At 65.8% G+C, this 50,000-nt stretch carries 42 protein-coding genes, 2 tRNA genes and 5 rRNA genes (1 of these 49 running past the window's edge); 24 read left to right on the top strand and 25 right to left on the bottom strand.

Annotated elements, in window-relative coordinates; translation table 11 throughout:
• The 3 genes from ACSFBE_RS21545 to ACSFBE_RS21555 form a co-directional block, all read right to left on the bottom strand.
• On the bottom strand, positions 1–116 hold a 116-nt coding region (locus ACSFBE_RS21545), incomplete at its 3' end, for a thiolase family protein (protein WP_435492569.1).
• Positions 117–158: 42 nt separating this feature from the next.
• Positions 159–920, bottom strand: a complete 762-nt coding sequence (can, locus tag ACSFBE_RS21550) for a carbonate dehydratase (RefSeq protein ID WP_435492447.1) — start codon at positions 918–920, stop codon at positions 159–161.
• Between the two features lie 27 nt (positions 921–947).
• On the bottom strand, positions 948–1,379 hold the full coding sequence (locus ACSFBE_RS21555; RefSeq protein WP_435492448.1) for a MerR family transcriptional regulator: 432 nt from the start codon (positions 1,377–1,379) through the stop codon (positions 948–950).
• Positions 1,380–1,532: 153 nt separating this feature from the next.
• Here ACSFBE_RS21555 and ACSFBE_RS21560 point away from each other — a divergent pair, with 153 nt between their 5' ends.
• The 5 genes from ACSFBE_RS21560 to ACSFBE_RS21580 all read left to right on the top strand — a co-directional run bounded on the left by ACSFBE_RS21560 (position 1,533) and on the right by ACSFBE_RS21580 (position 7,633).
• Positions 1,533–2,597, top strand: a complete 1,065-nt coding sequence (locus tag ACSFBE_RS21560; protein ID WP_435492449.1) for an MBL fold metallo-hydrolase — start codon at positions 1,533–1,535, stop codon at positions 2,595–2,597.
• Entirely contained in the window at positions 2,594–3,904 is a 1,311-nt protein-coding gene (locus tag ACSFBE_RS21565) for a leucine-rich repeat-containing protein kinase family protein (RefSeq protein WP_435492450.1), read from the top strand. The genes ACSFBE_RS21560 and ACSFBE_RS21565 overlap by 4 nt, the downstream gene beginning before the upstream one ends.
• 128 nt (positions 3,905–4,032) lie before the next feature.
• Positions 4,033–4,803 carry an SDR family oxidoreductase gene (locus tag ACSFBE_RS21570; protein ID WP_435492451.1) on the top strand — a complete coding sequence of 257 codons (771 nt, stop codon included), beginning with the start codon at positions 4,033–4,035 and terminating at the stop codon, positions 4,801–4,803.
• 218 nt (positions 4,804–5,021) lie between these two features.
• The gene (locus ACSFBE_RS21575) at positions 5,022–5,219 is read left to right on the top strand and encodes a hypothetical protein (protein ID WP_435492452.1); all 198 of its coding nucleotides are present in this window, start codon (positions 5,022–5,024) and stop codon (positions 5,217–5,219) included.
• Between the two features lie 20 nt (positions 5,220–5,239).
• Positions 5,240–7,633, top strand: a complete 2,394-nt coding sequence (locus tag ACSFBE_RS21580; RefSeq protein WP_435492453.1) for a phosphocholine-specific phospholipase C — start codon at positions 5,240–5,242, stop codon at positions 7,631–7,633.
• A 67-nt stretch (positions 7,634–7,700) separates the two neighbouring features.
• Here ACSFBE_RS21580 and ACSFBE_RS21585 read toward each other — a convergent pair whose 3' ends face one another.
• From ACSFBE_RS21585 to ACSFBE_RS21595, 3 genes are read right to left on the bottom strand one after another with little or no spacing between them, the layout of a single operon-like run.
• Complete coding sequence (locus ACSFBE_RS21585; RefSeq protein ID WP_435492454.1) at positions 7,701–9,530, bottom strand: IlvD/Edd family dehydratase; 1,830 nt, start codon at positions 9,528–9,530, stop codon at positions 7,701–7,703.
• Positions 9,527–10,546, bottom strand: coding sequence for a D-erythronate dehydrogenase (gene denD, locus ACSFBE_RS21590; protein WP_435492455.1), 1,020 nt, complete (start codon positions 10,544–10,546; stop codon positions 9,527–9,529). Before denD ends, ACSFBE_RS21585 begins: the two co-directional genes overlap by 4 nt.
• Positions 10,543–11,274 carry a FadR/GntR family transcriptional regulator gene (locus ACSFBE_RS21595; RefSeq protein ID WP_435492456.1) on the bottom strand — a complete coding sequence of 244 codons (732 nt, stop codon included), beginning with the start codon at positions 11,272–11,274 and terminating at the stop codon, positions 10,543–10,545. The genes denD and ACSFBE_RS21595 overlap by 4 nt, the downstream gene beginning before the upstream one ends.
• 223 nt (positions 11,275–11,497) lie before the next feature.
• On the opposite strand from ACSFBE_RS21595, the gene ACSFBE_RS21600 reads away from it, so the two are divergent.
• From ACSFBE_RS21600 to ACSFBE_RS21615, 4 genes are all read left to right on the top strand, one after another.
• On the top strand, positions 11,498–12,571 hold the full coding sequence (locus ACSFBE_RS21600) for an ABC transporter ATP-binding protein (RefSeq protein ID WP_435492457.1): 1,074 nt from the start codon (positions 11,498–11,500) through the stop codon (positions 12,569–12,571).
• A gap of 40 nt (positions 12,572–12,611) precedes the next feature.
• Positions 12,612–13,940 (top strand): ABC transporter substrate-binding protein, encoded by a 1,329-nt coding sequence (locus ACSFBE_RS21605; protein WP_435492458.1) that lies wholly within the window; start codon positions 12,612–12,614, stop codon positions 13,938–13,940.
• Between the two features lie 67 nt (positions 13,941–14,007).
• Positions 14,008–14,916, top strand: a complete 909-nt coding sequence (locus ACSFBE_RS21610) for a carbohydrate ABC transporter permease (RefSeq protein ID WP_435492459.1) — start codon at positions 14,008–14,010, stop codon at positions 14,914–14,916.
• Positions 14,913–15,788 (top strand): carbohydrate ABC transporter permease, encoded by an 876-nt coding sequence (locus ACSFBE_RS21615; RefSeq protein ID WP_435492460.1) that lies wholly within the window; start codon positions 14,913–14,915, stop codon positions 15,786–15,788. Before ACSFBE_RS21610 ends, ACSFBE_RS21615 begins: the two co-directional genes overlap by 4 nt.
• On the opposite strand, the gene ACSFBE_RS21620 is transcribed toward ACSFBE_RS21615, so the two are convergent.
• From ACSFBE_RS21620 to glyQ, 8 genes are all read right to left on the bottom strand, one after another.
• On the bottom strand, positions 15,778–17,643 hold the full coding sequence (locus ACSFBE_RS21620) for a M48 family metallopeptidase (RefSeq protein ID WP_435492461.1): 1,866 nt from the start codon (positions 17,641–17,643) through the stop codon (positions 15,778–15,780). The genes ACSFBE_RS21615 and ACSFBE_RS21620 overlap by 11 nt on opposite strands.
• 104 nt (positions 17,644–17,747) lie before the next feature.
• Positions 17,748–18,638, bottom strand: a complete 891-nt coding sequence (locus ACSFBE_RS21625; RefSeq protein ID WP_435492462.1) for a M48 family metallopeptidase — start codon at positions 18,636–18,638, stop codon at positions 17,748–17,750.
• Positions 18,639–18,651: 13 nt separating this feature from the next.
• Positions 18,652–19,386, bottom strand: a complete 735-nt coding sequence (locus tag ACSFBE_RS21630) for a lysophospholipid acyltransferase family protein (protein ID WP_435492463.1) — start codon at positions 19,384–19,386, stop codon at positions 18,652–18,654.
• On the bottom strand, positions 19,386–19,967 hold the full coding sequence (gene gmhB, locus ACSFBE_RS21635) for a D-glycero-beta-D-manno-heptose 1,7-bisphosphate 7-phosphatase (protein ID WP_435492464.1): 582 nt from the start codon (positions 19,965–19,967) through the stop codon (positions 19,386–19,388). The genes ACSFBE_RS21630 and gmhB overlap by 1 nt, the downstream gene beginning before the upstream one ends.
• Positions 19,964–20,494 carry a DUF6036 family nucleotidyltransferase gene (locus ACSFBE_RS21640; RefSeq protein ID WP_435492465.1) on the bottom strand — a complete coding sequence of 177 codons (531 nt, stop codon included), beginning with the start codon at positions 20,492–20,494 and terminating at the stop codon, positions 19,964–19,966. Before ACSFBE_RS21640 ends, gmhB begins: the two co-directional genes overlap by 4 nt.
• Positions 20,484–20,813, bottom strand: coding sequence for a hypothetical protein (locus ACSFBE_RS21645; protein ID WP_435492466.1), 330 nt, complete (start codon positions 20,811–20,813; stop codon positions 20,484–20,486). Before ACSFBE_RS21645 ends, ACSFBE_RS21640 begins: the two co-directional genes overlap by 11 nt.
• A gap of 24 nt (positions 20,814–20,837) precedes the next feature.
• On the bottom strand, positions 20,838–22,973 hold the full coding sequence (glyS, locus tag ACSFBE_RS21650; RefSeq protein WP_435492467.1) for a glycine--tRNA ligase subunit beta: 2,136 nt from the start codon (positions 22,971–22,973) through the stop codon (positions 20,838–20,840).
• Positions 22,974–22,977: 4 nt separating this feature from the next.
• Entirely contained in the window at positions 22,978–23,892 is a 915-nt protein-coding gene (gene glyQ / locus ACSFBE_RS21655; RefSeq protein ID WP_435457036.1) for a glycine--tRNA ligase subunit alpha, read from the bottom strand.
• A 191-nt stretch (positions 23,893–24,083) separates the two neighbouring features.
• Between glyQ and ACSFBE_RS21660 the strand changes: the two genes are divergently transcribed.
• From ACSFBE_RS21660 to ACSFBE_RS21670, 3 genes are read left to right on the top strand one after another with little or no spacing between them, the layout of a single operon-like run.
• Positions 24,084–25,052, top strand: a complete 969-nt coding sequence (locus ACSFBE_RS21660) for a diacylglycerol/lipid kinase family protein (RefSeq protein WP_435492468.1) — start codon at positions 24,084–24,086, stop codon at positions 25,050–25,052.
• Complete coding sequence (locus ACSFBE_RS21665; RefSeq protein WP_435492469.1) at positions 25,049–25,858, top strand: metallophosphoesterase family protein; 810 nt, start codon at positions 25,049–25,051, stop codon at positions 25,856–25,858. The genes ACSFBE_RS21660 and ACSFBE_RS21665 overlap by 4 nt, the downstream gene beginning before the upstream one ends.
• The gene (locus ACSFBE_RS21670; protein ID WP_435492470.1) at positions 25,851–26,669 is read left to right on the top strand and encodes a phosphatase PAP2 family protein; all 819 of its coding nucleotides are present in this window, start codon (positions 25,851–25,853) and stop codon (positions 26,667–26,669) included. The genes ACSFBE_RS21665 and ACSFBE_RS21670 overlap by 8 nt, the downstream gene beginning before the upstream one ends.
• Positions 26,670–26,786: 117 nt before the next feature.
• Here the strand turns inward: ACSFBE_RS21670 and ACSFBE_RS21675 are convergent, their stop codons facing one another.
• Positions 26,787–27,857, bottom strand: a complete 1,071-nt coding sequence (locus ACSFBE_RS21675) for a type II asparaginase (protein WP_435492471.1) — start codon at positions 27,855–27,857, stop codon at positions 26,787–26,789.
• A gap of 229 nt (positions 27,858–28,086) precedes the next feature.
• Between ACSFBE_RS21675 and ACSFBE_RS21680 the strand changes: the two genes are divergently transcribed.
• The 9 genes from ACSFBE_RS21680 to ACSFBE_RS21720 all read left to right on the top strand — a co-directional run bounded on the left by ACSFBE_RS21680 (position 28,087) and on the right by ACSFBE_RS21720 (position 36,276).
• Positions 28,087–28,716, top strand: a complete 630-nt coding sequence (locus tag ACSFBE_RS21680; RefSeq protein ID WP_435492472.1) for a TetR family transcriptional regulator C-terminal domain-containing protein — start codon at positions 28,087–28,089, stop codon at positions 28,714–28,716.
• A gap of 122 nt (positions 28,717–28,838) precedes the next feature.
• Positions 28,839–29,426 carry an NAD(P)H-dependent oxidoreductase gene (locus ACSFBE_RS21685; RefSeq protein WP_435492473.1) on the top strand — a complete coding sequence of 196 codons (588 nt, stop codon included), beginning with the start codon at positions 28,839–28,841 and terminating at the stop codon, positions 29,424–29,426.
• Between the two features lie 7 nt (positions 29,427–29,433).
• Positions 29,434–30,705 (top strand): amidohydrolase family protein, encoded by a 1,272-nt coding sequence (locus tag ACSFBE_RS21690; RefSeq protein ID WP_435492474.1) that lies wholly within the window; start codon positions 29,434–29,436, stop codon positions 30,703–30,705.
• Between the two features lie 34 nt (positions 30,706–30,739).
• Positions 30,740–31,612 (top strand): creatininase family protein, encoded by an 873-nt coding sequence (locus ACSFBE_RS21695; RefSeq protein ID WP_435492475.1) that lies wholly within the window; start codon positions 30,740–30,742, stop codon positions 31,610–31,612.
• Between the two features lie 85 nt (positions 31,613–31,697).
• Positions 31,698–32,693, top strand: coding sequence for an ABC transporter substrate-binding protein (locus ACSFBE_RS21700; RefSeq protein WP_435492476.1), 996 nt, complete (start codon positions 31,698–31,700; stop codon positions 32,691–32,693).
• Between the two features lie 71 nt (positions 32,694–32,764).
• A complete protein-coding gene (locus ACSFBE_RS21705) occupies positions 32,765–33,601 on the top strand; it encodes an ABC transporter ATP-binding protein (RefSeq protein WP_435492477.1) in 837 nt (278 codons plus the stop codon).
• On the top strand, positions 33,598–34,431 hold the full coding sequence (locus ACSFBE_RS21710; RefSeq protein ID WP_435492478.1) for an ABC transporter permease: 834 nt from the start codon (positions 33,598–33,600) through the stop codon (positions 34,429–34,431). Before ACSFBE_RS21705 ends, ACSFBE_RS21710 begins: the two co-directional genes overlap by 4 nt.
• Before the next feature lie 13 nt (positions 34,432–34,444).
• A complete protein-coding gene (locus ACSFBE_RS21715) occupies positions 34,445–35,806 on the top strand; it encodes an FAD-binding oxidoreductase (protein ID WP_435492479.1) in 1,362 nt (453 codons plus the stop codon).
• On the top strand, positions 35,803–36,276 hold the full coding sequence (locus ACSFBE_RS21720) for a RidA family protein (RefSeq protein ID WP_435492480.1): 474 nt from the start codon (positions 35,803–35,805) through the stop codon (positions 36,274–36,276). The genes ACSFBE_RS21715 and ACSFBE_RS21720 overlap by 4 nt, the downstream gene beginning before the upstream one ends.
• On the opposite strand, the gene lnt is transcribed toward ACSFBE_RS21720, so the two are convergent.
• From lnt to ACSFBE_RS21735, 3 genes are all read right to left on the bottom strand, one after another.
• Complete coding sequence (lnt, locus tag ACSFBE_RS21725) at positions 36,261–37,889, bottom strand: apolipoprotein N-acyltransferase (RefSeq protein ID WP_435492481.1); 1,629 nt, start codon at positions 37,887–37,889, stop codon at positions 36,261–36,263. The two genes, ACSFBE_RS21720 and lnt, sit on opposite strands and share 16 nt — an antisense overlap.
• Positions 37,886–38,764 (bottom strand): HlyC/CorC family transporter, encoded by an 879-nt coding sequence (locus ACSFBE_RS21730; protein WP_435492482.1) that lies wholly within the window; start codon positions 38,762–38,764, stop codon positions 37,886–37,888. The genes lnt and ACSFBE_RS21730 overlap by 4 nt, the downstream gene beginning before the upstream one ends.
• A gap of 69 nt (positions 38,765–38,833) precedes the next feature.
• Positions 38,834–39,562 carry a GNAT family N-acetyltransferase gene (locus ACSFBE_RS21735; protein WP_435492483.1) on the bottom strand — a complete coding sequence of 243 codons (729 nt, stop codon included), beginning with the start codon at positions 39,560–39,562 and terminating at the stop codon, positions 38,834–38,836.
• Between the two features lie 181 nt (positions 39,563–39,743).
• Between ACSFBE_RS21735 and ACSFBE_RS21740 the strand changes: the two genes are divergently transcribed.
• From ACSFBE_RS21740 to ACSFBE_RS21750, 3 genes are all read left to right on the top strand, one after another.
• Positions 39,744–40,541: a transporter substrate-binding domain-containing protein gene (locus tag ACSFBE_RS21740; RefSeq protein ID WP_435492484.1), complete on the top strand. Its 798-nt coding sequence runs from the start codon at positions 39,744–39,746 to the stop codon at positions 40,539–40,541.
• A gap of 78 nt (positions 40,542–40,619) precedes the next feature.
• The gene (locus ACSFBE_RS21745) at positions 40,620–42,314 is read left to right on the top strand and encodes an AMP-binding protein (RefSeq protein WP_435492485.1); all 1,695 of its coding nucleotides are present in this window, start codon (positions 40,620–40,622) and stop codon (positions 42,312–42,314) included.
• Positions 42,311–43,225 carry an MBL fold metallo-hydrolase gene (locus ACSFBE_RS21750; protein WP_435492486.1) on the top strand — a complete coding sequence of 305 codons (915 nt, stop codon included), beginning with the start codon at positions 42,311–42,313 and terminating at the stop codon, positions 43,223–43,225. The genes ACSFBE_RS21745 and ACSFBE_RS21750 overlap by 4 nt, the downstream gene beginning before the upstream one ends.
• Before the next feature lie 74 nt (positions 43,226–43,299).
• Here ACSFBE_RS21750 and rrf (ACSFBE_RS21755) read toward each other — a convergent pair.
• From rrf (ACSFBE_RS21755) to ACSFBE_RS21785, 7 genes are all read right to left on the bottom strand, one after another.
• Positions 43,300–43,412: ribosomal RNA gene (gene rrf, locus ACSFBE_RS21755) — 5S ribosomal RNA — on the bottom strand.
• Positions 43,413–43,540: 128 nt separating this feature from the next.
• A 23S ribosomal RNA gene (locus ACSFBE_RS21760) occupies positions 43,541–46,416 on the bottom strand.
• Between the two features lie 324 nt (positions 46,417–46,740).
• Positions 46,741–46,816: transfer RNA gene (locus tag ACSFBE_RS21765), tRNA-Ala, on the bottom strand.
• A gap of 29 nt (positions 46,817–46,845) precedes the next feature.
• Positions 46,846–46,922: transfer RNA gene (locus ACSFBE_RS21770), tRNA-Ile, on the bottom strand.
• 78 nt (positions 46,923–47,000) lie between these two features.
• A 16S ribosomal RNA gene (locus tag ACSFBE_RS21775) occupies positions 47,001–48,535 on the bottom strand.
• Between the two features lie 555 nt (positions 48,536–49,090).
• Positions 49,091–49,203 (bottom strand): 5S ribosomal RNA (gene rrf / locus ACSFBE_RS21780).
• A 128-nt stretch (positions 49,204–49,331) separates the two neighbouring features.
• Positions 49,332–50,000, bottom strand: a 23S ribosomal RNA gene (locus tag ACSFBE_RS21785); it runs 2,207 nt beyond the window's last position.
• Together the 16S, 23S and 5S rRNA genes with 2 tRNA genes alongside form the textbook arrangement of a ribosomal RNA operon.

Consider the following 50,000-nt stretch of genomic DNA (forward strand, 5'->3'; position numbering starts at 1 on the left):
ACCGCGGCCTTGATCGCGGCGCCGCCGAGGTCATGCGCTGCGAGGGAAGAGAAGTCGCCCTGGAACGCGCCCATGGGGGTGCGGGCAGCGCCGACGATGACGATGGATTCGGACATGGAGGTCTCCTTGTGGGATGAGGGGATGGATCGCCAGGGAAATCAGGGGGTCGGCGCGGGCCGGCCGGCGATGCCATCGGACGGCAACGCATCGACCGAGGCCTCGGTGCGCGGGCGCGGCACGATGGTCGTCGACTCGCCCGGCTTGCTCCACTTGTAGCGGATGCGTTGCACCGCGGCCTTGTAGATGGCGTCGAGCGGCTTGCTGCCGTCCATCGACATCTGAAGGTCTTGCAACAGGCCGTCGTGCACGCCGAAGCTCCAGCCGTGAATGCGCACCTTCTGGCCGCGGCTCCAGGCGTCGACCATGACCGTGCTGACAGCCACGTTGACCACCTGCTCGGCGACGTTGAGTTCGACCAGCGCGTCGGCGCGCACTTCCTCGGGCAGCGACTCGAGCATGGCGATGTGGCGGTCGCGTACGTCCTGAATGTGGCGGATCCAGTTGTCGGCCAGGCCGACGCGGATGCCGTCGAGCGCCGCCTTCACGCCGCCGCAGCCGTAGTGGCCCACGACCATGATGTGCTCGACCTTGAGCATGTCGACCGCGAACTGGATGGCCGACAGCGCGTTGAGGTCGGAGTGCACCACGATGTTGGCGACGTTGCGGTGCACGAACACCTCGCCCGGGTCCAGGCCGGTGATCTGGTTGGCCGGCACGCGGCTGTCGGAGCAGCCGATCCACATGTACTTGGGCGTCTGCTGCTTCACCAGGCTGGTGAAGAAGCCCGGGCGGTCGCGCTCCATCTGGGCCGACCAGGCACGGTTGTGGGCAAACAGGTCTTCGATCGATTCGTCAGGCATGGTCGTTCTCGGCTTCGTTAGGTGCGCTCAGTGCGCACGGGTCTTTTTCGGGGCGCGGGGCGCCTTCGTGGTCTTGAGGGCACGCGCCAGGGTGGCGCGCGCCTGCTTTTCCTGGGCCTGCACTTCGGCGAGGTTGGCCTGCAGTTCGGCCATCTGCGCTTCGAGCTGCCCGCGATGGACGCCCAGGACGTCGAGAAACTTCTGCAACTGTGCCGCGGTATCGCGCGGGCTGTCGTAGATGTCGAGGATATCCTTTGCCTCGTCCAGGCTCAGCCCCAGGCGCTTGGCACGCAGGGTGAGCGCCAGCCGCGTGCGGTCGCGCGCGCTGTACACCCGCTGCAGGCCGCCCGCGCCCGAGCGTTCGGGCGCCAGCAGGCCCTTGTCCTCGTAGAAGCGGATCGCCCGGGTGGTGAGCTCGAATTCCCGGGCGAGTTCGCTGATGGAATAGGTCGATGGCATGGGCACGAAAAAACGATGCTCCTGGTGCGTTCACCCCTTGCGGGCCGATGGTTTTCGAGGGCCGTTGCGGGCGCGACAGCGGGTTTGGCCTGCGCTGCCTACAATGAAGGCCCCTCCTGTGACGTTGACGTCAACGTCAACCTCCGATCCTACATGAACCTCCTCGAACGCGAACTGAATTACCCGCTGGGCGACCAGTTGCCGGCGCCCGGCGAGACGATCGAGGTGGCGCCCGGCGTGCGCTGGATCCGCATGTCGCTGCCCTTCGCGCTCGACCACATCAACCTCTGGCTGCTGCGCGACCGCATCGATGGCGTCGAGGGCTGGACGGTGGTCGACTGCTGCATCGACCGCGGCGAGGCGCGCGAGCAGTGGGAGCGGGTCTTCGAGACGCAACTGCAGGGCCTGCCCATCCTGCGGGTGATCGTGACGCACATGCACCCCGACCACATCGGCCTGGCCCACTGGCTGTGCGCGCACTGGAAGGCGCCGCTGTGGATGAGCGCCACCGACTTCTACGTAGCGCGCAACATGACCAGCGCCGGCGGCATGGACAACGCCGCGGGTGGCGATTCGGCGGCGCGCTTCTACGCGTCGCACGGGCTGGTCGACCCGGAGGCGGTCGCGAAGATTCGCGAGCGCTCCAACTACTACCGCCACATGGTGCCCGCGCTGCCGAGCCAGTACGTGCGCCTGATGGAAGGCACCACGGTGCACATCGGCGGGCGCCCTTGGCGCTGCATCAGCGGCTACGGCCATGCGCCGGAGCACATTGCCCTGTACTGCGAAGAACTCAACGTGCTGCTGGGCGGCGACATGATGCTGCCGCGCATTTCGACCAATGTGAGCGTGCATGCCGACGAGCCCGAAGCCGACTCGCTGCGGCTCTTCCTCGCCAGCATCGCGCGCTTCCGCGAACTGCCGGCCGACGTGCTGGCGCTGCCCTCGCACGGCAAGCCCTTCACCGGCGTGCACCGTCGCATCGAGCAACTGGAAGAGCACCACCGCGACCGCCTGGCCGAACTGCTGGCCGGCTGCCGCGAGCGGCCGCTGTCGGCCGCCGAGGGCGTGCCGATCATGTTCAAGCGTGCGCTCGATCTGCACCAGCTGACCTTCGCGATGGGCGAGACCGTCGCCCACCTGCACCTGCTGTGGCACACCGGCCAGCTGCGGCGCACGCGCGGCGACGACGGCATCTACCGCTTCGCCATCCGATGAGCGAGACGATGCTGGCGCGCCTGCGCAGCGGAGCGCTCGCGGGCACGCAGCGGCTCGACCTGCGAGACGCCGGGCTCACCGAGTTCCCGCGCGAGATCTACGCGCTGGCCGACACGCTCGAGGTCCTCGACCTGTCGCGCAATGCGCTCGACGCGCTGCCGGACGACCTGCCCCGGCTGCACCGCCTGCGCGTCGTCTTCTGTTCCGACAACCGCTTCGCCGAACTGCCCGCCGTGCTGGGCGGCTGCCTGCAGCTCGAGATGGTCGGCTTCAAGGCCAACCGCATCCGCACCGTGCCGGGCGACGCTCTGCCGCCGCGGCTGCGCTGGCTGATCCTCACCGACAACGCGATCGAATCGCTGCCCGCCGCGCTCGGCCAGCGCCCGCGCCTGCAGAAGCTGATGCTCGCGGGCAACCGTCTGCGCGCGCTGCCCGACACCCTGGCTACCGGTGGCACGTCGCTCGAACTGCTGCGCATCGCCGCCAACCGCTTCACGGCCCTGCCCGACTGGCTGGGCGCGCTGCCGCGGCTGGCCTGGCTGGCGCACGGCGGCAACCCGTTGACGGCTGTGCAGGAAGCGCAGGCGCTGGCGGGCCATGCGCTGCCCGAGATCGACTGGTCGCGCCTCGACACCGGCGCCGTGCTGGGCGAAGGCGCGTCGGGCGTGATCCAGCGCGCCGCGTTGCAGCAGCCGGATGGCACGCGGCAGCCGGTCGCGGTCAAGCTGTTCAAGGGCGCCATGACCAGCGACGGCTCGCCGTCGAGTGAGATGGCGGCCGGCATCGCCGCGGGCCTGCACCGCGGGCTGATCGGCGCGCAGGGCCGCGTCGTCGGCCACCCCGAGGGCGCGCAGGGGCTGGTCATGCCGCTGATCGATCTAGCCTTCCACGTGCTGGCGGGCCCGCCCAGCCTGGACTCGTGCACACGCGATGTGTACGCGCCCGACACGCGCTTCACGCCCGAGGCGACGCTCGCGCTGGCCGCGGGCATGGCCTCGGCCGCCGCGCATCTGCACGCGCACGGCCTGATGCATGGCGACCTGTACGCGCACAACATCCTGCACGACAGCGCCGGTGTCGCGCTGCTCGGCGACTTCGGCGCGGCGTCGTTCCATCCGGCAGAACAGGCGGAGGCGCTCGAACGCATCGAGGTGCGCGCCTTCGGCTGCCTGATCGAGGAATTGGGGGCGCGTTGCGACACGGCCGACCCGGCACTGCGGGCCTTGCAGGCACGGTGCGTGGAACCGACGGTCGCGTCGCGCCCCGGCTTCGCCGAGATCAGCGCGCAGCTCGACGCGCTGCGCTGACGCGGTCCGCATGGGTCGTCCAGCGCGTGGCGCCTTGGTGACGGCGGCCGCTGGCAGCGGCCACTAAGCTGCCTCTCCCCGCGCCACTGCGCCTGCGTGGTGGCACGCACAACCAGGAGACACAACGCATGGACACCACCCACCTCTTCTCGCTCAAGGGCCGCACCGCACTCATCACCGGCGGCTCGCGCGGCATCGGCCGCATGATCGCCGAGGGCTTTCTGGCGCAAGGCGCGAAGGTCTACATCTCGGCACGCAAGGCGGCCGCCTGCGACGAGACCGCCAAGGAACTCTCGGCCTTCGGCCCCTGCGTCTCGCTGCCGGCCGACGTATCGACGCTGGAAGGCGCGCACGCCCTGGTCGCGGCCTACGCCGAACACGAGGACTCGCTCGACATCCTGGTCAACAACGCCGGTGCCGCCTGGGGCGCGCCCTACGACGAGTTTCCCGAGAGCGGCTGGGACAAGGTGGTCGACCTCAACATGAAGGCGCCCTTCTTCCTCACGCAGGCGCTGACGCCGATGCTCCGCAAGGCGGCCACCGACCACCTGGCGAAGGTGATCCACATCGCGTCGATCGACGGGCTGTCGGTGAACCCGTGGGAGACGTACTCGTACGCAGCCAGCAAGGCCGGGCTGATCCACCTCACCCGCCGCATGGCGCTGCGCCTGGCGCCCGACCGCATCGCCGTGAGCGCCATCGCCCCGGGCGCCTTCGCGTCGGACATGAACAAGGAAGCGCGTGACCACGGTGACGAGGTCAAGGGCCGCATCCCGGCCGGCCGCATCGGCACGCCGGAAGACATGGCGGGCGCGGCGATCTTCCTGGCCTCGCGCGCCGGCGACTACGTGATGGGCTCGACGCTGGTGGTCGACGGCGGAGCCGCCTACGGGCGCTGAGCCTTCGCCTGAACGGCGTTGTCGGTGATGGCGCGGCCGACGCGCTCGACCGTGCCGCACGCCCGAAAAACGTGACAAAAGTCACAACAACGACATGGCCGGTGCCTAGGCTTGGTCGGGTCCGACGGCGCTGGCGGGGTCCTCCCTGAAGCCGGCTCGGCGGGCTTTCACCACACGGGCCCCCACGCCCGCACCCGACACAGAAAGCGAGCCTTCAGATGCACTTCGCCCTTTCCTCCCTCTGCGCCGCCGGCGCGCTGATCGTTGCCGGCGCGCTGGCCGGCTGCGGCGGCGGCAATGCCGCCGGCACCGGCGCGGCCGCCCAGAAAACCGACACTGCCACCGCCGCCAAGATCGAAGCGCCGGCGGCCGACTCGTCCGCCGCCGCGCCCGCCGACGTGCGCTACGCCCCGTGAACGCCGGAGAGAAGCACCCCATGACCACGACCAATTCGCGCCGCAACTTCATCAAGGGCACCGCCACCACCGGCATCGCCGCAGCAACACTCGCCGCCTTTCCCCCGAGCATCCGGCGTGCCCTGGCCATCCCCGCGCACCACGACACCGGCACCATCAAGGACGTCAAGCACGTCGTGCTGCTGATGCAGGAGAACCGCTCCTTCGACAGCTACTTCGGCACCTTCAAGGGCGTGCGCGGCTATGGCGACCGCTTCGCGGTGCCCACGCCGAACGGCAAGAACGTCTTCCATCAGACCTACACCAAGACGACGCCGCCCAGCACCTACGTGCCCTACCACCTGGACGGAAGCCAGGGCAACGCGCAGCGCGCCGGCAGCACGCCGCACAGCTGGGCCGACTCGCAGGCGGCCTGGGACCATGGCCGCATGTTCAAGTGGCCGGATGCGAAGAACCTGCTGTCGATGGGCTACTACGACACCGCCGAAGTGCCGTTCCAGCGCGCGCTGGCCGATGCCTTCACGCTGTGCGACCACTACCACTGCGGCATGCACACCGGCACCATCGCCAACCGGCTTTTCTACTGGAGCGGCACCAACGGCCCCAACGGCGCGAGCCCGGTCGACGGCAGCAAGGTGCAGGTCGCCGCCCTGAACAACCAGTTCAATGCCGGCAACGACATCGGCCCGTCGACCCAGGGCTGGACCTGGACCACCTATGCCGACCGGCTGGAGAAGGCCGGCGTGAAGTGGAAGGTCTACCAGAGCCTGGTCGACAACTTCGGCTGCAACGAGATGATGAGCTTTCGCCACTGGCGCGCGGCCGTCGAGCAGATGCCCGCGTCGCGCCGCCCGGTCTACGTGCCCGCGACCGACATCACCCAGCCAGTGACCGCGGCCGGCCCGTTCTACGACGCGAGCGTGGACGACGCGTTGAGCCCGCTGGCCAAGGGCTTCGGCAACACGATGCCCTATGGCTTCCTGGAGACCTTCCGCGAGGACATCCGCAACGGCACCCTGCCGGCGGTGTCGTGGATCATTTCCCCGTCAGCCTACAGCGAGCACCCCGGCCCCTCGAGCCCGGCCAAGGGCGGCTGGTATGTGCAGGAAGTGCTGGACGCGCTGACCGCCAACCCCGAGGTCTGGAGCAAGACGGTGCTGCTCATCAACTTCGACGAGAACGACGGCTTCTTCGACCACCTGCCCACGCCCTCCGCGCCCTCGCGCAACCCCGACGGCACGCTGGCGGGCGGCACCACCATGGCGGCCGCCGACGTCGCGGTCGAGTACCACGACTACGCGCCCGCCACGGCCAGCCAGCCGGCGGTGGACGGCCGCCCCTACGGCCCCGGCCCGCGCGTGCCGATGTGGATCGTCTCGCCCTGGAGCCGCGGCGGTTGGGTCAACTCGCAGGTCTGCGACCACACCTCCACCCTGCTCTTCCTGGAGAAGTGCTTCGGCGTGCAAGAGCCGCAGATCAGCGCGTACCGCCGCGCCGTCTGCGGCGACCTCACCAGCGCCTTCAACTTCGAACGCCCCAACGACGAGCCGCTGCCCACGCTGGCCGGTCGCACCACCAAGGCCGGGGCCGACGCGCTCACCGCCGCCCAGCAGGCCCTGCCCAAGCTGACGCCGCAGCCCGACCTCGCACTGCCAGCCCAGGCGTCCGGCGTGCGTCCGTCGCGGGCCTTGCCCTACGAACTGCACACCAGTGCGCGCACCGACGTGCAGAACGGCCGCGTGCAGCTGCTGTTCGCCAACAGCGGGCGGGCGGCGGCTGTGTTCCACGTGTACGACAAGCGGCATCTGTCCGACCGACTGCCGCGCCGTTTCATGGTCGAGCCCGGCAAGCAGCTCGGTGACCACTGGGCGGCGATGACGGACGACGCGGGCCTCTACGACCTGTGGGTGCTCGGCCCGAACGGCTTTCACCGCGAGTTCAAGGGCGATCTGAACCGGCTGCGCGCCGGCGGTGCGCCCTCGCCCGAAATCCGCGTCGGCTATGACACGCGCCGCGGTGACCTCTACCTGCAGCTGCGCAACGAGGGCCGTCGCGATTGCCGCTTCACGGTGCAGTCGAACGCCGCCTACGCGCCACCGGTCGTGCGCGGCGGCCGCGGCCACGGGAAGGACGATGACTGGAAGGACAACCGCGGAAGCGACGAGCGTGGCAAAGGCGACGACCGCGGCCACCACGGCGGGCCGGGCCACGGCCGCGACCGGTCGTGGAGCTTCAACGTCAAGGGCGGTGCCGATGCGGAGATGGGCTGGAGCCTCGACGGCAGCGGCAACTGGTACGACTTCGTCGTGACCTGCGATGCCGATGCGGCCTACTACCGCCGCTTCGCCGGCCGGGTCGAGACCGGCCGGCACTCGGTCAGCGATCCGGCCATGGGTCTGCCTGACCGCTTCTAGGCACCCGCCCGCGACTCGGAACGCATGAAGGAACCGTCGCGAGCGCGGCCGGTTCCTTCACACATGCTCAGTGGTTGTCCCGCGGCACCCCGAAGGTCGCATGGATCTTCTGGTACTTGACCGCGGGCTTGAGCACCATGCCCTCGGACAACTCGTCGACCACGCCACGCTGGATCTCCTGCCACGGCGTCTGGCTCGGCGGGTACGGGTAGCCGCCGGCAGCGTCGAGCTTCGCGCGGCGCTTGGCCAGTTCCTCGTCGGACACCAGCATGTTCGCCGTGCGCTTCTTCAGGTCGATGCGCACGCGGTCGCCGGTGCGCAGCAGCGCCAGCGCACCACCGGTCGCGGCTTCGGGCGAAGCATTCAGGATCGACGGCGAGCCGGAGGTGCCCGACTGCCGGCCGTCGCCGATGCACGGCAGCGCGGTGATGCCCTTCTTCAGCAGGTAGCTCGGTGCGCGCATGTTCACCACCTCGGCGGCGCCGGGGTAGCCGACCGGCCCCACGCCGCGCATGAAGAGCACGCTGCGTTCGTCGATCTTCATCTTCGGATCGTCGATGCGCGCGTGGTAGTCCTCCGGCCCGTCGAACACCACGGCCGTTCCCTCGAAGGCCATCGGGTCGTTCGCATCGTTGAGGTAACGCTCCTGGAACTCCGGCGTGATCACGCTCGTCTTCATGATGGCCGAGTCGAACAGGTTGCCCTTGAAGTTCAGGAAGCCGGCGTTCTTCTTCATCGGCTTGGCGTACGGGAAGATCACCTTCCGGTCTTCGGTGAAGCGGCCTTCGCAGTTCTCGACGATCGTCTTGCCGTTGGCCGTGAGCGCCGGCTGGATCAGCCCCTTGGCGATCAGCTCGGCCACCACCGCCGGCACGCCGCCTGCGCGGTAGTAGTCCTCGCCGAGGTATTCGCCCGCCGGCTGCATGTTCACCAGCAGCGGAATCTTGTAGCCGTACTTTTCCCAGTCGGCCGTGTGCAGCTCGACGCCGATGTGGCGCGCGATGGCGTTGAGGTGGATCGGCGCATTGGTCGAGCCGCCGATGGCCGAGTTCACGATGATCGCGTTCTCGAAGGCGGCGCGGGTCATGATGTCCGAGGGCTTCAGGTTCTCGCGCACCATCTCGACGATGCGCTTGCCCGTCATGTAGGCCATCTCCTGGCGATCTCGATAGGGCGCGGGAATCGCGGCACTGCCGGGCAGCGTCATGCCGAGCGCTTCGGTCAGCGAGTTCATCGTCGACGCGGTGCCCATGGTGTTGCAGTGGCCGGTCGACGGGGCCGAGGACGCAACGAGCTTCAGGAAGCCCTTGTCGTCGATCTCGCCGGCGGCGAGCAACTCGCGCGCCTTCCACACGATGGTGCCCGAGCCGGTGCGCTCGCCCTTGTACCAGCCGTTGAGCATGGGGCCCGAGTTGAGCGCGATGGCCGGGATGTCGACCGTGGCGGCCGCCATCAGCTGCGCCGGCGTGGTCTTGTCGCAGCCGGTGGTGAGCACCACACCGTCGATCGGGTAGCCGTAGAGGATCTCGACCAGCGACAGGTACTGCAGGTTGCGGTCGAGCGCGGCGGTCGGGCGCTTGCAGGTCTCCTGGATCGGATGGATCGGGAACTCGAAGGCGATGCCACCCGCGTCGCGAATGCCTTCCTTCACGCGTTCGGCCAGCACGAGGTGGTGGCGATTGCACGGCGCGATGTCCGAGCCAGTCTGCGCGATGCCGATGATCGGGCGGCCCGACTGCAGCTCGTCGAAGCCGAGGCCGTAGTTCATCGTGCGCTCGAGGTAGAGCGCCGTCATGTCGGTGTTGGCCGGGTTGTCGAACCAGGCCTGCGAGCGCAGTTTCAGTGCGCCCGCGGGCTTCTTGGGTTGGCTGCGGGGCGTGGGGCTTTTCTTTTTCACAGGGACAGTCCCTTCAGGGTTTGATCGGCGTTCGGCTGCGCCTTGCAGTCGTCGATGTAGAGCCGAATGATGTCGGCGAAGTTGTCATGCGGGTGCAGGCCGAGTTGGCCGGCGCGCACCGCGGTCGCGCCGCTCGGCCAGTTGGCCACGATGCCGGCGATGCGCTCATCGCGCTCGAAGCGCACCAGCGCCCGCACCTTGGGGCCGGCCACTTCTTCCAGCGCGTCGAGCATGTCGGCCACGCGCACGTTCAGGCCCGGCAGGTTGAGGGCGGTGCGGCCGACGAAGGCCTCGCGCGTGGCTTCGTAGACGGCGATCAGGCCCTCGACCGTGCGGGTTGGTGACGCCATCGGGTGCGACACCTCGGGCGACACCGGGCAGATCGATTCCACACCCGCCAGTGGCTCGCGGATGATGCCGCTGAAGAAGGACGAGGCGGCGCCGTTGGGCTTGCCGGGGCGCACGGTCACCGTCATCAGGCGTGCCGCACGGCCGTCGAGATAGCCCTTGCGCGTGTAGTCGGCGATGAGGTGTTCGCAGATCAGCTTCTGCGTGCCGTACGAGGTCTGCGGCGTGGGCAGCGTGTCGTCGGCCACCAGCTTCGGGAAGGGCACGGCCGGGTCGGGGCCGAACACCGCGACCGAGCTCGAGAAGACGAAGCGCGTCGCCTTGCCGCCGGCGTTCACGTTGGCGCGCAACGCGTCGAGCAGGGCGCGCGTGCTGTCGAGGTTCGAGCGCAGTCCGAGGTCGAAGTCGGCCTCGCATTCGCCCGACACCGCCGAGGCCAGGTGGAACACGCCATCGAAGGCTTCGGTCTTCAAGGCGTCGGTCTGCGTGAGCAGCGGGCCGGTACGGGCCTCGACGCGCTTGTCGGCGACGAGGTCGGCCGGTGGCGGCGCGATGTCGGTCAGCACCACGCGCTCGATGCGCCGGCCGTCAAGGGTGCCGCGGGCCAGCAGCGTGCGCGCGAGCCGCGCGCCGAGAAAGCCGCCGCCGCCGGTGATAAGTAGTTTCATGGGTCAGTCTCCTTTGAGGTTTTCCGTTTGCGGCGTCCCGAGATGACGCCGCCTTCGACCAGCCGCTGCTCGCCACGCAGGATGTGGTGCGTGGCGCAGCGGCGGGCTTCGTCAGGGTCGCGCGCGGCGATCGCCTCGACGATGGCGCGGTGCTCGTGCTGCACCGCCTCCATGAAGTCGAGGCGCCGCGCTTCGTTGCCGCGCGTGATGCGCATGCCTTCGCGCAGGTACTGCTCGAGAAAGCCGAGCAGCAATCGGAATTGCGGGTTGCCGCTCGACTCGCCGATGACGCGGTGGAAGGCCAGGTCTTCGGCCACGCCGTCCTGACCGGCCGCGACCGCGGCGTCGATGGCCTTGAGCGCACGCCGCAGCGCGGCGATCTGGGCGCGCGTGGCGCGCTCGGCCGCGAGCGCGGCGATCTCGCCTTCGAGCACGCGGCGCACTTCGACCACATGCACCACGGCCTGCACCGAGTCGAGCACCGTGGGGTCGAAGGCCAGCGGCTGGTGGGTCGGCGTCTGCGCCACGAACACGCCCGAGCCCTGACGCGACACCAGCAGCGCACGCGAGCGCAGCTGGTGCACGGCCTCGCGCACCACCGTGCGCGACACGCCATGCGCGACGGCGAGCTGCTGTTCGGTGGGCAGGCGGTCGCCTGGCCGCAGCGCACCGGATTCGATCTGGTCGCCCAGGCGCTGCGCGAGGCGATCGGACAGGCGATCCGCCATGAGGCGGAGCGGTTCGGCGGAAGGACGGACAGAAGAGCGGTTGGCCTGCACGGCAGCGGAATTTTGGCGCACGGTTATCGGGTGATCATACAAATCACCGGGGGTTTTCTCCTACCGGTTTGCCCTGATACCGGTTGCATGAGAGCGGCAGATACTGCGCAGGCTGCTGCGACGCGGACGTCTCCGCGTCGCCTTCCCTCGCGAACCCACAGGATTGCATCGCATGGCCAGTGTCACGATTCAGGCGGTCAAGAAGAGCTTCGGCGACGTCCCCATCCTTCACGGCGTCGACATCGACATCCCCGACGGTTCGTTCACGGTGCTGGTCGGCCCGTCGGGCTGCGGCAAGTCGACGCTGCTGCGGATGATCGCGGGGCTCGAGGAAATCCACGGCGGCGAGATCCGCATCGGTGAGAAGCGGGTGAACGACCTGCCGCCGAAGGAGCGCGACATCGCGATGGTGTTCCAGAACTACGCGCTTTACCCGCACATGACGGTGCGCGACAACATGGCCTTCTCGCTGACGCTGGCCAAGGCCGACAAGGCGACCATCACGAGCAAGGTGCAGCGCGCGGCCGAGATCCTCGCGCTCACGCCGCTGCTCGACCGCTACCCGCGCCAGCTCTCCGGCGGCCAGCGCCAGCGCGTGGCGATGGGCCGCGCCATCGTGCGCGACCCGCAGGTCTTTCTCTTCGACGAGCCACTGTCCAACCTCGACGCCAAGCTGCGCGTGGCGATGCGCAGCGAGATCAAGGAGCTGCACCAGCGGCTGAAGACCACGTCGATCTACGTCACGCACGACCAGATCGAAGCGATGACCATGGGCGACAAGATCGTGGTGATGCGCGACGGCCGCATCGAACAGACCGGCACACCGCTGGATCTGTACGACCACCCGGCCAACCAGTTCGTCGCCGGCTTCATCGGTTCGCCGGCGATGAACTTCCTGCCGGGCACGCTGCGCCGCAGCGGCGGCGGGGCGCGCGTTGAATTGAAGGACGGCACGCAGCTCGACGCGCCGCTGCACGCGGGCGGCGCCGACGGGCAGCCGGTGGTCTACGGCACGCGGCCCGAGCACCTTGCACTGGCTTCGGGCGGCGGCATCCCGGCGCGCGTGGCGGTGATGGAGCCCACCGGCATGGACACCTTCGTCGCGTGCCGGCACGAGGGCACCGAGCTGTCGGCCGTGTTCCGCGAGCGCCACGACTTCGCGCCGGGCAGCACCATCCACCTGCAGCCCGACCTGCAGCGCGCCCACCTCTTCGACGCGGCCAGCGGTCAGAGATTGGCGGTCTGATTTTCCCTTTCGGTTCGTTCAACAAGACAGGAGACATCGAATGAGTGATTTCAATCGCCGCAAGTTTCTCGAAGGCTCGGCCGGCGTCGCTGCAGCCGCTTCGGTAGGCGCCGGCACCGCTCTCTTCACGCCCTTCGCCCACGCGCAGAACATGACGTTCAAGCCCGAGAAGGGCGCCAAGCTGCGCGTGCTGCGCTGGAGCCGCTTCGTGCAGGGCGACATCGACGCCTACATGGCCAACGTCAAGAAGTTCACCGAGGCCACCGGCGTCGAGGTGCGCGTGGACAACGAAGGCTGGGAAGACGTGCGCCCGAAGGCCGCGGTGGCAGCCAACACCGGCGCCGGGCCGGACATCATCCTCTCGACCAACGACGACGCGAACCTCTACCCCGACAAGCTGCTCGATGTGACCGATCTGGCTGAGTACCTGGGCAAGAAGTACGGCGGCTGGTACCCGGCCGGCGAGACCTTCATGCGCCCCGACGGCAAGAAGTGGCTGGGCCTGCCGCTGGGCGCCTCGGGCTCGCTCATCGTCTACCGCGAGAGCATGGTGAAGGCGGCCGGCTTCGCGACCTTCCCGAAGACCACCGACGACTTCCTCAAGCTCTACAAGGCACTGAAGGAAAAAGGCACGCCGGGCGGCATGGCGCTGGGCAACGCGACCGGCGACAGCACCTGGTGCAACTGGCTGGTCTGGTCGCACGGCGGCAAGCTGGTCGACAAGAGCAACAAGGTCGTGATCGACAGCCCCGAGACGCTGAAGGCGCTGGAGTACGCCAAGGAGCTGTATGCCAACTTCATCCCGGGCACCCTGTCGTGGCTGGACCCGAACAACAACAAGGCCTTCCTCGACGGACAGATCAGCGTCACGAACAACGGCATCTCGATCTACTACGCCGCGAAGAACTCGCCGGACCCCAAGGTCAAGGAGATGGCGGCGGACATCAACCATGCGGTGTTCCCGATCGGGCCGGTGGGCGTGCCGACCGAGTCGCATCTGTTCTTCAACCAGATGATCATGAAGTACACGAAGTTTCCGCAGGCCTCGAAGGAATTCCTGCGCTTCATGATGGAGAAGGAGCAGTTCGACCCCTGGCTGCAAGGTGGTGGCGGCTACGTGGCGCAACCGCTGCGCTTCTACGAGAACAGCGCGATCTGGAGTTCGGACCCGAAGAACCTGCCGTACCGCGACTCGGTGAAGAACCTGCGCCCGGGCGGCTACGACGGCAAGCTGGGCTATGCCTCGGCCGGCGCGGCGGCGGACTTCATCATTCCGAACATGGTGGCCGAAGCGGCGAGCGGCGCCAAGACGCCGAAGGAAGCGGCCGAGCGCGCCCAGAAGCGCGCCGAGCGCTATTACAAGCTCTGAGCGTCCCCGCCCGCCCGGTGCTGCGGTGCCGGGCGGCAGCCCTCGTCCTTCGACCACATCCCGCCCCATGACACTCCTGGCCCGATTCCAGAACAGTCGCAACGCGCTCGGCGCCATGTTCATGCTGCCAGCGGCGCTGCTGCTGCTGGTGTTCCTGACGTACCCGCTCGGGCTGGGCACCTGGCTCGGCTTCACCGACGCCAAGGTCGGCCGGCCGGGGCAGTGGATCGGCCTCGAGAACTACGAATACCTGTGGGGCGATGCGGTCACGCGGCTCGCGTTGTTCAACACGCTGTTCTATACCTTCGTGGCGAGCGTGTTCAAGTTCCTGCTTGGGCTTTATCTCGCGATCCTGCTGAACAAGAACCTCCGCTTCAAGACCTTCTTCCGGGCGGTGATCCTGCTGCCCTACATCGTGCCCACCGCGCTTTCGGCCATCGCCTTCTGGTGGATCTACGACTCGCAGTTCTCCATCGTCAGCTGGGCGCTGGTGAAGATGGGGCTGATCGACCACTACATCGACTTCCTCGGCGACCCCTGGAACGCGCGCATCTCGGTGATCATCGCCAACGTCTGGCGCGGCGTGCCCTTCGTGGCAATCACGCTGCTGGCCGGTCTGCAGACGATTTCGCCTTCGTACTACGAAGCGTCCGCCATCGACGGCGCGACGCCTTGGCAGCAGTTCCGCCATGTGACGATGCCGCTGCTCACGCCCATCATCGCGGTGGTCATGACCTTCTCGGTGCTGTTCACCTTCACCGATTTCCAGCTGATCTACGTGATCACCCGCGGCGGGCCGCTGAACGCGACGCACCTGATGGCCACCCTCTCGTTCCAACGCGCCATCTCCGGCGGTGCCCTGGGTGAAGGTGCGGCGATCGCGATTGCGATGGTGCCCTTCCTGCTGGCCTGCGTGATGTTCAGTTTCTTCGGCCTGCAGCGCCGTGCATGGCAACAAGGTGGGAGCGACAAATGAGCAACTCGAGCCAAGTCGACGCGGTCGGCATGAGCTACCTGGACTCGATCCCGCGCAAAGCGGTGACGGTCTACCTCCCGCTCGTCGTGTTCCTGATCGTGCTGCTGTTCCCGTTCTATTGGATGGCCGTGACCTCGGTGAAGCCCGAGGCCGAACTGTTGGCGCGCGACGGCAACCCATTCTGGGTGATCAAGCCCACGCTGCAGCACTTCTACAAGCTGCTGTTCGAAACGGCCTACCCGCAATGGCTGTGGAACACGGTGCTGGTGTCGGTGGTGTCGACCTTCGTGTCGCTCGCGGCTTCGGTGTTCGCGGCCTACGCCATCGAGCGGCTGCGCTTCAAAGGCTCCAAGCAGGTGGGCCTCTCGATCTTCCTGGCGTACATGGTGCCGCCGTCGATCCTGTTCATCCCGCTGGCCAACGTGGTGTTCAACCTCGGCCTGTTCGACACGCGCTGGGCGTTGATCCTCACCTACCCGACCTTCCTCATCCCCTTCTGCACCTGGCTGCTGATGGGCTACTTCCGCTCCATCCCGGCGGAGCTGGAAGAGTGCGCGCTGATCGACGGTGCGAGCCGCTGGCAGATCCTGGTGAAGATCGTGCTGCCGCTGGCGGTGCCCGGCCTCATCTCGGCCGGCATCTTCGCCTTCACGCTGTCGTGGAACGAGTTCATCTACGCGCTGACCTTCATCTCGTCGTCGGAAGTGAAGACGGTGCCGGTCGGCGTGGTGACCGAGCTGGTGCAGGGCGACGTCTACCAGTGGGGGCCGCTGATGGCCGGCGCACTGCTCGGCTCGCTGCCGGTGGCCTTCATCTACTCGTTCTTCGTCGAGTACTACGTGTCGGGGATGACGGGGTCGGTCAAGGAGTGACGACCTCCCGCGCCGCCTGCTGCGCGCGCATCACCTGATGGCGGTGCCAGTATTGGCTGACCACCGCCTTGAATGTGGCTTCGTCCTTCCCGAGGCCGCGCAGTTTGATCTTGGTGGTGCGTGAACCCAGCACGCCCTTGTCGAAGTGGGTCACCACCAGCGTGTTGCCGAAACTGCTGTTGCTGAAGCTCAGGCCCTTGACCTCGTCCCAACCGATGTGCTGGCCGCCGTCGGCGGTGGCGTGCATGCCCTGATAGCTCACCTCGATGCGCGCGTCGTTCTTGAGCGTGAACGCGACCTGCGGGAAATGGCGCAGCACGATGGCGCGCTCCTCGTCGTTCCCGGGTTCGTAGCGGTAGGCCAGGCTGCGTTCGTGCGATTCCGAGAACTGCTGCTCGTAGCGGGCCCAGAGTCGCTGCTCGATCTCGTGCGCCGTCGGCATGTCGTCGACCCATGACGCCTCCGGCACGGTGGTGACGATGGCGCCATAGTCCTGCTCGCCCACCGTGTGCCCCACGTTCCGCATGCGCTCGAGCAGCGGGGGGTGGCTGTCGTACGGATGCGGCACGTCGGCCGTCTGCATGGTGGCGATGAACGCGTCGGACCGCGCGTAGGGCTGCAGGCCTTCGGCCACGTAGCCGGCGATGCCGAGCGAGGCGCCATGCTGGCGATCTTGCGCGAAGAGCCGATGTTCCACGTCGTTGCGGTAGCTTGCATACGCCGATATCTTGATGAGCGACTGCACGATCGCGCGCGGTGCGGTCAGGCCCGCCGCCACCCGGTCGGCGGTGTACTCGCGCTCCCGGCTGTCGCGTGACAGCGCGAAGGAGAAGATCATGCGGTAGAGCCGCAGCACGTAATGCGCAACGATCGTCAGGCCGCCGCCGCGCATTTCCCAGGTGTACTGGTCGAACTGCTGCAGCTTCGGTCCGAGCATGGCGCTGCTCTTCGTGTCGCCACCGCCCAAATGCGCGAGTTCGTGCGCCAGCACGGCATCGGCCTCCTGCGTGTCGAGCACCCGCAACAGCGGAATGCTGATGAAGAGCGTGCGGCCCTGAACCGCCCGGCCCTGCACCACGCAAGGCGCTTCGGTCACGAAGAAGTTGGTATCGATGCCGGCGACCACCTGGTCAGGCGGCGCCGTCTCGACCTGTGCGGCCAGCGTGCGGATGCGCTGCCAGAGCCGTGGTGCGGCCTCGGGCGTCAGCAGGTCTCCCTCGATCTCGTTGACGCTGGCCGTTTTCTTGAACAAGGTGTAGATCGCGAAGAACACGGCGGCCGCCGCCGCGACGCCGGCGATGCCCACCAGCTTGATGTAGTAACGCTCCCAGAAGTAGGCGGTGAGCCAGAACGACAGCCAGACCACCATCGCGCTCTGCAGCACCACCTCGACGGCACTGCCGACCGTGATCACCCGCCAGCCGGCGACGAAGCTTGCGTAACGGAGGCCCCGGTTGACGAAGGCCAGTGCGCCCAGGGCGAGCGCGGTCAGCAGCAGTGCGACACCGAGCAACAGCGTTGCCCGGGCAGCGCGCTCTGCCCAATGGAACTGCCAATGCATCGAATAGGTTTCGCAGACCTGGTCGTGGAATGCCTGCTCGTCCGGCCCCGACGCGCTGCAGGCCGCCGAGAGCGGATGCGCACGGTAGAACCCGATCAACTCGCGCTTCTCGTCGGGAGAACGGCGGGCGTCGGCGGCAACCCGCTGCTCGACCCGCTCGAGGAAGGCCGCGTCCTGCGTGCGCAACGCGTAATCGGTGAAGAAGAGCGTGGCCGCGGGAATGACGAACAGCCATGCCACGGTCAGCAGGAAGACCTTCACAAGGTCGGCCCGAACAGTCGATTCAGCTGTCATTCAGCACTCCGTCTGGTCGTTGTTGTGACCAGATGTTGCCAGAACTCGATGGCGGTGTGCGCCGGCGACCGATGGGCGCGACGGCTTGAGCGCGATGGCGCCGCCTACCAGCGCGGGACGGGCTCGTCCTTGAGTTGCTGCCGCAGCGCGCCGTAGTCCGGCACCACGCTCTCGACCGTCTCCCAGAAGCGCGGGCTGTGGTCCATCACGCGCAGGTGCGCGAGCTCGTGGACCACCACGTAGTCGATCACCGGCATGCGGTAGTGCACCAGCCGCCAGTTCAGTCGGATGGCGCCGTCGGCGCTGGCGCTGCCCCAGCGAGTGGCGGCGTTCGACAGCGACATCTTGGTCCAGCGCACGCCCAGCTGCGGCGCGTACAGCGTCAGCCGTTCCTGGAAGATGCGCTTGGCCTGGCGCATGAGCCAGGCCTGCGCGGCATCGCGGATCTGCGCGGGCGCTGCGTTGTTCGCCACCGCAAGGTGCAGTTCACGCACACCGCCCTCGCCCGGCTCGGCGTCGAGCATGGCGCCGACACCTTCGAAGGCGTGGCGCGGGTCGAGCCGCAGCACCACCGGTTCGCCGAGGAAGGGCAGGCGCGCGCCGTCCTTCCATTCGATGCGCGCGGATTCGAGCCGCTCGTGCCGCTGCTGCGCCTCGTCCAGCTTGCGCACGATCCAGTCGGCCTTCTCCTGCAGGGCGGCGTCGACATCGCGCAGCGCGACCCAGCGCGGTGCCCGCACCGACAGGCCTTCGGCACCGACCACGAAGCCGATGGTGCGACGCTTGCCGCGCGCGAACTCGTAGGCGACCTGCGCATGGCCCAGCACCGCCTCGCGCGTGGCGCGCGGGTGCACGAAGCGCTGGAGGCGTAGCGTGTCAGACAGCGGCACGGCAGGCAGCGACGGGCCCTGGGGCTCGATGGCTTTCGGTGCCGCGGGCGGCTCGGCGCGCAGTTCGTCGAACAGGTCCAGGGTGAACTGCATCAGGCTGCGCATCGCACGCACTCGTTCAGCGGTAGGCCTCGGGGTCGAGCCGGCGCATCTCGGCTTCGATCCACGCCTCGACCTCGCGCATCAGTTCGTCGGGCTTGCGGCCGACGCTGGAGATCGCGGGGCCGATCGACACATCGACGATGCCGGGCCGCTTGACGAAGGCCTTCCGCGGCCAGACCTTGGCCGAGGTGACGGCGATCGGGATCACCGGGGCGCCGGTCTCGACCGCGAGCCGCGTGCCGCCGCTCTTGTAGGTGCCCTGCTGGCCGCGCGGAATGCGCGTGCCTTCGGGGAACATGATGATCCAGATGCCCTGCGCCAGCAGCGCACGACCCTGCTTCACCACCTTGTTGAAGGCCTGCGCGCGCTGGCTGCGGTCGATGTGGATCATGTCCAGCCGCGCCATCGCCCAGCCGAAGAAGGGCACGTAGATCAGTTCCTTCTTGAACACGTAGGCCAGCGGATGCGGCATCAGCGTGGGCATGAGGAAGGTCTCGAGCGTGGACTGGTGCTTGACCAGCAGCACGGCGCCCGCGCGCTGTTCCTGCGGCAGGTTCTCCATGCCGGTGACGCGCGTGCGGATGCCGAGGATGACCCGCGCCCCGCCGATGGCCCAGCCGAGCCAGCGCTCGGCCATCCAGTACAGCGGTTCGCCGCGGCGCCAGATCGACGCCACGCACATGATGATGCCCCACGGAATCACGGTGACCAGCATCCACAGCATATGGAGCACCGAACGCACGAAGGCCATCAGACCGCCACCTGCAATGCGGCCTTCTGTGCTTCTCGCGCGAGCAGGAAGTCGACGAAGGCCGAGAGGTCTTCGTGCACCTGCGTGTGGGCCGGGTAGTCGGACGGCAGCGGATCGACGTTGCGGCAGGCCGCGCCCATGCCGGTCAACAGCAGGTGCGGCTCGCAGCCGGCCGCCGCGCCGGCCTGCAGGTCGCGCAGGCTGTCGCCGGCGGTCGGCACGTTGGCCAGGTCGATGCCGTAGCGCTCGCCGATCTGCAGGAACAGGCCGGGCTGCGGCTTGCGGCAGCCGCAGTCCTCGTCGGGGCTGTGCGGGCAGTAGAAGATCGCATCGACCCGGCCGCCGACCGCCGCCAGCATCTTGTGCATCTTCGCGTGCATGGCGTTGAGCGAGGCCACGTCGAACAGCCCGCGGCCGAGGCCCGACTGGTTCGACGCGATCACCACATGCCAACCCGCATGGTTGAGTTTGGCGATGGCTTCGAGGGCCTGCGGCAGCGGCGTCCACTCGACTTCGCTCTTGACGAAATCGTCGCGGTGCAGGTTGATGCTGCCGTTGCGGTCGAGGATGACGAGTTTCATGGGGGAGAGGCTTTCGCTTCGAGCGCACGACGGTCGATCCACGCCGTGAGATGCGAGTAGGTGGCGGCGTCGAGCATGGCGGCGCGCTCACGTAACGTGGCAACGGAGATGAGCGATCGCTGGATCAGTTCCCGCACGAACAGTGCGTCTTTTTCGCGTGCAGCCACGCACTTGGACAGCGCAAGGTCATGCAGATCGGGACAGATGACCGTCAGCTCGCCGACGTAGTGAAGGCTGGCCCGCTGCATCCAGTCGTCAGGCATCACAGCAGTCTCGGGGCCCACACCATCGGCGTGATAGCCGAAGGTGGTGTCGAAACTTGACAGCGCACCGATCGCGCCATCGATCAGGTCGGACTTTTCCGGATGAAGTGCGGGATAGAGGTCCAGTTCGCGAGAGACCAGCAAGGCGTCGGGCGCATGCGGCATCAGGAACAGCAACGCCTGACTACCCACGACCACGAACGACTGTTCCTGCGCAATGGCTGCCGCCGCCCGGAGCACATGCTCCGCTTCGCTACGCTGCATCGCCGCCCCGTCGCGCTGCACGCAGCATCTCGCCGCGCTCGACCGGCGTGATCAACACACCCACTGGCGAGACGCTTCGCAAGACCGCCGCGTGATCGTCGGTGCCGCAGGTGCCGAGCTCGATGGCATCGATACCGGCGTCGAGCATTGCCTGCCATTCGTCCCAGTAGGGATCCGACCGCGTGGCACCGGCATTGCTCCGCCAGCGGGAGAGCGTGCGAACGAGTTCAGCCAGGCGGGGCGGCTCGGCGCGCAAACGCGCCACCGCCAGGCGGTGCGCCTGCAGCAGGAAGTCGTCGATCTGCTGTTGCCGGTTCATGCGCGGATTATCGAATGCAGTGCGTCAGGCCGCCAGCCGCTCCAGCAGCGCCACGCGGTTCATCGCCGCGTGCAGCCGCTTGAGCAGGCCGAGGCGGTTGAGCCGCAGGTCGGGTTGCTCGGCGTTCACCATGACGTCGTCGAAGAAGGCGTCGACCGGCGCGCGCAAGGCGGCCAGCGTCTGCAGCGACGCGGTGTAGTCGCCGGCGTCGAACTGGGCGTCGGCCGCGGGCACGATTCGCTCCATGGCCTCGTGCAGCAATTTCTCGGCAGGCTCCTGCAGCAGCAGCGGGCTGACGTGGGCGTCGGCCTCCGGGGATTTCTTCAGGATGTTGCCGATGCGTTTGTTCGCGGCGGCCAAGGCCGGCGCCTCGGGCAGCGCAGCGAAGGTGCGGACGGCGGCCAGCAGCTTGGGCACATCGCCCAGGCGCTGCGGCTGCGGGGCCAGCACGGCATCGACTTCCTGCGCGCTGGCGCCCTGCTCGCGCAGGCTGCCGGCGAGGCGGTCGAGGATGAAGTTCTCCAGTTCGACCACGGCGCGAACGTGATCGAAGCCGTCGATCGACCCGAAGTGGGTTGCTGCTTTCGTCAACAGCGCCTTCAGGTCCAGCGGCAGGTCTCTCTCGATCAGCATGCGCACGACACCCAGCGCATGCCGACGCAGCGCGAAGGGGTCGCGATCGCCGGTGGGCAGGTTGCCGATGCCGAACATGCCGACCAGCGTCTCCAGCTTGTCGGCAAGCGCCACCACCACCCCGACCTCGCCGCGCGGCAGCGTGTCGCCGGCGAAGCGTGGCTTGTAGTGGTCTTCGATGGCATCGGCCACGTCGGCGGCCAGGCCGTCGTGCAGCGCGTAGTAGCGGCCCATGGTGCCCTGCAGTTCGGGGAACTCGCCGACCATGTCGGTCACCAGGTCGGCCTTGGCGAGCTGCGCGGCCTGGGTCGCCTGCGCGGCGAGCGTGCCGTCGCCCAGTTGTTCGGCAATGGCACGCGCGATGCGCATGACGCGCGTCACGCGTTCGCCCTGCGTGCCCAGCTTGTTGTGATAGACCACCTTGCCGAGCGATTCGACGCGCGAGGCGAGCGACTTCTTGCGGTCCTGGTCGAAGAAGAACTTGGCGTCGGCCAGGCGCGGGCGCACCACGCGCTCGTTGCCCTGGATCACCGCGCTCGCGTCGTCGGGCGTGATGTTGCTGACGACCAGGAACTGGTTTGTGAGCTTGTCGGCCGCGTCGAGCAGCGGGAAGTACTTTTGGTTGGCCTTCATCGTGAGGATGAGGCATTCCTGCGGCACATCGAGGAACTCGCGCTCGAAGCTGCAGACCAGCACATTGGGCCGTTCGACCAGCGCGGTGACTTCGTCGAGCAGCGCGGCGTCGTCGATGGGCTTCGCGCCGCCGCCGACCTTCGCGGCGGCCTGCGCCAGCTGGCGGGCGATCTCGGTGCGACGGGCTTCGAAGCCGGCGATGACGGCGCCTTCCTCTTCCAGCTGCAGCGCGTAGCTGCTGGCGTCGCGCAGCACCACCGGGTCGACCTTGGCCTCGAAGCGGTGGCCGTGCGTCTCGCGGCCGGCCGTGAGGCCCAGCGCCTCGACCGGCACCACGTCGCCGCCGTGCAGCGCGACCAGGCCGTGTGCCGGGCGCACGAAGCTCACGCTGGTCCAGCCCGGCAGCGCGCCGTTCTCGAGCTGATAGCTCATGACCTTTGGGATCGGCAGCTTGGCGATGGCTTCGGCCAGCGCTTTCTGCAGGCCCTCGGCCAGCGTCGCGCCCTTGGCGGTGCTCTCGTAGAACAGCGCCTCGGCCTTGCCGTCGAGCGCGCGCTTGAGCGTGGCCACGGCCGACGCGTCGGCGCCCAGTGCACCCAGCCGCTTGAGCAGCGCCGGCGTGGCATTGCCCGCGGCGTCGAGGCCGACCGTGACCGGCATCAGCTTCTGCGAGACGGCCCTGTCGACGGCCTGCGCCACCACGTTGGTGAGATGCGCGCCCAGGCGGCGCGGCGAGGCATAGGACGTGAGCACCGAGTCGGCATCGGCCAAGCCGAGCGCGGCGAGCTGGTCGCGCAGCACGCCGGCGAAGGCGTCGCCCAGCTTCTTCAGCGCCTTGGGCGGGAGCTCCTCGACGAACAGTTCGACGAGCAGGTTCTTGGAATTCGTGGTCATGGGGTCAGGCCGCCTTCTTCGTGATGGGCGCCATCTGCGCCACCCACTCGCGCGGGGCCATCGGGAAACCGAGCCGTTCACGGCTCTCGTAGTAGCTCTGCGCCACGGCGCGCGCGAGGTTGCGGATGCGGCCGATGTACGCCGCGCGCTCCGTCACGCTGATGGCGCCGCGCGCGTCCAGCAGGTTGAAGCTGTGCGCGGCCTTGAGCACCTGCTCGTAGGCCGGCAGCGCCAGCTGTTCGGTCATCAGGTGCTTGGCCTGCTTCTCGTGCGCATTGAAGGCGGTGAAGAGGAAATCGGCGTCGGAATGCTCGAAGTTGTAGGTCGACTGTTCGACCTCGTTCTGCTTGTAGACATCGCCATAGCTCAGCCCATCCGTCCACGTCAGGTTGTAGACGTTGTCCACGCCCTGCAGGTACATGGCCAGCCGCTCCAGGCCGTAGGTGATCTCGCCGGTGATCGGCTTGCAGTCGATGCCGCCGACCTGCTGGAAGTAGGTGAACTGCGTCACCTCCATGCCGTTGAGCCAGACCTCCCAGCCCAGGCCCCAGGCGCCGAGCGTGGGGTTTTCCCAATCGTCCTCGACGAAGCGGATGTCGTTCTTCTTCAGGTCGAAGCCCAGCGCCTGGAGCGAGCCGAGGTACAGCTCGAGGATGTTCGACGGCGCAGGCTTGAGCACCACCTGGTACTGGTAGTAGTGCTGCAGGCGGTTGGGGTTCTCGCCGTAGCGGCCGTCCTTGGGCCGGCGGCTGGGCTGCACGTAGGCGGCCTTCCACGGCTCAGGGCCGAGGGCGCGCAGGAAGGTGGCGGTGTGCGAGGTGCCGGCACCGACCTCCATGTCGTAGGGCTGGAGCAGCGCGCAGCCCTGGTCGGCCCAGTACGACTGCAACTTGAGGATGATTTGCTGGAAGGTCAACATGAGGCTGGCCGGTGCGGGCCGGACATTGAGGAGGCGGCGGGCCGGGGCCCGCGAAGGGACTGATTTTAGAGGCCGCCCGGCCCGCGGTTGGCGCCTCTCCCACACGCGGCCGGGCGCTTGCCCGCCGCCGGGCCGGCCCGCGGGATGCGATAAATCGGCATGGCGCTTTCGGCCATCTCACACCCCCTTCCATGCCAGCCCCCGACTTCGCCCCCGACGCGCCGCTCTTCATCGTCCTGAATGCCGGCTCGGGCAAGCACGACAGCAACACGGTGCGGGCGGCCATCGAACGCGCCTGCGGCGAGGCGAACCGACGTCACCGCATCTTCCTGGTCGAAGCGCCGGGGCAGTTGCAGGCCTTCGCGCGCGAAGCGGTGGAGCGGGCGCGGGCCGCCGGCGGCATCGTGGTGGCGGCCGGTGGCGACGGCACCATCAACGCGGTGGCGCAGGCCACGCTGGGCAGCGGCTGCGCCTTCGGGGTGCTGCCGCAGGGCACCTTCAACTACTTCAGCCGCACCCACGGCATCCCGGCCGAGAACGAGGCCGCGCTGCAGGTGCTGCTGAACGAGCCGCCGCGCGCGGTACAGGTCGGCCTGGTGAACGACCGGGTGTTCCTGGTGAATGCCAGCCTCGGGCTCTATGCCCAGTTGCTGGAAGAGCGCGAGGCGGTCAAGCGCGAATACGGCCGCAGCCGCGCCATCGCGTTCGGCGCGGCCGTGCTCACGATGCTGCGCGGCGGCCATCGCTCCTGGCACTTGCGGCTGGTGCTGCACGGCCAGGAGCGCGAGCTGCGCACCCGATCGCTGTTCGTCGGCAACAACGCGCTGCAGCTGCACCAGGTCGGCATCAACGACGCGAACGCCCCGGAAGAAGGCCAGCTGGCCACCATCGCCGTCAAGCCCGGCCCGTGGTGGTCGCTGCCCGGTCTGCTGATGCGTGGCGCGCTGGGTCGGCTCGGCGGGGCCGACGACGTCCTGAGCTTTCCCTTCGCTTCGATGACGGTCAAGCCGGCGGGCCGGCGGGGCCGGCAGCGCATCAAGGTGGCGACCGACGGCGAGCTTGGCTGGCTCGACATGCCGCTGCTCTTCCGCGTCGCGCCCGAGCCGCTGTGGCTGATCAAGCCGGCCGTGGCACCGGAACTGGAGGCCGCGCGCTCATGAGTGTCCTTCTGCAGATCTCGGACCCGCACTTCGGCACCGAGCAGGCGCCGGTCGTCGCGGCGCTCGAGGCGTTGGTGCACGACACGCAACCCGCGGTGGTCGTGCTGTCGGGCGACATCACCCAGCGCGCGACACGAGCGCAGTTCGCCGCGGCGCGCGCCTTCATGGATCGGCTCCGGGTGCCGTGGGTCGCCATTCCCGGCAACCACGACATCCCGCTGTTCCAGCTGGGCGCGCGGCTGGTCACACCCTACGGCCGCTACACCGAAGCCTTCGGCGCCGAGCTGGAACCTGAATTCCTGTCGCCCGACTGGCTGGTCGTCACGGTGAATACGACGCGCTGGTACCGGCACACGAATGGCGAGGTGTCCGAGGCGCAGATCGAACAGGTCGCGCGGCGGCTCGAACGCGCGACGCCTGCGCAGGTGCGCATCGTGGTCACGCACCAGCCGGTGCTCGTGACGCGGCCGGAAGACCGTGGCAACCGCCTGCGCGGCGCCGACGCCGCCTTGCGCCGATGGGCCGCGGCCGGGGCCGACGTGGTGATGGGCGGCCACATCCACCTGCCCTTCGTGCGCCCGGCGCACGACGCCGACGCCGGCCTGCCGCGCGCGCTCTGGACGGTGCAGGCCGGCACGGCGGTGTCGTCGCGGGTGCGCGGCGGCCAGCCCAACTCGGTCAACCTGCTGCGGCTCGGCGGCGCATCGGGCTCGCGCAGTTGCACGGTCGAACGCTGGGACCATGCCGCCGCCGAGGGCCGTTTCGTACCGGGCAAGGTGCACACGCTGGCGCTGGCGGATGCCTGACGCGCTCGGGACGCCTTGGCTGGTCTCCCTGGCGGGCGCCGTGGCGCCGCATGCCTTGCCGATCTTTCTGCTCGCGCTGCTGACGGCTGTGGTGGCCGGAGGTGTCGCCTGCGGGGGGCTTCAGCGCCGGCGCGCCGCCCTCGCCGCCGAGACCGAGCCCCGACCGCCGCGGCTCGTGCTCAGCCTGGCACTCGGCTTCGCCGCCATCGTCACCGCCGCGGCGCTGTTCGCGGGGATCGCCGAGCAGGCCACGCCGACGCACACGCTCGGCCGCGCCGACCAGGTGCTGGCCGACGGCATCGCCGCGACGCTGCCCTGGGCAGCGCTGCGCGCTTTCAGCCTGCTCACGCATTTCGGCGACCCCGCGGTGCTGATCGCCCTGGGTGTCGGTGTGGCCGCGGCGCTGCTGTGGCACCGCCACACCGGCCTGGCGTTGGGCTGGACGCTCGCGCTGGGCGGCAACGCCGTGCTCAACCCGACGCTCAAGCGGCTCTTCGAGCGGTCACGGCCGGTGCATGAACACGGCCTGGCCGTCGAGGGCGGCTACAGCTTTCCGAGCGGCCACAGCTCGGGCGCGATGGTGGTCTACGGCATGGCGCTGTACCTCGCGCTGCAGCTGCTGCCGCCGCGCTGGCATGCGCCGGCCGTGATGGCGGCCATCGCGGTGATCCTCACCACCGCCTGCAGCCGCATCTTCCTGCAGGTGCATTTCGCCAGCGACGTGGTGGCCGGCCTGCTGACCGGACTGGCCTGGCTGCTCGTGTGCGTGGGCAGCCTCGAATATGCGCGCCACCGCAAGCGCCGCCGCTGACCCCCGCATCCGCCGCATCCCCTTCCAGGAACACCGCGGAACCGGCTTTGCCGGGCCGCCGGTGTTGCCCCCTCGAGGGGGAGGCGGCTACACGAAGTGAGCCGCATCGGGGGTGGGTCAATACTCCCAGAAGATGCGCTGCAGTTCCTTGGTGTCCGAGGTTTTAGTCAGCGCCACCATCGCCAGGATGCGTGCCTTCTGCGGGCGCAGGTCGTGCGCCACCACCCAGTCGTACTTGTCGTCCGGCTGCTCGGCGTTGCGGATGACGAAGCCGTCGGGCACGCGCGAGCTGCGGATCACGACGATGCCGTCGGCGCGCACCTTCTGCAGGCTGGGCACGATGCGGTCGGCCACCGAGCCGTTGCCCGGCCCGCCGTGGATCAGCGCCTTGATGCCGCTCTTGCCCAGCGCGTCGATGGCCGTCGTGGCCACGCCCTCGTAGCCCATGGCGATCTCCACCGGCGGCAGCGACTTGATGGTGTCGATGTCGAACTCCGAATTCATCGTGTGGCGCTTGACCGGGGCGCGGAACCAGTAGTTGCGGCCTTCGACCACCATGCCGAGCGACCCCCACTGGCTCACGAAGGCGCTGGGCTTGATGTTGAAGTTCTTGCTGACGTCGCGGCCGCTCTCGATGCTGTCGTTCATGGTCAGCAGCACGCCCTTGCCCATGGCGTCCTTGCTGCCGGCGACGCTGACGGCGTCGTACAGGTTCAGCGCGCCGTCGGCCGACAGGGCGGTGCCGGGGCGCATCGACGCGACCATCACGATGGGTTTGTTCGTGTGCACCGTGAGCGTCAGGAAGTACGCGGTTTCTTCCACCGTGTCGGTGCCGTGCGTGATGACGATGCCGTCGACGTCCGGCTGCTTGGCCAGCGCCGAGACACGCTGGGCCAGCACCAGCAGGTTGTCGTTGGTCAGGCTTTCCGAGGCCACCTGGAACACCTGTTCGCCGCGCACGTTGGCGATCTTGCCCAGCTCGGGCAACCCGGCGATGAGCTTTTCGACGCCGACCTTGGCCGCCGCATAGGTGGCGCTGTTGACGGCCGAGGCGCCGGCACCGGCGATGGTGCCGCCGGTGGCCAGGATCACGACGTTGGGCAAGGCGGCCTGGGCGTGGGCCACCGCGGCGGCGGCGAGCAGCACCGCGGAAGCGGCGAGGCTGCGCAGGCGGGAAGAGCAGATCATGGTGTGCGTCCTTGTGATTGATGGAGAAATCGGAGAGCCGCTATTGGGATACAAGAACAGTGCCCGCGGCGCCGATGGGCCATGCAGAGACGACATCCCATGATGCGCCGCTCGCAACACGGAGGTCCACGTGGGGGGCGGTACCATCGTCACCGCGCCGTGCATGGCGCCGCTGCTCACCTTGCCTACCGTGGAAACTCCCGCCGCCCCCGCCACCCGCCCTCAGGACATGCCTGCGCCCGACGGGCCGCTGTCGCGGGCTCGGCCCGGGCGCGAACGCATCATGGCGGCGATCCGCGAAGCGGCCATCGCCGAGTTCAGCCTGCACGGGCTCAAGGGCACGTCGACCCAGGCCATCGCACTGCGCGCCGGCATCACCAAGCCGCAGCTGCACTACTACATCGCCGGCAAGGAAGAGCTCTACGAAGAGCTGCTGATGCAGGTGCTGCATGCCTGGAAGGTGGTGTTCTCCTTCGACCAGGCCGCCAATGGGCCGGCCGCCGTGCTGAGCGACTACATCCGCAAGAAGCTCGACCACGCCTTCGACCACCCCGAGATGTCGCGCATCTTCACCCGCGAAGTGCTCGACGGCGGCAAGAACCTCGAAGGCTACTGGCCGAATTCGCAGGCCTGGACGCAGAAGAAGATCGACATCATCAACGGCTGGATCGCGCGCGGCCTGATGCGCCCGCTCGACCCGCGCCTGCTGCTGCAGCACATCTGGGCCATGACCCAGTACCACGCCGACTACGCGCTGCAGGCGCGCGTGATGATGGGCAGCGGTGCGGAGACGCCGATCGACCGCGAGCTGGTGGCGCGTGAGTTGACCGCCTTGGTGCTCGGCGGAATCAAAGCCTGACCCCCGGCTCGCCCACGGCGTGCCTCCGACATTGCGGCTCGCATGCGCCACGCTGGTGCAATGACCTTGGCACGCCCTTTGCATCAATCTGACCACTTGCTCTGATTAAGTGGTCAAACACCATGCGCGTGCTCGTCGTCTACTGCCATCCGGTCGAAACCAGCTTCGCCTCGGCCCTGCACCAGGAGGTGCTGGTCAACCTGCGCGCCGCCGGGCATGAGGTGGACGACTGCGACCTGTACGCGGAAGGCTTCAACCCGGTGCTGTCGCGCGAGGAGCGCCTGGGCTACCACGAGGTACCGAGCAACCGCATTCCGCTGCAACCCTACATCGACCGGCTGAATTGGGCCGAGGCCATCGTCTTCTGCTTTCCGACCTGGTGCTTCGGCCTGCCCGCCATGCTCAAGGGCTTCTTCGACCGGCTCTTCATGCCCGGCGTGGCCTTCGACATCAGCGACCCGGCCAACGTGAAGCCGATGCTCACGCACATCCAGCGCATCTCGGCCGTCGTGACCTACGGCCGCCCGCGCTGGGTCGCCTGGTACATGGGCGACCCACCGCGCAAGATCGTCACGCGGTACATGTTGCGGCTGACCGGTCAGAAAGCGCGCGTCGACTACCACGCGCACTACCACATGAACATCGCGACCGAGCCGCAGCTGACGCGCTTCAAGGCGCGCGTGGGCCAGGCGATGGCGCGGTTCGCCTGAGTACCGCATGCACATGCCGACGCTGATCGACAACCTGCGGCTGCCGCGCTGGCTGCTGCCGACGGACTGGCCGCTGCAGGACGGCGTCCCCGCGCTGGCGCGCCTCGCCATCGACGCGGGCCGCGTGCGGTCGGTGCAACCGGCCGCGCAGGCGCCAGTGCCTTCCGCCGCGGCCTGGGATGCCGCCGGCACGCTGGCCCTGCCCGGCTTCGTCGACGCCCACACGCACCTCGACAAGGCCTTCACCCTGCCGCGCATGAAACAGGTGCAGCCGGGGCTGCTCGGCGCCATCGACGCGATGCTGAACGACCGCGTGCACTGGACGCCTGTCGACGTGCGCGAGCGCGCTGCGCGCGGCCTGCAGTGGGCCTGGGAATGCGGCACCACGCATCTGCGCACGCATGTCGACTGGTGGGAGCCCGACACGACGCCGATGGCCTGGCCCGTGGTGGCCGAGCTGGCGCAGGAATGGGCGGGCCGGGTGCGCCTCGAACAGGTGAGCCTGATCAAGCTGCCGCTGTTCGAAGACGCGGACCAGGCGATGCGCCTGGCCCGGCAGGTGAAGGCCACCAGCCCGCACGCGTTGCTGGGCGGCTTCGTGCACTCCACCAACTGGAGCGAGACCGCGCTGCGCCACCTGCTGGTGGCCGCGCAGGCTTGCGAGCTCGACGTCGACCTGCACGTCGACGAGGAACTCAACGCCGCATCGGTCGGCCTGCAGACCACCGCCCGCCTCCTGCGCGAGATCGGCTACGAAGGCCGCGTGGTCTGCGGCCACGTCTGCGCGCTGGCGGCGCAGCCCGAGGCGCAGGCGCTGGCCACGCTCGACGCGGTGGCGCGCGCGCCGATCACCATCGTCTCGCTGCCCGCCACCAACCTGCTGCTGCAGGACGCCGTCACCGGCCGCACGCCGCGCCAGCGCGGCATCACGCTGGTGAAGGAAGCGCGCGAGCGCGGCATCCCGCTGCTGTTCGCGAGCGACAACGTGCAAGACCCTTTCTGCCGCCTCGGCAGCTTCGACCCGATCGAGGCGCTGGGCACGGCCGCCCTCGTGGCACAACTCGACGAGCCCTTCGACACCTGGTCGGAGGCGCTGTGCCGCAGCGACTGGCTCCAGCGCGCGCCCGCCGCCCGCCCGACGCTGGTCGGTGCCCCGGCCGACCTGGTGCTCTTCACCGACGCCGACCGCCACGGCTGGCCCTCGCGCAGCGCGAAGCGCGTGGTGCTGCGCGACGGCCGCGTGACGCAAGGCGACGCCACGCCCTTCCTTCCCCGATAGCGACACGACACGACACGACACGACAAGGACCCCCATGCTCCACGGCTACATCCCCCCGCACCGCTTCCTGCCCTACCTGAGCTGGACCGAGATCGACGCGCTGCCCGACCGCGAGAACACCGTCATCGTGCTGCCCTGCGGCGCCATCGAGCAGCACGGCCCGCACCTGCCCTGCTCGGTCGACAGCGTGATCAGCTCCGGCGTGATGGGCAAGGCGCTCGAGAAACTGCCCGCCGAGGTGCGCGCCTTCGCGCTGCCGACCATCACCTACGGCAAGTCGGAAGAGCACCTGCACTTCCCCGGCACCATGACGCTGACCGGCACCACGCTGCTCGCGACCATCATCGAGATCGGTGAGTCGGTCTACCGCTCGGGCTTTCGCAAGCTGCTGTTCGCCAACGGCCACGGCGGCCAGCCGCAGGTGCTGGAGATGGCCGCGCGCGAACTGCGCCTGCGCCATGGCGACTTCGTGATCGTGCCGCACGGCGTGTCGCGCCTGCCCAGCGCCGCCAGCCGGCAGGTGAGCGAGCAGGAGAAGAAGCTCGCCATGCACGCCGGCCATTCCGAAACGGCACTGATGCTGGCGCTGGCACCCGAGACGGTGCACATGGAACGCGCCGCGGCCAACTTCCCCCCGCCCTTCCCGATCAAGCTGCTGTCGCCCGACGGCCGCCCGGCCTGCGCCTGGACGGCGCGCGACTTCGGCCCGAGCGGCGTCATCGGCGACCCGACCAGCGCCACCCGCGCGCAGGGTCTGGAGATCCTCGACACGCTGTCCGACAGCTGGGTGCAGGCACTGACCGAGCTGTATGCCCTGCGCTGGATCGTGCGCGACGAGCCCACCTGGGGCCGTGGCCACGAAACCGGCTTCATCCAGACCGCCGAGGGGCTGCGCCACCCCGCCTGAGGCGCGCTCCTTGCATTGCTCCTTCGTCTTCCTTCGTCTTTCCCTCACGCATTTCCATCACCCCGCACTTCGAGAGGTCCACTCCATGCGCAAGCCTTCCGTCTTCCGTCTCGCCTCCCTCGCCGGCACCGCCGCGCTGGCCTTCGCCGCCGCGGCACCTGCCCAGGCACAGGACGCGTTCACCTACATGACCAACTGGTACGCGCAGGCCGAGCACGGCGGCTTCTACCAGGCCGTGGCCGAAGGCATCTACAAGAAGCACGGGCTGGACGTGACCATCAAGATGGGCGGCCCGCAGGTCAACATCACGCAGATGATGGCGGCCGGCCAGGCCGACTGCATCATGGGGTCGAGCGACATTCAGATGATGCAGGTGCGCGAAGGTGGCGTGCCGGTGGTCACCGTGGCGGCCTTTTTCCAGAAGGACCCGCAGGTGCTGATCGCGCACGAGGACGTCAAGAAGTTCGAGGACCTCAAGGGCAAGACCCTCCTGATCGGTGCGCAGGCACAGCGCGGCTACTGGCCGTGGCTGAAGGCCAAGTTCGGCTTCACCGACGAACAGACCCGCCCCTACACCTTCAACATCCAGCCCTTCGTCGCCGACAAGAACGCCGCGCAGCAGGGCTACCTCACGTCCGAGCCCTACGCCATCCAGAAGGCCGGCGTGAAGGCCAACGTGCTGATGTTCAGCGACCACGGCTTCCCGGCCTATGCGACCACCGTGTCGTGCATGGACAAGACCGTCAAGGACCGCAGCAAGCAGGTCGCCGCCTTCGTCAAGGCCTCGGCCGAAGGCTGGAAGAGCTACCTGGCGAACCCGGCGCCGGCCAACGCGCTGATCAAGAAGGACAACCCCAACATGACCGACGACCAGCTGGCCTACAGCGTCGCCAAGCTCAAGGAGATGGGGATGATCACCGGCGGCGACGCGGCCAAGCTGGGCATCGGCGTGATCACCGACGCGCGCTCGAAGGCGAGCTACGACTTCCTGGTCGCCTCGAAGCTGCTGGACCCGGCCAAGATCGAACTCACGAAGACGTACACGACCGAGTTCATCAAGGACGCCAAGGTCCTGCCCTGAGCGCGCTCCGCCCACGCCCTGAAACCCAGGGGCCGGCCGCACGCGGCACGGCCCCCTCGAAAGGCTCTTGAATGAACCGCGTCGAACCCGACACCCTCGCACCGCCGACCGAGTGGGCCCACGCCACGCCGGCGGTGGAGATCCTGTCCGCCGAGAAGACCTACCCGAACGGCACGCAGGCCCTGCTGCCGGTGGACCTGACGATCGCCGAGGGCGAGTTCATCACCTTGCTCGGCCCCTCGGGCTGCGGCAAGAGCACGCTGCTGAAGATGGTGGCCGGCATGCTGGAGCCCACCGATGGCCGACTGCTGGTCTGGCGCAAGCCGGTGCAGCAGGTCGACGAGAGCGGCCACAAGATGGCCTTCGTCTTCCAGTCGCCCACGCTGATGCCCTGGGCCAGCGTGCAGACCAACGTGCGCCTGCCGCTCGACCTGGCCGGCGTGCCGCGCCAGGAAGCCGACGCGCGCGTGGCCGAGGCGCTGGAACTCGTCGGGCTCGACAAGTTCGCCGGCGCCCTGCCGCGCGCGCTGTCGGGCGGCATGCAGATGCGCGTGTCGATCGCACGCGGCCTGGTGACGCAACCCGACCTGCTGCTGATGGACGAACCCTTCGGCGCGCTCGACGAGATCACGCGCCACCGGCTCGACGCCGACCTGCTCGACCTGTGGCGCCAGAAGAAGCTCACGGTGATCTTCGTGACGCACTCGATCCACGAGGCGGTCTTTCTCTCCAGCCGCGTGATCATGATGGCCGCACGGCCCGGCCGCGTGGTGGAACAGTTCACCATCGACGAGCCCTACCCGCGCACGCCCGACTTCATGGTGTCGCCGCAATTCAGCCGCTACGCCAAGCAGTTGCAGGACAGCCTGCTGCGAGCGAGCAACGCCCACGAGGAGTCGAGCCGATGAGCGCCGTCGCATCCCGTTCGCGCCCTGCCGTACGCGTGCCTTTCCTCAAGCAGCCGCGCGTGCAACGCGTGTTCTATCCGGTGATGGTCGGCGTCGTGCTGGTCGCGATCTGGCAGGGCCTGGTGACCGGCATGGAACTGCCACCCTACCTGGTGCCCTCGCCCTACCTGATGATGGAAACGCTGATCAAGGACTGGGTGCCGCTCGGCAATGCCCTGCTGGTCACGCTGAAGATCACGCTGCTGTCCTTCGTGCTGGCGACCGTCGCGGGGGTGCTGATCTCCTTCCTGTTCGTCCAGAGCAAGCGCATCGAGACCGCGCTCTTTCCGTATGCGGTGCTGCTGCAGGTGACGCCCATCGTGGCGGTCGCACCGCTCATCATCATCTGGGTGAAGAACCCAGTCGCCGCGATGACGGTGTGCGCCGCGCTGGTGGCGCTGTTCCCGATCATCGCCAACACCACGCTCGGCCTGCGCAGCATCGACCCCGATCTTCAGAGCTACTTCAAGCTCAACCGCGCGACGCGCTGGCAGCAACTGGTGCGGCTGCGCATCCCGAGCGCGCTGCCGTACTTCTTCGGCGGGCTGCGCATCTCCAGCGGCCTCGCACTGATCGGCGCCGTGGTGGCGGAATTCGTCGCCGGCACCGGCGGCTCCGGCGCGGGCCTGGCCTACCAGATCCTGCAGGCCGGCTTCCAGCTCAACATCCCGCGCATGTTCGCGGCCCTGCTGCTCATCTCGCTGACCGGCGTGGGCCTGTTCGTGCTGATGGCGTGGCTGTCCAAGCTCGCGCTGGGCTCCTGGCACGCCAGCGAGATCTCTCAAGATTGACCCGACCCTTGCCATGAACGCTCCCGTCTCCCCCATCGAGCAACTGCAACTCGAACTCCCCGACCTCGACTGGATCAACGACCCGGGCCGCGTCGCGCGCCTGTCGCAGGACTTCGCCTGGTTCAGCCCGGTGCTCAAGCGCCAACTGGAAGACAAGCGCGCCGACACCGTGGTGCGCCCGCGCACCGAGGACGAGATCCGCCGCCTGGTCGGCGCCTGCGCGCGCCGCAAGCTGCCGATCACCATCCGCGGCAGCGGCACCGGCAATTACGGCCAGACCACGCCGCTTGCCGGTGGCGTGGTGCTCGACATGACCGGCTACAACGCGATGTGCTGGGTGCGCGGCGGCACGGCCCGCGCGCAGGCCGGCATCCGGCTGGGCGACATCGAGAAGGCGACGCGGCCGACCGGCCACGAATTCCGCTGCATCCCGTCGACCTTCCGCAGCGCCACGCTCGGCGGGCTGTTCGGCGGCGGCTTCGGCGGCGTCGGCTCGATCAACTACGGGCCGCTCGGCGCGCCCGGCAACGTGCTGGGCATCCGCGCGATGAGCATCGAGCCCGAACCGCAGATCGTCGAGCTGCGCGGTGCCGAGGCGCTGCGCATGCACCACCTGTGGGGCACCAACGGCCTGGTGCTGGAAGTCGAGGTGGCGCTGGCGCCGGCGCGGCCGTGGCTGGAAACGCTGGTCACCTTCGAGCGCTTCGACACCGCGCTGGCCTTCGCCGACGCCTTGGCGCGTGCACCGGGCATCGACAAGCGCGAGGTCGCCTTCTTCGGCAGCCCCGTGCCCGACCACCTGGGCCAGCTCGCCGAGTACCTGCCGAAGGGCTGCCATGCGGTGCTCTCGCTGGTCGACGAGCCGGCGGAAGATGCGTTGAAGGACCTGGTCGCTGCGCACGGCGGCACCGTGACCTACCGCCGCGATGCGGCCGAGGTGGCGAAGAGCAACCGCACGCTGATGGAGTTCACCTGGAACCACACGACGCTGCATGCGCTGCGCATCGACAAGTCGCTGACCTACCTGCAGAGCAGCTTCACGCCCGGCCAGTACATCCAGCAGATCACCGAGATGGAAGCGCTGCTGGCCGGCGAGGTGATGATGCACATCGAATTCCTGCGCAACATGGACGGCCTGCTCAGCTGCAGCGGGCTGCAGCTGGTGCGCTTCACGACCGAGGAGCGGCTGAACGACATCATCCGCATCCACCGCGAACGCGGCGTGCGCATCAACAACCCGCACACCTTCATCGTGGAAGACGGCAAGGCCGGCGGCGCGCTGCCGCCGGAGATTCTGGCGGTGAAGCAGCGCTTCGACCCACTGGGGCTGCTCAACCCGGGCAAGCTGCGCGACTGGCCGGTGGTGTCTTCATGAGCTCGGGCAACGTGCCGGTCATGGGTGCGCCCATGGCGAACTACGCCGCCGCCAAGCGCGTCGGTGACTTCGTCTTCATGAGCGGCGTGGTGGCGGTCGACCCGGCACGGCGCCAGGCGGTCTCTTCGTACGACGACCTGCCGCCGATCGCCCGCGACGAGCTGCGCACGCTCGGCTATGTCACCGGCCAGATGTCGGTGGACGTGTACGAGGCGCCCATCGTCGCGCAGAGCTGGTTCGTGCTCGAACGCATCCGGCAACTGGCGGCGGAACACGGCGGCACGATGAACGACGTGGTGAAGCTGGTGCAGTACTTTCGCGACATCCGGCAGTACCCCGCGTACAACCGCGTGCGCGGCTTGTTCTACCCGGGCGAGCCGCCCGTCAGCACGGTGGTCGAGGTGTCGCGCTTCCTGCCGGGCGACGCGCTGGTGATCGAGATCGAGGCGACGGCCTACCTGCCGCGCTGACTGCCCGCGCGGCGCCGTTGCCACACGGCCACGACCACCGCCAGCAGCGACAGGCCCCACAGCGGCCACAGCCCGAAACGCGACACCCACACCGCATAGGGCGTGCGGCCGGCGCGACCTTCGACCTCGGCGGTGAGCACGCCACGCGTCAGACGCGGCAGCGCATCGGTCACGCGGCCGCGGTGATCGATGACGACGGTGGCGCCGGTGTTGGTCGCGCGCACCATCGGCCGCGCGAACTCGAGGGCGCGCATGCGCGAGATGGCCAGGTGCTGGTCGATGGCGACGGTGTCGCCGAACCACGCGATGTTGCTGACGTTGAGCAGGATGGTGGGCGCCGTCGCCGCATCGCGGAAGTTGGCGCCGATCTCGTCGCCGAACAAATCCTCGTAGCAGATGTTCGGCGCAATGCGCTGGCCCTGCCACACGAACGGCGCCTGCGCCAAGCCACCGCTGCGGAAGTCGCCCAGCGGGATGTTCATCAGGTCGGTGAACCACCGGAACATGCCCGGCACGAATTCACCGAAGGGCACCAGGTGGTGCTTGTCGTAACGGTAGGGCTGCGCCTCGCCCGGCTTGAAGCCGAGCACCGAATTCCGGTAGCCGGCGAAGTCATGGCTCGCCCCGCCCATGCCGACCACCGGCAGCCCGACGATGGCCGCCTGCGTGCCGCTGCCGTAGCGTGCCGCGATCGCCTCGAGATAGCCCGGCGGAAGTTGCGACGACAGCAGCGGCAGCGCCGTCTCCGGCGTGATCACCAGCGGCGCGGTGGCGTCGCGCAACTGCTCGCCGTACCAGCGCAGCGCGGTGGCGATGCCAGCGCCGGGCACGAACTTCTCGTCCTGCGGGATGTTGCCTTGCAGCAGCGCGACGACGAGTTTGCCGCGCGCGTTGGAGGGTGCATCCGGGTCGTCGCGCAGCAGATCGAGCGCGTACGGCACCACGACCAGCGCGACGATCAGTGCTGCAGCCGCGGGCCACGTCCGGCGGCGCAGCGCCAGCACGGCCATCGCCGCGATTACTGCAGCGACCGCGCCGATGCCATACACACCGAGCCACGCGGCATGCACGGCCAGCGGACCCTCGACATGCGCATAGCCGCCCGCGCCCCAGGGGAAGCCGGTGAACCAGTGGCCACGCAGCAGTTCACCCAGCGTCCAGAGCGCAGCGAACACGACGGCCGCGCCCACTGGATGCGTCGGTGCAACCGCCACGAACACGCCGCACGCCACCGCGTAGTACAGCGCGAGCGCTGCAGCGAGGGCCAGCACCGCGGTGGCCGCGAGCGGCGCCGCCAGCCCGCCGTAGGTATGCATCGAGACGAAGAGCCACCAGAAGGTGCCGCAGAGCCAGACAGTGGAGAAGAGCCAACCATGCAGCACGGCGCTGCGCCAGCGCTTCGGCCGGTGGTCGACGCGCAGTGCGTCGAGCTGCCAGACCAGCACGGCCAACGACAGCAGCTGCAGCCACCACAGCGGGCGGCCATTCCACGGGGCGGCGATGGACGCCGCCTGGGCCAGGCCGGCGAGCGCGACAACGCCCAGGTGCAACACGAACGCGGTGCGTGACGGCGCGCCCTGCGGGGCGCCCGCCGGGGTGAGCGGCGCCGTCAATCGGATGCGTCGCTGCCGCGCGCCGGCGAGACCTTGAACCAGCGCACCGCGCCGCCCTTGGTGTGCAGCACGACGAAGTCGAAGCCGCCGAGCGCATGGTGCTCGCCCTTCTTCGGCACGTGGCCCATCTCGTGCGCGATCAGGCCGCCGATGGTGTCGAAGTCCTCGCTCAGCGCTTCGTCGTCGAAGGTGATGCCGAAGGCTTCGGCCACGCGCTCGATGGGCGTGTCGCCCGAGACACGGTAGGTGTGGTCGGCCAGCCCGAAGATGTCGCCTTCATCCTCGGGGATGTCGAACTCGTCCTCGATCTCGCCGACGATCTGCTCGAGCACATCTTCGATGGTGATCAGCCCGGCCACGCGGCCGAACTCGTCGATGACGATCGCCAGGTGGTTGCGGTTGCCGCGAAACTCGCGCAGCAGATCGTTCAGGCCCTTGCTTTCGGGCACGAAGGTCGCGGGCCGCAGCAGCGCGCGGATGTTGAGCCCCGGGGCGCGCTGCAGCTTGAGCAAATCCTTCGCCAGCAGGATGCCGATGATGTTTTCCTTCTCGCCCTCGTAGACCGGAAAACGCGAGTGGGCGGTGTCGATCACCCCGTGCAGCAGCGTGTCGTACGGCGAATCGATGTCGATCAGGTCCATGCGCGGCGCAGCGACCATCACGTCGCCGGCGGTCATGTCGGCCATCCGCAGCACGCCTTCGAGCATCACACGCGATTCGGCGCCGATCACGTCGTTGTCCTCGGCGTCGGCCAGGGTTTCGATCAGCTCGTCGCGAGAATCCGGTCCGGGGTGGATGAATTCGGCCAGCTTCTGGAGGAAGCCGCGTTTGTCTTCCCGTTCGACGGGTGTGCGTTCAGGGTGAGGGTCGGCCACTGCGGGAGGGCGAAGTTGGGGAGGCCCTAGGATACCGGATTGATTTGTCGCAGCGCGTTGGCGGCCCGCTCAAGGCGCGGACTTCTCGCGCGCGGCGCGCATCCCGCTGCGCACTTCCTGCACGCTGGCCAGGAAAGACCAGAACTGCTTGGCGCGGGTCTTCAGCTGGTAGTCGACCTCGGCGAAGTGCTCCAGCGCGATCTCGTTCAGGCGGCTGTCGAGTGTCGGCGACGGCAACTGCAGGTGGGCCTCGGATTCGGAGCCGCTGCGCACCACGGTGGCACCGGCCTTGCGGGCGATCTTCAGCATCGCTGCGTTCTCGCTCAGCGCATGGATGAACAGCATGCCGACGCCTTCGTTGCGTGCCACGACCACGGCGCGCTCGAACAGGCGAGCACCGTAGCCCCGGCCGCGCGCGTGCGCCGCCACGGAGACACCGAACTCGGCGCATTCGCGCGGCTGGCCGGCCGGCGCAAAGGCGACGTGCGCCATCGCAATCAGTTCGAGGCGGCGGTTGTAGATGCCGAAGAGTTCGTCACGCTCGAAATCCAGGCCGTCGACGTAGCGCTGCACCTGCTCGTCCGATGCGGCGTAGCCGAAACGCAGGTAGCGGTCCTGCGGGCTCAAGACCAGCAGATGGCCGGCGATGCGGCTGCGTTCGCGCGGGCCGATGCTGCGGATCGGCACCATCACGGGTGCCGGCGTGGCGCGACCGCGCGCCTGGGCGTCGACGACCGGGGCCTTCAGGAAGGATCCGAGGCCGAGCGAGGCGCGGAGGAAGGCCTTGGCGGGGTTCATGCGTCGAATATAAGGGTTTATCCCTAGATCACAAGATACCGGTTTCACAGAGCGAGACGGAGCGCACGGATTGGAGTGCTGGCTCCAAAATTTCCCGGGAAATGTTGCGTTCGCGCATCCTTTGACGCTGCGATGGCCCCGCGCACAATGGCCCTTTTTCCTGTCTTCCAAGGAGTCGACGATGTCCCGTTTTTCTTGCTTCCGGCCCCTGGCGGCCCTGGCCCTCGGGGCCATGCTCAGCGGCTGTGCCATGGCGCCAGGCGCCAGCACCGCACCGTCACGCCTGGACACCGTGCAGAAGTCGACCACGCTGCGCATCTGCTCGCCGGGCGACTACAAGCCCTTCAGCTTCCAGCAGGCCGACGCGCCCTTCGAGGGCATCGACGTCGATCTGGTGACCGCATTCGCGGGCAGCTTGGGCGCAAAGCCGGTATGGGTCAAGACCACCTGGGCGAACCTGCTGCCGGACCTGGTGGCCGACAAGTGCGACATCGCGGTGGGCGGGGTATCGGTGACGACCGAGCGGCAGAAGCGGGCCTTCTTCAGCGCGCCCTACATGGTCAACGGCAAGACGCCGATCGCGCGCTGCACGGATGTTGCGAAGTACCAGACCGTGGCCGCCATCGACCAGCCCCAGACACGGGTCATCTTCAACCCGGGCGGCAGCAACGAGCGTTTCGCGCGCGCGAATTTCAAGCGCGCAAAGATGACGATGCACGGCGAGAACGTGACGATCTTCGACGAGATCCTGGCCAACCGCGCCGACGTGTTCGTGACGGAGTCCGCCGAGGCCATCACCCAGCAGCGCCTGAAGCCGGGCCTGTGCGCGATCAACCCCGAGAAGCCCTTGCAGTACGGCGAGATGGGCTGGATGCTGCCGCGCGACGATGTGGCGTTCAAGGCGTATGTCGACCAATGGCTGCATCTGTCCCAAGCAGGCGGTGACATGCAGCGCGTGATGGACCGCTGGCTCAAGTAGGTCCGGCTGGACCCTGGGGCAAGCCCCGGGGCCGCATCGATGCGCCGACTTGCACAATGCCCCTGCAAAGGAGCACGCATGCAGTCATCGGTGTTGAAGAGCTATCCGGCCGGGGTGCCGCACGACGTGCATCCGGAGCAATACCGCTCGCTGGGCCAGATGTTCGACGAGTCGTTCCTGCGGCATGCCGATCAACCCTTCTCGGTCTGCATGGAGCGCTGGATGCGCTACGGCGAACTCGACCGGCAGTCGAAGGCGCTCGGCGCCTGGCTGCAATCGCTGGGGTTGGAGCCTGGCGCACGGGTGGCGATCATGCTGCCGAACATCCCGCAATTCGCCGTCACCATGTGTGCGGTACTGCGCGCCGGCTACACCTGTGTGAACGTCAATCCGTTGTACACCGCGCGCGAGCTCGAGCACCAGTTGAAGGACTCGGGCGCGACGGCCATCGTCATCCTCGAGAACTTCGCGGCCACCCTGCAACAGGTGATCGACCGAACGCCACTGCGACATGTGGTGCTGACGGCGATGGGCGATCTGCTGGGTGGCGTGTATGGGCGCTGGATTACGCTGGCGGTGCGGCATCTGGCGCGTATGGTGCCCCCCTTCAAGCTGCCGCTCGACGAGCGAGACGTCACGCCATTCACGCAAGCGCTTGCGGAAGGGCGCGGCCGCACACTGGCAGCAGACACGAGCACCCTCGACAGTGTCGCCTTCCTGCAATACACGGGCGGTACCACCGGCCTGTCCAAGGGCGCGGTGCTCAGTCACCGGAACATCGTGGCCGCCACGCTGCAGGCGGAGGCATGGTTCACGCCCGCCCTGGCGCGGGCTGGCGACCTCTCGAAGGTCAACAGCATTGCGGCGCTTCCGCTGTATCACATCTTCGCGCTCACGCTATCGCTGCTGGCGATCCGGCAAGGATCGCATCTGACCTTGATTCCGAACCCGCGGGATTTCGGCAAATTCGTCGCCGTGTTGAAGAAGCGGCCCTTTCACATGCTGCCGGCAGTCAACACGCTGTTCAACGCGCTGCTGATGCACCCGGAATTCAGCAAGCTCGACTTCTCGAGCTTGTTGGTGTCCCAGGCCGGAGGCATGGCCGCGTCCGAAGGCACCGCGCAGCGATGGTTCGAGGTCACCGGCTGCCCGATGATCGAGGGCTGGGGCATGAGCGAGACGTGCGCGATCGGCACCAACAACCCGGTCGACAGCCGCCGCTTCAGCGGCAACATCGGTCTGCCGTTGCCAGGCATCGAGATCGCGATCAAGGACGACCAGGGGCGCACTCTGGCCGAAGGCGAGACGGGCGAGCTCTGCATCAAAGGGCCCAACGTGATGGTGGGCTACTACAACCAGCCGGCAGAGACGGCGGCCGCTTTCACCGCCGATGGCTTCATGCGCACCGGCGACATCGCGCTGATGCAGCCCGACGGTTACAGCCGGATCGTCGACCGCAAGAAGGACATGATCCTGGTGAGCGGCTTCAATGTGTTCCCGAACGAGTTGGAGAACGTCATCTCGCTCTGCCCTGGCGTCCTGGAATGTGCGGCGATCGGCATACCGGATGAGAAGCAAGGCGAGGCGGTAAAAGTCTTCGTGGTCCGCAAGGACCCTGCGCTGACGGAGGAGGCGGTCATGCGCTATTGCGCCGAGGCATTGACGGGTTACAAGCGCCCGCGCCAGGTGGAGTTTCGCGACGCACTTCCGAAAAGCAATGTGGGGAAGATCCTGCGGCGGCAGTTGCGTGCCACGGCCACGCCGCGGCCGTGAAGCCGGAACTGCCGAAGGGCGTCACCGTCTTCGAGCGCGGTTGGCTTTCGTCCAACAACGTCTTGCTCGAGGGTGCGTTGCCGACACTGGTCGACAGCGGGTATGTCACGCACGCGGCGCAGACCGTGGCGCTGGTGGAAGCAGAACTGGGGGATCGGCCGCTCGGGCTGTTGATCAACACCCATCTGCACAGCGACCATTGCGGTGGGAATGCGGTGTTGCAGCAGCGTTTTCCGGCCCTGCGTACGGAGATCCCGCCGGGCGACGCTGCAGCGGTCGCCGCATGGGATGTCAGTGCGCTCAGCTATGAAGCCACCGGGCAGCAATGTCCGCGTTTCGACATTCAGGGCACCTTGCGCCCTGGTGAACGGCGCCGACTTGGCGATCGACTGTGGGACATCTGTGCTGCACCGGGACATGACCCGCACGCCGTGGTGCTGTTCGAGCCGGAAAGCAGGACGCTGATTTCGGCGGATGCCTTGTGGGAGAACGGCTTCGGCGTGGTATTTCCTGAACTGCTTGGGGAGCCATCGTTCGACGAGGTTGCCGCTACGCTCGACATGATCGAGGCGCTTCGACCCGAAGTCGTGATCCCCGGTCATGGCGCTGTCTTCAGGACTGTGTCCTCGGCTTTGGCGACTTCACGGCGGCGTCTCGAAGGTCTGGCCGCAGATCCGGTTCGTCATGCTCGGCACGCGTTCAAGGTGCTGATGAAATTCAAGTTGCTCGAAGCCCAGACCATAACGCCGGCCGCCTGGCGCATTTGGTGTGACAACACACCTTACTTGCGCACCATCCATTCACGGTTTTTCGGAAGCGGGAGCTTTACGCAGCTTGCAGAGGACGTGCTTGACGATCTGGTGCACTCGGGCGCTGCAGGCCGGGCGGTAAACCGCATCTGGAATGCTTGAATTAGCGCGACCGAATTCGATCGCACAAATAAGAAAGCCCCAACCGATTGGTTGGGGCTTTCTAGGCTGTAAGAGCCTGACGATGACCTACTTTCACACGGGAACCCGCACTATCATCGGCGCTGACGCGTTTCACTGTCCTGTTCGGGATGGGAAGGAGTGGTACCACGTCGCTATGGTCATCAGGCATAAAGGGTTGTTGTGCTGATCACATGATCAGCACAACGAATTCATAGAGTTTGGAATCAGCTTTTGGCGAATTATTTTGAATGCGTCAACTTGGCATAACACCTTGATCTGACTGATCAAAGTTATAGGGTCAAGCCGCACGAGCAATTAGTATCAGTTAGCTTAACGCATTACTGCGCTTCCACACCTGACCTATCAACGTCCTGGTCTTGAACGACTCTTTAGGGGGCTCAAGGCCCCGGCAGATCTCATCTTGAAACGAGTTTCCCGCTTAGATGCTTTCAGCGGTTATCTCTTCCACACTTAGCTACTCGGCAATGCCACTGGCGTGACAACCGATACACCAGAGGTGTGTCCACTCCGGTCCTCTCGTACTAGGAGCAGGCTTCCTCAAATCTGCAGCGCCCACGGAAGATAGGGACCAAACTGTCTCACGACGTTTTAAACCCAGCTCACGTACCTCTTTAAATGGCGAACAGCCATACCCTTGGGACCGGCTACAGCCCCAGGATGAGATGAGCCGACATCGAGGTGCCAAACACCGCCGTCGATATGAACTCTTGGGCGGTATCAGCCTGTTATCCCCAGAGTACCTTTTATCCGTTGAGCGATGGCCCTTCCATACAGAACCACCGGATCACTATGTCCTGCTTTCGCATCTGCTCGACTTGTCAGTCTCGCAGTTAAGCACGCTTATGCCATTGCACTATCGTCACGATGTCCGACCGTAACTAGCGTACCTTCGAACTCCTCCGTTACGCTTTGGGAGGAGACCGCCCCAGTCAAACTGCCTACCATGCACTGTCCCCGATCCAGATAATGGACCTAGGTTAGAACCTCAAACACACCAGGGTGGTATTTCAACGTTGGCTCCACAAGATCTAGCGACCCTGCTTCAAAGCCTCCCACCTATCCTACACAGATCTGTTCAAAGTCCAATACAAAGCTACAGTAAAGGTTCATGGGGTCTTTCCGTCTTTCCGCGGGGAGATTGCATCATCACAAACATTTCAACTTCGCTGAGTCTCAGGAGGAGACAGTGTGGCCATCGTTACGCCATTCGTGCAGGTCGGAACTTACCCGACAAGGAATTTCGCTACCTTAGGACCGTTATAGTTACGGCCGCCGTTTACTGGGACTTCAATCAAGAGCTTGCACCCCATCATTTAATCTTCCAGCACCGGGCAGGCGTCACACCCTATACGTCCACTTTCGTGTTTGCAGAGTGCTGTGTTTTTAATAAACAGTCGCAGCCACCGATTTTTTGCAACCCATTCATGCTTCGTTGTTCACTACACACTAATAGGGCACACCTTCTTCCGAAGTTACGGTGTCAATTTGCCGAGTTCCTTCTCCTGAGTTCTCTCAAGCGCCTTAGAATACTCATCTCGCGCACCAGTGTCGGTTTGCGGTACGGTCGTATATAGCTGAAGCTTAGTGGCTTTTCCTGGAACCTCGTTCAGTCACTTCACGGACAAGTCCGCTCGATCGTTGGCCTCGGTATATGTGCACCGGATTTGCCTAATGCACGCCTACATCCAACTAAACCAGAATAATCCAATAACTGGATGACCTATTAAGATCCGTCCCCACATCGCACTATATATCGGTACAGGAATATTGACCTGTTTCCCATCAGCTACGCATCTCTGCCTCGCCTTAGGGGCCGACTCACTCTACGCCGATGAACGTTGCGTAGAAAACCTTGCGCTTACGGCGAGGGGGCTTTTCACCCCCTTTAACGCTACTCATGTCAGCATTCGCACTTCTGATACCTCCAGCACGCTTTACAACGCACCTTCACAGGCTTACAGAACGCTCTCCTACCACTTGCAATAAATTGCAAATCCGCAGCTTCGGTAACTGGCTTAGCCCCGTTACATCTTCCGCGCAGGACGACTCGATCAGTGAGCTATTACGCTTTCTTTAAATGATGGCTGCTTCTAAGCCAACATCCTGACTGTTTTAGCCTTCCCACTTCGTTTCCCACTTAGCCAATTTTAGGGACCTTAGCTGGCGGTCTGGGTTGTTTCCCTCTTGAGTCCGGACGTTAGCACCCGGTGCTCTGTCTCCCAAGCTGTACTCATCGGTATTCGGAGTTTGCCTTGGTTTGGTAAGTCGCCATGACCCCCTAGCCAAAACAGTGCTCTACCCCCGATGGTAATACTTGAGGCACTACCTAAATAGTTTTCGGAGAGAACCAGCTATTTCCAAGTTTGTTTAGCCTTTCACCCCTATCCACAGCTCATCCGCTAGTTTTGCAACACTAGTCGGTTCGGACCTCCAGTACCTGTTACGGCACCTTCATCCTGGCCATGGATAGATCACTTGGTTTCGGGTCTACACCCAGCGACTGATCGCCCTATTCGGACTCGATTTCTCTACGGCTTCCCTATTCGGTTAACCTTGCCACTGAATGTAAGTCGCTGACCCATTATACAAAAGGTACGCAGTCACCCCTTACGAGGCTCCTACTTTTTGTAAGCACGCGGTTTCAGGATCTATTTCACTCCCCTCCCGGGGTTCTTTTCGCCTTTCCCTCACGGTACTAGTTCACTATCGGTCAATGATGAGTATTTAGCCTTGGAGGATGGTCCCCCCATGTTCAGACAGGATTTCTCGTGTCCCGCCCTACTTGTCGTTAGCTTAGTACCACACAGGTCATTTCACGTACGGGGCTATCACCCGCTATGGCCAGTCTTTCCAAACTGTTCCGTTATGTCTTGTGCTATCACTAACAGGCTTCTCCGATTTCGCTCGCCACTACTTTCGGAATCTCGGTTGATGTCTTTTCCTCGAGCTACTGAGATGTTTCAGTTCACCCGGTTCGCTTCGCATGACTATGTATTCATCATGCGATACCTTTGCAGGTGGGTTTCCCCATTCGGAAATCTCCGGATCAAAGCTAATTTGCCAGCTCCCCGAAGCTTATCGCAGGCTATCACGTCCTTCGTCGCCTATCATTGCCAAGGCATCCACCACGTGCTCTTATTCACTTGACCCTATAACTTTGACGTTTCTTTCGAAACTACAAAATCATTTCAAGGAATATGTCAGGTCTTTCACCTGACGCGTTATGCCGTTACATTCAAAAATCGATTTGACTCGAAATTGAAGTTTCTTTTGACGCAATCAAAAATTCTATGTTGCTGATGGCACGGTCTGCACTAAACCTTTACGAATGTGCAGTTTCCATCAGCAACGCTGATTCGACTCTATGAATTTTTAAAGAACAGCCGATTGATCAAGAGATCTCGATCAACAACAAAGAAGCCTCATGCTCACGCACAAAGCTGCTTTGGTGTTGAATTTAAGTATCGATTTATTGGTGGAGGATGACGGGATCGAACCGACGACCCCCTGCTTGCAAAGCAGGTGCTCTCCCAGCTGAGCTAATCCCCCAAAACTCTCACACGAGAAATCAGAAGATTTGGTGGGTCTAGTTGGGCTCGAACCAACGACCCCCGCCTTATCAAGACGGTGCTCTAACCAGCTGAGCTACAGACCCAATCGAGAATCAATGAAGATTTCGACTTCTTCCAACAACCGATAAGTGTGGGCGTTTAAATTAAATTGCTGTTTCCAGAAAGGAGGTGATCCAGCCGCACCTTCCGATACGGCTACCTTGTTACGACTTCACCCCAGTCACGAACCCTGCCGTGGTAATCGCCCTCCTTGCGGTTAAGCTAACTACTTCTGGCAGAACCCGCTCCCATGGTGTGACGGGCGGTGTGTACAAGACCCGGGAACGTATTCACCGTGACATTCTGATCCACGATTACTAGCGATTCCGACTTCACGCAGTCGAGTTGCAGACTGCGATCCGGACTACGACTGGTTTTATGGGATTAGCTCCCCCTCGCGGGTTGGCAACCCTTTGTACCAGCCATTGTATGACGTGTGTAGCCCCACCTATAAGGGCCATGAGGACTTGACGTCATCCCCACCTTCCTCCGGTTTGTCACCGGCAGTCTCATTAGAGTGCCCAACTAAATGTAGCAACTAATGACAAGGGTTGCGCTCGTTGCGGGACTTAACCCAACATCTCACGACACGAGCTGACGACAGCCATGCAGCACCTGTGTTACGGTTCTCTTTCGAGCACTAAGCCATCTCTGGCGAATTCCGTACATGTCAAAGGTGGGTAAGGTTTTTCGCGTTGCATCGAATTAAACCACATCATCCACCGCTTGTGCGGGTCCCCGTCAATTCCTTTGAGTTTCAACCTTGCGGCCGTACTCCCCAGGCGGTCAACTTCACGCGTTAGCTTCGTTACTGAGTCAGTGAAGACCCAACAACCAGTTGACATCGTTTAGGGCGTGGACTACCAGGGTATCTAATCCTGTTTGCTCCCCACGCTTTCGTGCATGAGCGTCAGTACAGGTCCAGGGGATTGCCTTCGCCATCGGTGTTCCTCCGCATATCTACGCATTTCACTGCTACACGCGGAATTCCATCCCCCTCTACCGTACTCTAGCTATACAGTCACAGATGCAGTTCCCAGGTTGAGCCCGGGGATTTCACAACTGTCTTATATAACCGCCTGCGCACGCTTTACGCCCAGTAATTCCGATTAACGCTTGCACCCTACGTATTACCGCGGCTGCTGGCACGTAGTTAGCCGGTGCTTATTCTTACGGTACCGTCATGATCCCTCTTTATTAGAAAGAGACTTTTCGTTCCGTACAAAAGCAGTTTACAACCCGAAGGCCTTCATCCTGCACGCGGCATGGCTGGATCAGGCTTTCGCCCATTGTCCAAAATTCCCCACTGCTGCCTCCCGTAGGAGTCTGGGCCGTGTCTCAGTCCCAGTGTGGCTGGTCGTCCTCTCAGACCAGCTACAGATCGAAGGCTTGGTGAGCCTTTACCTCACCAACTACCTAATCTGCCATCGGCCGCTCCATTCGCGCAAGGTCTTGCGATCCCCTGCTTTCATCCGTAGATCTTATGCGGTATTAGCACAGCTTTCGCTGCGTTATCCCCCACGATTGGGCACGTTCCGATGTATTACTCACCCGTTCGCCACTCGCCACCAGGATTGCTCCCGTGCTGCCGTTCGACTTGCATGTGTAAGGCATGCCGCCAGCGTTCAATCTGAGCCAGGATCAAACTCTATAGTTCGATCTTGATTTTGCGCCCGACCTCGCGGTCGAGCAAAACTCACAAAAACGGAATTGAAGTGAACTTCACTTCTATTCTCATGAGCGTTTAAAGTCTTGCGACTTGTTCCGAAGAACTTGGCAATTACCTTCAAACGCCCACGCTTATCGGCTGTAGATTTTTAACGAACCCGAAGCGACTTGTCGTCTGCTTCGTCTTGCTTTGCTGCGATCAGCGAAGCCTTGTAGTCTATCACGGTTCTTTAAGTGCCGTCAAACTTTTTTCGCTTTCAACATCTTCGTTTCGCACCTCGCAACTTGTCGCTGCGAGACGCTGAAGCTGTTTCAGCGGAGCCTTCGATTATGACTTGGTTTTGATAACCTCGTCAACCATTTTCTAGCTCTTCGCGACATCCTGATGCTCTGCGCACTCCGGAGGTCACCGGGGACACACGCTTCGCTTGTTCGGACCAGTCCGTCGGGCTTCGCCGTCTAGACCTGGTCAGGCACACTTTTCAGGTGTCTACACAAATAAGAAAGCCCCAACCGATTGGTTGGGGCTTTCTAGGCTGTAAGAGCCTGACGATGACCTACTTTCACACGGGAACCCGCACTATCATCGGCGCTGACGCGTTTCACTGTCCTGTTCGGGATGGGAAGGAGTGGTACCACGTCGCTATGGTCATCAGGCATAAAGGGTTGTTGTGCTGATCACATGATCAGCACAACGAATTCATAGAGTTTGGAATCAGCTTTTGGCGAATTATTTTGAATGCGTCAACTTGGCATAACACCTTGATCTGACTGATCAAAGTTATAGGGTCAAGCCGCACGAGCAATTAGTATCAGTTAGCTTAACGCATTACTGCGCTTCCACACCTGACCTATCAACGTCCTGGTCTTGAACGACTCTTTAGGGGGCTCAAGGCCCCGGCAGATCTCATCTTGAAACGAGTTTCCCGCTTAGATGCTTTCAGCGGTTATCTCTTCCACACTTAGCTACTCGGCAATGCCACTGGCGTGACAACCGATACACCAGAGGTGTGTCCACTCCGGTCCTCTCGTACTAGGAGCAGGCTTCCTCAAATCTGCAGCGCCCACGGAAGATAGGGACCAAACTGTCTCACGACGTTTTAAACCCAGCTCACGTACCTCTTTAAATGGCGAACAGCCATACCCTTGGGACCGGCTACAGCCCCAGGATGAGATGAGCCGACATCGAGGTGCCAAACACCGCCGTCGATATGAACTCTTGGGCGGTATCAGCCTGTTATCCCCAGAGTACCTTTTATCCGTTGAGCGATGGCCCTTCCATACAGAACCACCGGATCACTATGTCCTGCTTTCGCATCTGCTCGACTTGTCAGTCTCGCAGTTAAGCACGCTTATGCCATTGCACTATCGTCACGATGTCCGACCGTAACTAGCGTACCTTCGAACTCCTCCGTTACGCTTTGGGAGGAGACCGCCCCAGTCAAACTGCCTAC

It is taken from the genome of Variovorax sucrosi (assembly GCF_051216635.1).
Lineage (GTDB): Bacteria > Pseudomonadota > Gammaproteobacteria > Burkholderiales > Burkholderiaceae_C > Variovorax.

Bases quoted from the DNA above. Each gene is read 5' to 3' on its own strand.
- ACSFBE_RS21565 (WP_435492450.1), top strand. From the start codon at position 2,594: ATGAGCGAGACGATGCTGGCGCGCCTGCGCAGCGGAGCGCTCGCGGGC.
- ACSFBE_RS21580 (WP_435492453.1), top strand. From the start codon at position 5,240: ATGACCACGACCAATTCGCGCCGCAACTTCATCAAGGGCACCGCCACC.
- ACSFBE_RS21660 (WP_435492468.1), top strand. From the start codon at position 24,084: ATGCCAGCCCCCGACTTCGCCCCCGACGCGCCGCTCTTCATCGTCCTG.
- ACSFBE_RS21695 (WP_435492475.1), top strand. From the start codon at position 30,740: ATGCTCCACGGCTACATCCCCCCGCACCGCTTCCTGCCCTACCTGAGC.
- ACSFBE_RS21710 (WP_435492478.1), top strand. From the start codon at position 33,598: ATGAGCGCCGTCGCATCCCGTTCGCGCCCTGCCGTACGCGTGCCTTTC.
- ACSFBE_RS21600 (WP_435492457.1), top strand. From the start codon at position 11,498: ATGGCCAGTGTCACGATTCAGGCGGTCAAGAAGAGCTTCGGCGACGTC.
- denD (WP_435492455.1), bottom strand. From the start codon at position 10,546: ATGAAACTACTTATCACCGGCGGCGGCGGCTTTCTCGGCGCGCGGCTC.
- gmhB (WP_435492464.1), bottom strand. From the start codon at position 19,967: ATGAAACTCGTCATCCTCGACCGCAACGGCAGCATCAACCTGCACCGC.
- ACSFBE_RS21555 (WP_435492448.1), bottom strand. From the start codon at position 1,379: ATGCCATCGACCTATTCCATCAGCGAACTCGCCCGGGAATTCGAGCTC.
- ACSFBE_RS21605 (WP_435492458.1), top strand. From the start codon at position 12,612: ATGAGTGATTTCAATCGCCGCAAGTTTCTCGAAGGCTCGGCCGGCGTC.
- ACSFBE_RS21570 (WP_435492451.1), top strand. From the start codon at position 4,033: ATGGACACCACCCACCTCTTCTCGCTCAAGGGCCGCACCGCACTCATC.
- ACSFBE_RS21740 (WP_435492484.1), top strand. From the start codon at position 39,744: ATGTCCCGTTTTTCTTGCTTCCGGCCCCTGGCGGCCCTGGCCCTCGGG.
- ACSFBE_RS21735 (WP_435492483.1), bottom strand. From the start codon at position 39,562: ATGAACCCCGCCAAGGCCTTCCTCCGCGCCTCGCTCGGCCTCGGATCC.
- ACSFBE_RS21640 (WP_435492465.1), bottom strand. From the start codon at position 20,494: ATGCAGCGTAGCGAAGCGGAGCATGTGCTCCGGGCGGCGGCAGCCATT.
- glyS (WP_435492467.1), bottom strand. From the start codon at position 22,973: ATGACCACGAATTCCAAGAACCTGCTCGTCGAACTGTTCGTCGAGGAG.
- ACSFBE_RS21645 (WP_435492466.1), bottom strand. From the start codon at position 20,813: ATGAACCGGCAACAGCAGATCGACGACTTCCTGCTGCAGGCGCACCGC.
- ACSFBE_RS21705 (WP_435492477.1), top strand. From the start codon at position 32,765: ATGAACCGCGTCGAACCCGACACCCTCGCACCGCCGACCGAGTGGGCC.
- can (WP_435492447.1), bottom strand. From the start codon at position 920: ATGCCTGACGAATCGATCGAAGACCTGTTTGCCCACAACCGTGCCTGG.
- ACSFBE_RS21715 (WP_435492479.1), top strand. From the start codon at position 34,445: ATGAACGCTCCCGTCTCCCCCATCGAGCAACTGCAACTCGAACTCCCC.
- ACSFBE_RS21690 (WP_435492474.1), top strand. From the start codon at position 29,434: ATGCACATGCCGACGCTGATCGACAACCTGCGGCTGCCGCGCTGGCTG.
- ACSFBE_RS21630 (WP_435492463.1), bottom strand. From the start codon at position 19,386: ATGGCCTTCGTGCGTTCGGTGCTCCATATGCTGTGGATGCTGGTCACC.
- ACSFBE_RS21595 (WP_435492456.1), bottom strand. From the start codon at position 11,274: ATGGCGGATCGCCTGTCCGATCGCCTCGCGCAGCGCCTGGGCGACCAG.
- ACSFBE_RS21670 (WP_435492470.1), top strand. From the start codon at position 25,851: ATGCCTGACGCGCTCGGGACGCCTTGGCTGGTCTCCCTGGCGGGCGCC.
- ACSFBE_RS21620 (WP_435492461.1), bottom strand. From the start codon at position 17,643: ATGACAGCTGAATCGACTGTTCGGGCCGACCTTGTGAAGGTCTTCCTG.
- ACSFBE_RS21610 (WP_435492459.1), top strand. From the start codon at position 14,008: ATGACACTCCTGGCCCGATTCCAGAACAGTCGCAACGCGCTCGGCGCC.
- ACSFBE_RS21720 (WP_435492480.1), top strand. From the start codon at position 35,803: ATGAGCTCGGGCAACGTGCCGGTCATGGGTGCGCCCATGGCGAACTAC.
- ACSFBE_RS21745 (WP_435492485.1), top strand. From the start codon at position 40,620: ATGCAGTCATCGGTGTTGAAGAGCTATCCGGCCGGGGTGCCGCACGAC.
- ACSFBE_RS21615 (WP_435492460.1), top strand. From the start codon at position 14,913: ATGAGCAACTCGAGCCAAGTCGACGCGGTCGGCATGAGCTACCTGGAC.
- ACSFBE_RS21700 (WP_435492476.1), top strand. From the start codon at position 31,698: ATGCGCAAGCCTTCCGTCTTCCGTCTCGCCTCCCTCGCCGGCACCGCC.
- ACSFBE_RS21575 (WP_435492452.1), top strand. From the start codon at position 5,022: ATGCACTTCGCCCTTTCCTCCCTCTGCGCCGCCGGCGCGCTGATCGTT.
- ACSFBE_RS21680 (WP_435492472.1), top strand. From the start codon at position 28,087: ATGCCTGCGCCCGACGGGCCGCTGTCGCGGGCTCGGCCCGGGCGCGAA.
- ACSFBE_RS21675 (WP_435492471.1), bottom strand. From the start codon at position 27,857: ATGATCTGCTCTTCCCGCCTGCGCAGCCTCGCCGCTTCCGCGGTGCTG.
- ACSFBE_RS21685 (WP_435492473.1), top strand. From the start codon at position 28,839: ATGCGCGTGCTCGTCGTCTACTGCCATCCGGTCGAAACCAGCTTCGCC.
- ACSFBE_RS21625 (WP_435492462.1), bottom strand. From the start codon at position 18,638: ATGCGCAGCCTGATGCAGTTCACCCTGGACCTGTTCGACGAACTGCGC.
- glyQ (WP_435457036.1), bottom strand. From the start codon at position 23,892: ATGTTGACCTTCCAGCAAATCATCCTCAAGTTGCAGTCGTACTGGGCC.
- ACSFBE_RS21665 (WP_435492469.1), top strand. From the start codon at position 25,049: ATGAGTGTCCTTCTGCAGATCTCGGACCCGCACTTCGGCACCGAGCAG.
- ACSFBE_RS21560 (WP_435492449.1), top strand. From the start codon at position 1,533: ATGAACCTCCTCGAACGCGAACTGAATTACCCGCTGGGCGACCAGTTG.